Below are 47829 nucleotides of genomic sequence, written 5' to 3'. Positions count from 1 at the left end.
GCCCTGCTGCTCGTTCCCGCTCTCGCCGCAGCGGCCGTCGGCTGGCGACTCGAGTTCGACGAGACCGCCGGGAGCGCGGCCCGCAACGCGGCTGCCCCCGATGGCGACCGCGAGCAGCCGCGCAGTCTGGCGGCGTTCGTCGCCAGTTCGCGGCGGCTGTTTACCGTCGGCTTCGCGCTGGTTTTCGCGACGGGGATCCTCTACGGCGTCTACTACCGCGCGGCGTTTACGTTCCTGCCGGAGGTCCTCGCCGATCTGTCGCTGTTCGACCCGGTGGCGCTTGGCGGCCGCTCGTTCGAACCGAGCCAGTACGTCTACTCCGGGCTCTTGCTCGTGGGCGGCGTCGGTCAGTACGTCGGGGGCAAACTCGTCGACCGCGCGCGACTCGAGACGGTGTTGCTGGGCGGCTACGCGGCCCTCGCCGCCGTCGCGCTCGCGTTCGTCCCGTCGACGAATGCGGGGCTCGCGCCGCTGCTGGTCGTCGGGGGAACCCTCGGCTTTCTCACCTTCATGATCGCCCCGATCAATCAGGAGGCGATCTCGGCGTACACACCGGCCGACGCGCGGGGACTTTCCTTTGGCTACTCGTATACGGCGATCTTCGGCGTCGGTGCGGTCGGCTCGTCGCTGGCCGGACTCGTACTGACGCGATCGACGCCGACCGTGCTGTTCGTCGTCGTCGCTGCCTGTGCCGCGGTCGCCGCCCTCATCGGCGGGACGCTCCGCCGTCGCTCCGGTCGGCGGTCCCCCGACGGCGTGACGGCGGACGACTGAGACGGATTACTGTCACTGTTTCCCGGTGTACCCGCAGGACGATCGCGGGGACACCGGTACTGACTGACAGGAAACCGTATGAGTCCGCCGCGACGGCGGTGTGAAACCCGTTCCGGCCCGAGAGTTATCACGGGGGCCGTGGTACCGGCGGCCATGTCTCGAGACGACACCCTCGCCGGGGTCGACTCACGGTTCGTCGAAACGGAGCGATTGGGGACCCACTATCTCGAGTCGGGGGAGCCCGACCGGGCCGGGGACGCGGGCGAGGCGGTCGTGTTCCTCCACGGAAACGTGTCGTCCTCCCGTTTCTTCGAGGACGTGATGGCGGCCCTCCCCGGCCGCCACCGGGCGATCGCACCCGACCTCCGGGGGTACGGCGACTCGGAGCCGAAACCGGTCGACGCGACGAACGGGCTCGGCGACTTCGAGCGGGACCTGGACGCCCTGCTCGGCGATCTCGACCTCGCGGAGCCGGTCGTCCTCGTGGGCTGGTCCAACGGCGGCGGGGTCGCGATGCGGTACGCGATCGACCACCCCGAGGCGGTCGCGGCCCTCGTCCTCGTCAACCCGCTGTCGCCGTACGGCTTCGGCGGGACGAAAGACCTCGAGGGAACGCCGTGTTTCGACGACTACGCCGGCTCCGGCGGCGGGATCGGCAACGATGCCTTCGTCGCCGGGCTGGCGGATCGCGACCGTGGCGTCGAGGGCCAGACCTCGCCGCGGAAGGTCCTGCGAACCTACTACGTCGATCCGACCCACGAGTTCGACGCCGAGCGCGAGGAGTCGTATCTGACCGGGATGCTCGATACCGCGACCGGCGATGGGAACTACCCCGGCTCGTCGAACCCCAGCGACAACTGGCCCGGCATCGCCCCCGGCGAAACCGGGGTGAACAACGCCATCTCGCCCAAGTACTGCGACCTCGAGGGAATCACTGAGATCGAGGCCGATGCCAAGCCGCCCGTGCTGTGGATTCGCGGCGACTCCGATCAGATCGTCTCGAACGCCTCGCTGTTCGATCTAGGGACGCTCGGCCGGATGGGGGAGCTCCCCGACTGGCCCGGTGAGGACGTCTTCCCGCCCCAGCCGATGGTCGACCAGACCCGTGCCGTCTGCGAGCGCTACGCCGACCGCGGCGGCGAGTTCGAGGAGATCGTCTTCGGCAACACCGGCCACGCTCCCCATCTCGAGGTACCGGGGGACTTCGGCGATCGGCTCGAGTCAGTGCTTCGGGGCTGAGATCGTGGCTGCGGTGTGACGGGTCAGGACTCCGAGTTCCGCTTCGAAATCGCGTCGGCATCGGCCGCCGCTTCCTCCCGTTCGTCGGTCGCGCCCTCGCTGCGCATCGTCCGCAACGTCGAGAGGCCGCGCTTGCGGGTGACGCCCTTCGAGATCCTGACGCCGTCGAAGGTCCCCTCCCAGCGGTCGTCGCTCGCGCCGAGGTGGTCCATGTAGTACGCGAACGCCCCGAGCCACAGCAAGACGGCCGTCAGTACGAGGAAGGCAAGCGCCGAGACGAGCGCCGACGGGTCGACGACGCCGACCGGAATCCCGGCGACAGCGTAGACGAACGCGGCGATTACCATGAGGACGGTGATCGTCGCGAACATGTCGTTGACGGCGGTCACCCGGGCGTTGTACTCGATCCACCGGCCGTAGCTGCGCAGCAGTCGCACCTCGAACCGGTCGGCGTCGGCGGCCGGATCGGCCCGTGCCGTCGCGAGTGCGGCCTCGACCGCGTCGCCGTCGATCCCGCCCCGGAGGTTCGAGGCGGTGTAGGTCACGCCCGCGAGTCCTGTCGAAATCAACAGCAGGAGTGCACTGGCGATCGTGAAGGCGTTGACGAACGGCGCGATATCGATCGTCGTCTGGACGACGATCGAACCGCCGGTGACGACGAGCCCGACCAACAGGAGGTTCGCCTTGAGGATCTCGATCGCCTTCTCGTCGATCTCCTGGACGCGTGCGACCTGATAGTCGAACGTCGACCGGAGTTCCTCACGGGCCAACTCGAGGGTCTCCCGATCGAGGGCGTCCCGCTCGCCGGCCGCCGACTCCTCGGCGTCGCGCCCGTCGTCCGTGGCCGCCGGACCGCTCATGGGCCATCCTTACCCGCACCGACCGTAAATCCCCCGGCGTCCGTCCCCGGTCGTCGCAGTCAGGCGATATCGAGGGAATCCCTGTCGGCACCGGCCAGTTCCTCGAGCGCGTCTGCCTCGAGCAAGTGACACTCGCCGGGGACGACGAGCAGATGCAGCGGGTCGCCGAACTCACGGTCCGCGAGCTCGGTCATGGTCCCGGCCTCGACGAGCGGGTCGGGGCTACCTGCGCGGGCCACGACGACCCCGACCAGGTCGGGATACGCCGCGGCGAGCAACTCGGCGCCGACGTCGGCGGTCATGTACTCGTCCTCGTCGGTCCGCTCGTGGCCGATCTTGTCGTCAGAACGCGACGCGTTCTGACTGCTGGTTGGACCTCGTCCAACCTTGATATCAAGGTAAACGACCGTATGAAGCCCGGCAGCCCGATTCGCGTCGATCGTTTCGGTCACGCTCGCGGGGAGGCCGTCGGCACCGTGGGCGTAGGGAAACGGCAGCGTCGTCGCCTTCCCGAAGCGATAGTTCTGGAGGCCGGTCAGCGCGCTGGTGGCCGTCTGAGCCGTGACGCCGTGGATCACCCGCGTTTCGATCCCGCGGTCGTGGGCCCGCAGGCGCAGGTCGACGTGGGTCGTCGAGATCATCGTGTCGCCCGCGGTCAGGAAGGCCACGTCCTCGGCCGCCGCTGCCTCGAGCATGTCCTCGGGGTGTTGTTCGACGCCCGCTCGGTCACGGACTTCGATCTCGATGTCGTGGTGGGACTCGAGGTCCTCGATCGTCGTCCCGATCAGTTCGCTGGTGTAGAACTCGGCGTAAACGCGGTCGGCCGCCCGGAGCGCCTCCCGGCCCTCGACGGTGATCGATCGCTCGTCGTAGAGCCCGAGGCCGATGAAGGTGAGCATGCGGGGTCGTAGTCGTAGCTCGCGGAATACGTTTTCGAGACGACGACTGCCCGTCGCGGGCCGGTACGAACCGGTCAGAACCCGATGTGGGAGGTCGACGCCGGGCCGTCGTCCTCGTCTTCGTCTTCGATTTCGCCCTCGTGGGCGAAGCTGAAGTCGTCGTCGGTCAGATAGACGACACCGTCCTCGACGGTGACGTCGACGGCGGGCAAGGTCGTGTCGGCCGCCTCGCCGTTGTCGCAGTAGCCCGAGCAGCTGTCGAACATCGAACCGTGTTTCGGACAGATGAGTTGGCCGTCACGCATCGCCACACCGCGCCCCGTGTCGAGCCGCTGTGCCTCGTGCGTACAGCGATTGATCCATGCCTCGACCCCCTCTTCACAGGGGACCAGAATCGCTTCGTCGGGTTCGCCGTACTGATCGCGGATCGTAAACAGCCACGACCGGTTCTCGTGGACCGTCTCCACGGTCGTGAGTCGCGTCCCGTCCATTTCGAGGAACGTTCGTGCGGCGAGCGGAAAACGTTCCCGACGACCACACTGTTCTATATATCCGTAATTGATTTACAGTACTCTCCCGCCGATCGTCGGCGAAAACGTCAGCGTTACGGCGACCGGCCGGCCAGTTCGGGTATGGAAGTCCCGTGCGTTCGCGTCGCCCGCGAGGAGGGGGAAGCGGTGCGGTCGGCGCTGGCCGACGCGGACCTGATCGACGACGACTACGAGATCGCCGTCGAGGACGGTCGCCTCTACATTCCAGTCGCCGATCCCGACGCCGCGGACGAACTGCTCGCGGGCGGCGAGATCGTCTCTCGGACGGTCAGCGAGCGCGACCAGCAGACGACGCCCGCGGACCTGCTCGCGTTCGACCCCACCTACGAACGGCTCGGCAGGGCCGCGCTCATCGACGAGGACGATCCCGAGCGCGCGCGAGCGATCGCCGACGCCGTTCTCGAGTCGGATCTCCCCGTCGAGACGGTGCTGAACAAGGCCTCGAAGGTCAAGGGAGAGACGCGGGTCCGGGACTGGGAACTGCTCGCGGGCGAGAACACCGAGGTCGTCCACCGCGAGTACGGCTGTGAGTTCCTGCTTGATCTCGCCCAAGTCTACTTCTCGCCGCGGCTCGCGACCGAGCGCCACCGCGTGGCAAAACAGGTGAGCAGCGACGAACGAGCCTTCGACATGTTCGCCGGCGTCGGCCCCTTCGTGATCCCGTTTGCCAAACGCGGCGCGACGTGTGTCGGCGTCGATCTCAACCCCGACGCGATCGAGTATCTCCGCGAGAACGCCGCCCGCAACGGCGTCGAAGAGCGGGTGACCGCCATCAACGAGGACGTTCGTGAGGTCGCGACGGAGTACGCGGACTGGGCCGACCGACTCGTGATGAACCTTCCCCACAGCGCCGACGCGCTCCTCGAGGCAGCCGTCACCCTCGCGGGCGACGACTGTACCCTCCACTACTACGACATCCAGCACGAGGACGACCCGTTCGGGCCCGGCGAGCAGGCGGTCCGCGCGGCCGCCGAACCCGAGTACAACGTCACCGTCGAGACCCGCCACACCGTCCGCTCGTATGCCCCCCACGAGCTGAACGTCTGTCTGGACGTGCGCCTCGAGCGGTGACTCGAGTAACGGGCTCGAGGGCGTAACTCCCTCCCATGACCGGATCGATTCGCAACCCTTATGATCGGTATCGGTCCTATAATCGAGTGCGCGCCGGAGTAGCTCAGACTGGCAGAGCGAATCCTTCGTAAGGATTAGGTCGAGGGTTCAAATCCCTCCTCCGGCTCTTTCTGCGACGAACGTCACGCCCGGAGCGACCCGCTGACCGACGACGCGGCTATCTGTAGGGAGCGGGCGACTCCGCAGCGACCAGGCGCGACTCGAACTCCGCCACTGAACACACCTCGAGGTCTCCCTTGCGTTCTTTCTCGTGAACGTAGTCGACGATCGCCCCGAAGTCGTCGACGTGGTACTCGGCGTCGGCGAGGTCCCCCATCGAGTGAAAGAGCAGCGTGAGGACACCGTCGTGACGGATCGTCAGATCGAGCAGCCGCCTGGCTTCGGCCGGGTCGGGGTCGCCGCGCCGCGGGGCCAGCAGCCGGTTGGGGACCCGGCCGGTCGCCGGCCACCCCGCGGCGAACCCGAGCCGATGGTACTCGTCGACGAGTTCGAGCGTGGTGGCGTCGTAGTCGCTGTACGGATAGGCGAAGTACTCGGCACCACCCTCGAACCCGTGGTCGACGAGCCACTCCTTACCCCTGCGGATACGCGCTTCTTGGATCGCCGGCTCGAGACTCGAAAGTGAGTCGTGGCTATCGGCGTGGCTCCCGACCGTCCACCCGCTGGCTTGTAACTCGGCGAGTTGGTCGAGATCGAGCGCGTCGCGTCCCCCGATGGCGTCCGGATTGACGAACGTCGTCGCGGGGTAGCCATGTGACTCGAGGATCGGTGCCGCTTGGGTGTAGTCGGTGACGCTACCGTCGTCGAACTGGAAGAGGACGACGGGAGTGTCGGGGCGAGGCGTCCGCGCGAGATGGTCACACCAGAGCGACAGCGACTCGCCACCGCCCGTATAGGTGAGGATCCGGAGTTCGCTGACGGCCGAGCGATCGCAGCCCCCGTCGTGATCGATCCCGAAGGGATACGACTGGAACGGCACTCCCGCACGAACCGGTGCGCGGAGGTCGAGCCGGTTGCCGTCGGTATCGAACAGCTGAATCCGAGGGTAGATGGCTGCGGTGGCACGGAGCGCCAGCGAGAGCCCGTCGCCGGTCAGATCGACCGGCTCCGCGAACGACCTGCGGATCGCGCCGCGCCTGTCCCGCGGTCGGACATCGATCCGCGCGGCCTGTGTCCCGCTGTAGTAGGTCGCGTCGTCAGCGGTCAGCGTTCCGCCGTCGCTGGTCCACGGCGACAGGTCCTCGAAGTCCTCGAGCGGGGACGGATCGACGGCGTCGGACGCCGCGTCCTCGGCGGGGTCGTCGTCCGGGTCGACGTCGCTCGGTCCGTTTCCGTCCGGTTCGATTCCCGTCGAGTCGTTGCGCGGGGCACTCGTCGACTCACGCGAGAGACACCCCGCGACGCAACTGCCGAGTCCGGCGATCAGGAGATTACGGCGGCGCATTACCGTCTCAAGCGGGCCGGCGGGTATTCGTTAAGAGCAGTGAATATCATCGTAACGGGATCCTACCGACGGATTACGTGCTGGCTGTGGTCGGTGACCGGGAGGTCAGGTAGCGGCCCGCCGGTGGATCTGCGCCCCACTGCCGACCGCGGATAAACCAATTACAGCGATATCAAATCGATGATGGTGGGACCGAGACGGTCCGAACCCGCCACTGGAGAACGGGGCGGCTCGAGGACGGTGTTTACCGCGACCGACGGCTCGAGTGGGGAAATATCAGTTCTGAGCGGTCGCGAATGCGCGAGGATCAGTAGAACGCGGACAGCGCGAGACAGAGGGCGAACGCGAGGACGGGGTAGTCGAGGCGGGAAAAGGCGAGGGGCGGCAGCGTGGGGTTCCACGCGAAACACCGTGCGCGGAGCGCGAGCGAGAGGCGGTCGGCCCGGTCGAAGGCCCGCGTCAGTCCGAGCATCCCGACCGTGCTGATCCGGTCGATCGTGCCGCGTTCGGTCCCCAGCCGGGCGGCCATCGCTTCGCGGATCGTCCGGAGATCGCCCTGTAGGACGGGGAGAAACCGAAAGACGAGCGCGATCCCGATCCCGAGCAGCTGCCCGGGTTTGCCGGGAATCGTCCGCTGGATCGCCGCCCGGGAGTCCCGGACCGGCGTCGACCGGACGTACGCCGCACTGACCAGCAGGATGAGGAGGACCCGATAACTCGCCAGCCCCGACGTGAGGGCGTCCGCGCGGTCGAACCAGGGGGAGCCGATCGTGACGCCAGCCAGCACCGGCGCGATCGCGAGGACCACGAGCGCGTACCGGTAGGCGGCGACGGTCCGGCGGAGCGAGACACGCGCCGCGGCCAGTACGACGACGGTCACCGCCGACAGCGCCAGCAACGCTCGAGGCGTCGGATGGGCCAGTGCAGTCGCCGCGAACCCGATCTGGACCGCCAGCTTGCTCCGGGGGTCGAGCCGGTGGGCCAGCGTCTCGTCCGGTTCGTAGGTCAGCATCGGCAGCCCCCGAACGCGCGTGGTGGGAGTAACAGTTCGGTCATCGTGATCACCGGTCTGGAACGCGGACCTCGAGGCCAGCGAGGTCCTCGAGCGCGTCGTCGGGCGAGCCGTCGATGGCCACCTGTCCGTCCCGCATCGCGATCACCCGGTCGGCCAATGTCAGTATGTCCCGCAAGTCGTGAGTCGCGAGCAAGACCCCGGTGCCGTCGGCCGACAGCGCCGCGAGTCGCTCGAGGACCGAGCGGCGCGCGGGTTCGTCGAGGCCGGTGAAGGGTTCGTCGAGGACGAGGTGGGAAGGGTCCATCGCGAGCGCGCCCGCGATGGCGACCCGGGACTGCTCGCCACCCGAGAGGGCGTCGATCCGGTCGTCTTCCCGGCCGGCCATGTTGACCGCCTCGAGGGCGGCGTCGACGCGGCGATCGATCTCGGCTCGCTCGAGGCCGAGGTTTTCGGGGCCGAAAGCGACGTCCGCACCGACGGTCGCCGAGACGAACTGGTCGCGGGGGTGTTGGAAGACCATCCCGACGCTCGAGCGCGCGGCGATCAGGTCGTCGGAAACGGGCGTGCCGTCGACCAGTACCTCGCCGCTGTCGGGCGTCAAGAGGCCGTTGCAGTGACGCAACAGGGTCGTCTTCCCGCTGCCGTTTGCTCCCGCCAGCAGGCCGAACTCGCCGTCCTCGATCGTCAGCGAGACGTCCTCGAGGACCGAAACGTCCTCGAACGCGTACGAGACAGACCGAAACTCGATCATCGGCTCACCCTCCGGACGGTCACGTCGGATCGATGCGACCGGCCTTGACGATCGCGATCGCGGCGACGATCTTCAGCAGGTCGCCCGGGACGAACGGGACGACCGCGAGCTGGAGCGCTTCGATCGTACCCAGTTCCAGCACGTACCCGAGCCACGCGGTCCCGAGGCCGTAGATGACGATCAGCGCCGCGAGCAACACCGCGGCGATGACCGGCGTCGAGGTGTCGGCGGGGTCCGCGAGGTCGTCGGTGCCGTGAACCGCGAGCCCGATCAGTATCACGGCGAGGGGGTAGGCCCAGAGATAGCCACCGGTCTCACCGATCAGGACGCCGATCCCGGCGGTCCCGTTCGCGAACACCGGGATCCCGATCGCGCCGGCGGTCAGGTAGAGCCCGATCGAGACCGTCCCCCAGTACGGGCCGAGATACAGCCCCATCAGGTAGACCACGAGGACCCCCAGCGATATCGGGACCGGCGACAACGGGATCGGGATCGATCCCACCACGGCCGCGGCCCCCATCAGTGCCGCGAGGACGGCCGCCCGTGCGAACGAGCGGACGGCGTCGTCGTCGACTAACTCGACCGAATTCCGTTCCGTTGCCATACCCCCGCTCTCTCGTAAACCCGGATCAATACTTCGGTTTCCGAAACCTCCAGTAAGGCCGGTGACAGAACGGCTCGAGCGGCGGTTCGAGCCGGGACGGCCCGGCCGAAACAGGGCGCTTCGTTCCAGTTCGCGTGACGGTCCCGGACACCGCTCAAGGTGGGAGAAAGCGGTGAGAGAGGCTACCTACGGTGGGTTCTCGCGGACCGGAAAGCGGTAATCCCTAATTGTGCCGCCGTGCTAACCGAAACGACCGGCCGTGCTTATGGCTCGCTTCGACCCCGTGATGTGGGATGGGAGTCCGTACTGCGAGCGCCGAGCGGGGCCGTAACGGGTGGTGGGCAACCGAACGCATCGCTGACGGGACGGCGGCGGTGACTGTGGCGTCGGCGACCGGCGGGGGCAACCGATGAGCCGCCGCCGGATCGCCGCGGTCGTGGTGATCGCCGCCGCGATGATCGCCAGCGTCGTCGCCGTGCCGCTGCTCGGGGGGCTCGGGGGGATCGGCGGGGCCGACGCGGGAGCGGAGACGGACGCTGCGTCGCCACCCGGTCCCGAGGCACAGGCACAGTTTCAGAACGAGAGCGGGAATGACGCGGCGGGCGGAAACGGGTTCGATCCGATACGGCTGGAGTCGCCCGAGACCGAGGGGACGGAAACCGACGCGGACGCCGGCGGGACGAACGCGGCGGCGGCACAGAGCGACCGCGAGAATGCCGTCGAAGAGGGCGTCAGCGAGGGGATCGCGCTCGTCCAGTCCCAGGGAGTCGAGGTGACCCAGGCACAGCGAGCGGCGGCGCTCGAGGGTGCGCGCCAGTCGGTGTCGCAGTCTCAGACCGTCGAGGCCGAGCAGGTGCAGGCGGCGACGGCGGGGGCCGTTCACGGAACGTTGATACAGCAACAGTCGGTCAACGTCACGCAGGTCCAGTACGCGGTCGGCGGCGCGACCGGCGGGGCGCTCACGCAGTCCCAGTCGGCCAACGCGACCCAGCTTCAGAGCGCGAGCTGGGGGGCCGCACACGGCGCGATCGCCCAGAGTCAGTACGTCAGCGTCGAGCAATTGCAGGTTGCCACCAGGGGCGCGGCCGCCGGGGCCGCCAGCGAGGCGGGCGCGAAAGACGTCGGCGCGGTCCCGAGGATTCAGGAGGCCGCACAGGGGGCCGCCTACGGTGTCCTGACGCAGTATCAGTCGATCTCGGTCGAGCAGCGCCAGCGAGTGACCCTCGACCACGTCCAGCACGCCGCGGCCGGCGCTGCCGCCGGCGCGCTCGAGGGGAGTACGACCGCCGCCCTCGAGCAGCGCCAGCGAATCGATCTGCGACAGGAGCAGCGGACGGAGACGAGACAGGGCCAGCGCGTCGACGCCGAGCAGCGCCAGCGGGTGACGATCAAGCAGATACAGAAGGCCGCAGCGGGGGCGGCGAAAGGCGCACTCGTCCAGAAACAACGGGTGTCGGTCGAGGGAACGCAGGCCGCGGCCCGGGGCGCGGGTCGGGGATCGCTGACGCAGGTGCAGTCGATCCGGATCGAGCAGGTCCAGCGGATCTCGATCACGCAGGTACAGGAGGCCTCCTTCGGTGCCGCGAAAGGCGCGATCTCGGGGAGTCAGGACGCGACCGTCGAGCAGGTGCAGGCGGCCGCGGACGGGAGCGCCGGCGGGGTCTTAGTCCAGCGACAGTCGGTGTCGGTCACACAGATCCAGGCCGCGGCCGTCGGGGCCGCGGAGGGTGCGGTAACGGCAGCCGTGCAGCGACAGTCGGTGACGGTCGAGGGGGTCCAGGCCGCCGCGTTCGGTGCTGGTCAGGGTGCAGTGAGCCAGACGCAACTCGTCGACGTGACGCAGGTCCAGCGGCTCGCGTACGGCAGTGCCAGCGGGGCCCTCGTTCAGGCACAGGACGCGTCGGTCACGCAGGTCCAGGTGGCTGCCAGCAGTGCCGCGACGGAGACCGCTCGAGCCGTCCAGTCCCAGCGGATCAGTATTACGCAACTCCAGACGATAACGCAAGAGGCCGCGGCCGACGCGACCGCCTACGCCGTCTCGGAGGATACCGCCGACGTCACGGTGATCAGCCAGCACGTCGAGATAGAGGTCGAGCAGCGCATCGAGACGGTCGACCGGATCGAGGGCACCGCGTCGATCGACTTCCCCGATCAGGAGAGCGACGGGGACGCGGTCACCGTCGACGACGTCTCGCTCTCGGAGGGCGGATTCGTCGCCGTCTACGATGGCGTCGCCGTCGACACCGATCCCGACGCGATCGTCGGCGTCTCGAGCTACCTCGAGGCCGGTGATCACGAGAACGTGACCGTCGACCTCGAGGAGTCGCTGAACGAGAGCGGCCCGCTTGTCGCGGTCGTCCACCACGACACCGACGGCGACGAGGCGTTCGGCTACGTCGAGTCCGACGGCGAGGACGACGTGCCGTACGTCACCGCGGGCGGCGCGCCGGTCCTCGACGGTGCGTTCGTGACCGTTGCCGACGAGCCCGCCGAACCCGAGGCGACGCTGTCGGTCGACGATCAGGAGGGCAACGGGACGACGCTGACAATCGACGAGGCGAACGCCTCCGTTCCCTACGTCCTGACTGCGGCGTACGACAACGAAACCGTCGGGAGCGAGCCGTTCGCGGCCGGTGAGAACGTGACGAACCACACGCTCGAGCTGGAGCCGCCCCTCGAGGAGAACGCCAGCGTCGCGGTAGCGATCGTCGGCGAGGACGGCGCGACGCTCGCGAACGAGACGATCGAGTACACCGTCGCGAACGGCACCACCGAGCCCGAAGCGACGCTGTCGGTCGACGACCAGGAAGGCGAAGGCGAGTCCCTCGAGATCGACGCGGCGAGCGCGACGGTACCGTACGTCCTGACGGCCGAGTACGACGGGGAGCGGGTCGATAGCGAACCGTTCGAGGCCAACGAGACGATCGCGGAGACGGCGATCGATCTCGAGCCGCCCCTCGAGGACAACGCGAGCGTCGACGTCTCCGTTCGAGCGGCCGCGGACGACGCGATCCTGGCGAACGACACGATCGAGTACGCGGTCGTCGAGCCCGAGCCCGGCGAGCCGACGGCGAACCTCTCGGTGGCCGACCAGACCGGCGACGGGGAGACGCTGACGATCACCTCGGCCAACGCCTCCGTCGAGTACGCGCTGACCGTCGCCGACGAGAACGGAAGTCGGCTCGCGGAGACCGAGCGCTTCGCGGCCAACGAGACGATCGGCCCGCGGGAAATCGCCCTCGAGCCGCCCCTCGAGGAGAACGCGACGCTCGAGGTGTCTGTCGTCGCGGCCGAGGACGGCACGCCGATCGAGACTGACGAGGTGGCCTACACCGTCGACGGGGCGGTCCCCGACTTCGGCGTCGAGTTCACGAACTGTTCGCGGGCGGTCGTCGAGGCCGAACTCGAGGCGGGCGAGAGCGTCGCGGCGAGTACGGGCTTTTACACCTCCGGTGGCTTCGGCAACACCATCATTGAGGACTTCGTCACCGCCGGCGAGAACGTCGAGGCCCCCTTCGACGGGACGATCGTCTTCGAGATCGGCGACGAACGGAACGTCACGACCGACGGCGACGAGGTGACCGTCGAGGTTCCCGACTACGGTACCTTCGGGACCTACATCTCCGGGATCAGTTCGCCCGAGGCGGCCCCGTTCGCGTCGATCGATCACCCGAACCCCGACCTCGAGGCCTGTAACGACGAGGCCCGGCCCGAACTCCCGTCGTTGTCGGTCGAGGAGACCGAGCCCACGGCGGATGGGGACGCGATCGACGTGACGTTCGGCTACGAGAACCCCAACGACGCGGCGGTCGCGGCGAACAGCGAGTTCGTCGAGGGGACGACTACCGACGAGCCCCCGAGCGGGTTCGAACCCGGCGAACACGAGTTCACCGTCGAGTGGACGCCAGAGAGCGACGCCGAGCGCCTCGTCTGGCGGGCCGATTTCACGAACCACGGCTACGAGGAACCGGTGACCGTCGCGACGCCGCCCGCCGGCGAGATCGGGGCGTCCGAGCCCGCCGCGTTCGCCGTCTCGATCGCGTCGGTAACCAGTCCGGTCGAGCAGGGACAGGAGATCACAGTCGAAAGCGAGATCGAGAACGTCGGCGGCGAGGCGGGCACGCAAGAGGTCGCGCTCGCGATCGACGGGACCGTCGTCGACACCGAATCGGTCTCGCTCTCGCCGGGCGAGAGCCAGTCGGTCGCGTTCGACACCGAAACCGGGGCGCTCGAGCCCGGCGAGTACACGCTCGCGGTGGCAAGCGACGACGAGACCGACGAGACGACCGTGATCGTCGAGGCGAGCGACGAGCCGGCGACTCTCGCGGTGACCGACCTCTCAGCGCCCGAGAGCGCCGAGCCCGGCCAGCAGGTGACGGTGACTGCAACCGTCGAGAATCAGGGGGATCTCGAGGGGACGGACACGGTGACCTACAGCGTCGACGGGCAGCCGGTCGCCGAGGCGACCGTGACGCTCGCTGGCGGCCAGTCGGCCGAAATTCCGTTCACGTCGTCGGTACCCGAGGGCACGTCGACGCATACGGTCGCGACCGACGACGACGAGGCGTCGGTGGTGATCGAGGCGGCCGCGCCGGCGACGACGGACACGGACGGCGGGACGGAGGCCGGTGACGATGTGGGGACTACCGCTGCTGGTGGGACCGACGGCGGAGCGGCACCCGGTCAGGGGACCGAACCGTCGTCCGAAGAGTCCGGACCGCCGAGTGAGACGGGGGCGGCGGAAGTGCCGGAGGCGGCCGAGGAGCCGAGATCCGAGACGAACGGACCGTCAGCTAACGGACCGGCCCTCGGCGGCGAGGGGACTGGAGACGCCGGAAACGAGACTGCCGGATAGACCCCGATCGCGTCGTTCTCGAGGGCGTTTCGACCGCTACGCGGTGAGCTATCGAGAGAACAGTGCCGGTGCCGCGAGTGCCGTCAGTGCTGGTGGCCGGTCGCTTCGCCGAACGTGACGCCGAACCGCTCCTCGAAGAGGTCCATTACGCGTTCCTCCTGTGCCTCGAGTTCCGGATCGGCGTCCTCGCCGTGATGGACGATGTGGTGAGCGCGGCTGGCGAAGGACAGCAGCATGACGTCGCCGACCGTCTCGACGTCGGTCTGGTCTCCCTCGGCGACGAGGTCGACGAGTCCCGACGGAATCGTCACGTCGTCGGTCGCGCCGTCTTCGGAACTGATCGAGAAGGTCGTCGTCTCGACTTCGTCTGTCATACTTCTACGGTCGGGAACCGCACCTAAAGGTGCTGTGGCTTGCAGCGAATGCACCGCCACTGCGGCCTCCGGTGACAGCCGGTCCCCCGTGGTGTTTTTGCCGATCGGCGGCGAACGACCGGGTATGCCATCCGTCGAACTCGAGGCGGAGACGATCGAACGGCTGGATGAGCTACGCGTCGACGACGAGTCCTACGACGAACTGGTCACCGAGTTGATCAACATCTACGAAACCAGCGAGTACACGATGTTTCACGCCGGTGACTGATACGGTTTCCTGTCAGTCGGTACCGGTGTCCCCGCAGGACGGTCGCGGGGACACCGGTAACCAGCGACAGTAATCCGTATGAGCGTCCCACCGGTGTCCGCATTGTCGGCTCAGCGACCGTCGGCGACGCTCTCCCGAACCGACTCCCAACGACCCTTCGACTCGAGGTGTGACTGGAGTTCGTCCGCGTACTCCTGGGTAAGCCGCTCGGCCGCTTTCCGCTGCTCGGCCTCGGCGGAGCCGTCGTCCCCGCCCATACCGAGCGCGCCCATGATCGAGTCGACGATCCCACCGCCCGACGAGTCCGATCCGCCGGGTCCGCCAGGTCCGCCGGTCATCGCACCCATGCCGGCCTGCACGTTCTCGAGTTCGGGGATGACGCCGTCGAGTTTGTCGGTGTCGGCGACGATCCGCGCTCGGTCGGGCTCGTCTGGGTGTTCGATCTCGAACTCCGTGGCGGTCATGATCAGGCTCCACTGCTGGTTGGAGAACTGCGACTCCTCGATCCGCGCCGAAAACTCCTGATCGACGGTCATCCGCTCGCCGACGATCCGGTCCGTCCACGGGTTGTCGCTCATGCCTCTCGGTTGGCGCGGCCGCTGTATCAGCGTTTCCCTCCCTCTCGCCCGCGAACGGCAGGACCGGTCGGTCGCGAACCCGTCAGTTCGACGGATGGTCGTTCCTGTCAGAAAAACACTCATATAGTGGTCTGTTGTATGGCACCATATAGCATAATGTATGACTGCATCCTCGTCCCGACCGACGGCTCCCGGGAGGTCGAACGGGCCCTCGAGTACGCGTTCGACCTCGCACAACTGCACAACGCGACGATCCGTGCGCTCTACGTCGTGAACGCCGCCGGCTACGGCGGGCTGCCGATGGAAACCGCACTCGAGGGCGTCAGCGACGCGCTTCGGGGCGAGGGACGGGCGGCGGTCGATCGGGTCGCGGAACTCGCGCCGGACGACGTCACCGTCGAAACCGAGGTTCGGGAGGGGTCACCGAGCCAGGTCATCGTCGACGAGGCCGGACCCGAGGCCTGCGATCTGATCGTGATGGGGACACACGGCCGCGGGGGAATCGACCGGCTGCTGCTCGGTAGCGTCACCGAACGGGTCGTCAGGCGTGCCTCGGTGCCGGTCCTGACAGTACAGGTCGATCCCGACGATCTCGAGGATCGGCCCGAGGAGCCGCGACTTACCGCCGAGTAACGCCATTTGCTGACCTGTTCGACGAGGAAAGCAGTCGACGGATCACAGCGTCCGTTCAGCGCCGTGACAGCCCTGTGGCCTATTCGTCGCTCTGAAGCGCCTCGGGGAGGAACGGCTGCACGTCCCCGTGAACGAACTCGATATAATCGTCGCTCAGCCGCCGGCAGAACAATCGGAACTCGCTGTCCGAGCGGATGGTATCGAGTTTCGGCTGTCCGGAACCGGGATCATAGTAGGCGGGAACGAACACGACCGTCTCGCTCTCCGGATCTTTCTCGACGATAAGCAGGTAGAACATGCTACTGTCCGCCGCGCGAAACACGTCCACGTCGACGAACGAACAGTTCTCGGTTAGCGATTCAAGATTCTCGTACTCGGGCCCTGGAAGGAGGACGTCGAGTCCCGTCCGCTTCTCGGAGTCCACGAGTACGGCGTCTCCGGGATGGAGTTCGAGGGCCGTCCAACCGCGGTCACGGTACTCGTCAGCGATCGCTGCCATCTCCTCGATGACTGACTGCCAACCGGACTGAGCTTGCACGTTGTTCGAGGTGTCGCTTGCCGGGTTGTCGCTCATGTCTGCACCGCGTGTACCATCGGAGATAAACGTTGTCCAAGTCCCACAAGCTATTTCTTCACTGCCTCGAGAAGTGCTGTCAATGTCCGATCTTTTATCGCTCTCCGGGCTCCGGACGCAGTTCGATACCAAACGCGGTGCGGTCAAGGCCGTCGATGGCGTCGATCTCACCGTCGAGGAAGGTGAAACCGTCGGTCTCGTCGGTGAGTCCGGCTCTGGGAAGAGCGTAACCGCACTCTCAGCAATGGACCTCGTAGACGACCCCGGCGACGTCGTGGCCGGACGCGTGTCCCTGCGGAGCGCGGCACTTGCCACGGATCTCGCAGCCGAGTTCGACGATGCCGTCGTCCCGTACCCCTTCGAACTCGTGGACGCAGTCCGAGAACTCGTCGCGGACCTTCGATCCGGCCAGGGAGGCGACTTGGCCGGACCGGAACTTCGCGGCATCGCCACCGATCTCGCTGCTCACGACGATCCATCGGACCTCGCACCAGCCCTCCAAACCGCTGCCGACCGACTGGATGACGGGACGGCGCAGTCCGTCATCGCGGACGACCTCGAAGACACCCTTGAGGATGCCGACAACGGGTTCGTCTACGTCGACGGAGCAGCACGTGAGCAGTTGGAGAGTGGCGTCGACGCCGACGAAATCGCGGTTGAGGACGGCGTCATCGACCTAACGGATGCGCCTGAGGAGGCGATGCGAAAGGTCCGCGGTAGCGAGATGGGGATGATCTTCCAAGACCCGATGACGTCCCTAAATCCCGCGGTTACCGTCGGCGAACAGGTCGCGGAGTCGCTCCGACTCCATCAGTACGGCGAACGGAAGCGGGACACGTGGCTGAACGCCGTCCGAGAGATTCTCCCATCGATCAGAGAGAACGAACACGACGAGGAGGTTATGGAGGATGTTGTCGAAATCCTCACCGAGGTCGGCATTCCGGAGGCGACTACGCGCCTTGAGGAATACCCCCACGAGTTCTCCGGCGGAATGCGCCAGCGCGTCCTCATCGCAATCGCACTCGCATGTCGGCCGAGTCTCCTCATCGCTGACGAGCCGACGACCGCCCTCGACGTGACCATTCAGGCTCAAATTCTCGACCTCATCGACGACCTTCAAGAGGAGTTCGGGATGTCGGTACTGATGATTACCCACGACCTCGGCGTCGTCGCGGAGACCTGCGACCGGGTCGCAGTAATGTACGCCGGCGAAATCGTCGAGGAGGGTCCCGTCGAGGAGATCTTTTCCGATCCGAGCCACCCGTATACGTACACGCTGCTCGAGTCTATCCCGACGGAGGAGAAAGACCGCTTGACACCTATCGAAGGCAACGTCCCTGACCTCATCGACATGCCCGATGGATGTCACTTTGCCGATCGATGCCCGTGGGCCCAGCCCGAGTGTCGCGAGGGCGAAATTCCGTTCCGCCAGCACGGTCCCGATGACGTCGATCATCGGGCAAAATGTCTCTTCAATTCCTTCGACAAGGACGAGTACGGCAACGACGGCGTCGCGTCCGCAACCGACCACGAAATCGGTGAGCCACTCGTCGAACTCCGCAAGATGCGGAAATACTATCAGCAGGAAGACGGAATTCTCGACCGGTTCATCGACGAGCAACCGAGCGTGAAAGCCGTCGACGGCGTGAGTTTCGATATTCACGAGGGCGAGACCCTCGGACTGGTCGGCGAATCGGGCTGTGGCAAGTCGACGGCGGGTCGCGCCATTCTCCATCTCAACCGGCCGACGGACGGAACGGTAGTGTTTGCCGGCGATAATCTCGGAGACCTCTCGAAGTCGGAGTTGCGGGAGAGGCGCAAGGACATGCAGATGGTGTTTCAGGACCCGATGTCGAGTCTCGATCCGCGAATGACCGTCGGAAAGACCATTATGGAGCCGCTGAAGATCCACGGCCTCCCCGAGACCGATCCCGACGTGGTGACACGCGCGGACGTTTCGACGGCCGGTATCTCGCCGGACGCAGTCTCCGTTGACGTCGCGGACAACGTGGACGCGTTACTCGGGAGTACCGATGGAGAAACCGTCGTCCCCGTGACCGTCACCGTGGCTGACGGCGATGTCACCGTAGATGTCGAGGGCGCGCTCGGCGTGACGACGGACGTGACGCGCGACAACGGCCGAATCACGAGCGTACACGTCGACATTTCTGCAGGCGACTCGAAGCGCGTACTCCGCCGTCGCCGCGTCATGCAACTCCTCGAGGAAGTCGGTCTCGACGCGGGTCAATATGGTCGCTATCCTCACGAACTCTCCGGTGGGCAGCGCCAGCGCGTCGGTATCGCTCGTGCCCTCGCAGTTGATCCGGACTTCATCGTCGCTGACGAGCCGGTGTCGGCGCTTGACGTCTCCGTGCAGGCACAGATCATTAACCTGCTCGAGGACCTGCAAGACGAGTTCGGGCTGACGTACCTGTTCATCGCCCACGACCTCTCTGTTGTCCGGCATATATCGGACCGCGTGGCCGTGATGTACCTCGGCGAGATCGTCGAAGTTGCGGACACCGACGAGCTATTCGCGGAACCGAAACACCCCTACACGAACGCCTTGCTGTCGGCGATCCCCGAGCCGGATCCGCTAACAGCCACCGACGACCGGACCATCCTGAAAGGCGACGTGCCGTCCCCTATCGATCCGCCATCCGGCTGTCACTTCCGGACGCGGTGCCCGTCGATCATCCCGCCCGAGGATCTCGACATCCAACAGGAGCGCTACCGAGAAGTCATGTTCTACCGACAGCGAGTCGAAGCCCGTGACATCGACCTCGAGGCGGCCAAAGAGAGAACACCCGAGGAGACGCCATCGCCGCGTGCGGTTACGGACGGTGGCAACGACTTCGCCGCCGCGCTTGATGCACAGTTCTTCGACGGGCCCCTATCGGGTCGCGCTCGCGAGGCAGTCGACGAGTCCTACCGCCATCTCGCTGACGGCGACTGGGAGGCCGCCGAAGCCGCCCTCGCGGACACGTTCGAGAGCGTCTGCGAACGAACTGACCCCACACTCGCCGACGGTGCCCATCCGGCTGCCTGTCATCTCTTCAACCCCAGCGAGTAAGCGACTCGGCCTTCGTCGCCAGACTGATTGGAACGGTGGGCGGGCATACTGATCGAACAGATTCGCGGCCGTTCCCACCACAATACTATATTTTTATAGCGATAACTGCTCAGCTTATCTCGATACAAACCTACGGGGAGTTGTAAATCGTTTTCGCCCAATTTTGTCCGGTACCATTATATACATGGCACCAAGTTGTGGTGCTATGTCAGGCCATAACGATGCGGTATCCAGACGTGGTTTCCTGAAGTCGGCCGGAAGCGCGACTGTCGTCGCAACTGCAGCGAGTTCCATGTCAGGCTGTCTCGGTGGGAACAGCGGGAGCAGCGGGACGCTCCGGTACGGACGCAGTTCGCATTCGGACACCCTTGACCCCCAGAACACGACCAGCGGCGAAGTCTCGAAGGTCACGAACCAGATTTACGACGGCCTTATCGACTTCGAGCCCGGCGAGGCAGCCATCACGGAGAGTCTCGCAACCGACTGGACGATGGAGGGCGAAGACGTCACGATCGAACTGCGCGAGGACGCGCAGTTCGACGACGGCTCTGACTTCACCGCCGACGACTTCGTCGCAACCTACCGGCGATTCGTCGACGAAGAATACGAGCACTACTTCGAGGATGCGTCCGCATACGGACCGTTCACGCTTGGGAACTGGATCGACTCCGTTGAGACCGACGGAGACTATACGCTGAACATTACGCTCACGCAGCCGTACGCACCGTTCCTGCGTAACCTTGCGATGTTCGCCGCCGTCGTCCTCCCGCAGGACGGAATCGAGGGAGATTTCGACTTCAAAACGGACGCCAACGGTACTGGTCCGTTCCAACTCGAGGAACTCGACGACTCGAACGGTCGTATTCTACTGACCCCCAACGACAATTACTGGGGCGATGCCCCGAACGTGGAGGAACTCCTGTTCATCGAGCGCGGCCAGAACTCCACGCGGACGCAAGCCCTCGTCGAAGGCGAACTCGAGATCATCGACAACCTCGGACCCAACAACATCGGAACAGTCGAAAGTTCCGATGCCGCCGAAGTCCAGTCTGGGCAGGGGATCAACGTCGGCTACATGTCGCTCAACCAGTCCCGCATGGAGGAATTCCGCGACCCGGATGTCCGGCGGGCAATCAGTTACGCCATCGATACCGAATCCATCGTCAACGAAGTATACTCGGGCATCGCCGAACAGGCCGACCAGCCGTGTCCGCCGGCGCTGTTCGGACACAACGACGATCTCAGCCCGTACGCCTACGACCCTGACGAGGCACAGTCATTGTTGGACGAGACCGAGTACAGTGACGGGTTCTCGTTCAACTTGACGACTTTCCAGAACGCTCGTGGGTACAATCCGGCACCGCTTCCGACGGCGGAGACTATCCGAACGAACCTCAGCGAGATCGGCATCGACGTCACGATCGACGAGCGACAGTTCTCGGACTACCTTACCTACACCTCCGAAGGGAAACACGACGCGTCCCTCGCTGGCTGGTATACGGACAACGCCGACCCTGACAACTTCTACTACGTCCTGCTTCATCCCCAGGTTGAGTCCCCCGACGGACAGGACTGGGTCGACTGGGGTACCGAGGGCTACAACACGTCTAACCGGTCCGCGTGGGCGAACCAGGAGTTCATGGACCTCGTTGAGGAAGCCCAGCAGACGGCAGACCAAGACGGGCGTGCCGAACTCTACCACGAGGCGGCCCAGATCGCCCACGACGAGGCTCCGTGGGTCTTCATCGACTACGCCGACGAGATCCGCGGTGTCCGCAATAACGTCAGCAATTACGAGGTTTCGGCCATCGGTGGGCCGCACCTCCACCTGGTCGAACTCGAGTAACACGGCCAGTTGACGAGAGCTTTTTAAACTTATAAACATATCTCAGAATAATGGTCTCAAAGCGGTTCGTTGCCAAACGTCTGCTGTTGCTCGGTCCGGTGCTGTTCGGGGTAGCAACGGTAGTCTTCGCCATCCTCCAACTCTCGCCAGGTGATCCCGCGGTCGCAATCGCGGGCGAACGCGCGAGTCAGGAGTACATCAACCAGGTTCGAACTGATCTTGGACTCGATGATCCTCTGTGGCAGCAGTACGTCCGGTTCCTCCGAGACACTGCGACGCTCGAGTTCGGAGAGTCCTACAAGATCCGGCGCGGCGCCGACGTAAGCGAAATCCTCGCCGATCGGCTTCCGATTACCATCGAACTCGCCATACTCGGTCAGATCGCGGGCCTTCTGTTCGGGCTTCCCCTTGGCATCCTGAGCGCCGTCAAGAAAGATACGTTGACCGATCACTTCTCGCGGATCGGCGCACTTACGGGCATCAGTGTCCCGATCTACTGGAGCGGTCCGCTCCTCATCCTGCTGTTTGCACAGTTCCTGGGTATCCTCCCGACGAGCGGCCGTATCGGATCGACACACTTCATCGACTCGACAACCGGATTCATCCTCATCGATACACTACTGGCCGGAGATCTGGCAGCATTTCAGTCCGCAGTTCGCCATCTGCTCATGCCGGTTCTCGTCCTCGGCGTCTACTCGATGGCGTTTATCTCCCGGATGATGCGGTCATCGATGCTGGAAGTCGTTCGTCAGGACTACATGCGGACGGCCCGCGCGAAAGGACAGGGCGCGAAGACGACGATCATGAAACATGGTCTCCGGAACGCGTTTATCCCTGTCATCACTATCATCGGGATCCAGTTCGGATCGATGCTCGGCGGCTCCGTCCTGACCGAGACGGTGTTCGAAATCAACGGTATTGGGACGTTGCTCGTGGACGCGATCAACAAGAGCGACTATCCAGTGGTACAGGCGACCGTTCTCGTGTTCGCGTTCATGTACACGATAGTGAACCTTTTCGTCGACATCACGTATTCCATCCTCGACCCACGAATTGACCAATGAGTACTGAAACCCAATCACCAGACATCGAGCGCAGTACCATCGAGCGTATCCGCGCCAGCCCGTTCCTCACGGAACTCCTGTCGAACCGCCTTGCCGTTATCGGCCTCACAATCATTGGCGCGATGTTCGCCGTCGCCATCTACGCGCGGTTCGCGTACGACCTCGGTGCGATCGTCAACACACAGTTCGGGACGAATCCGACGAAGGCAGCGCCCAGCAGCGGGTTCTGGTTCGGGACGGACGGACAAGCTCGCGACATCTTCCCGCGCGTGCTGTACGGCGCGTGGTACGCACTGAAATTCGGGACTGCGACTGTCCTCGCGTCCACGTTCCTCGGCATCACTGCCGGCATCATCGCAGCGTATTACGGCGACCTCACGGACAACATAATCATGCGGACGATGGACGTGCTTCTATCGTTTCCGTCGCTGTTGCTTGCCCTGGCACTCGTCACCATCTTCCCCGAGTCGCTGGGGCTGTGGCGTGCTGTTGCCGCGCTCACGCTCGTGTACACGCCGCGATTCGCCCGCGTCGTCCGCGGCGCAGCGCTGAAAGTCCTCGAGGACGAGTACATCGAGGCGACGCGCGCACTCGGCGCGACCGATCCACGGCTGCTGATTCGTCACGTCCTGCCGAACTGTCTGGCTCCGATCACCGTTCAGTCGACGTTGAACTACGGTCTGGCAATTATCGATATCGCGGCGCTGTCGTTTCTCGGCTTCGGCGCCAAACCTGGCGACCCCTCGTGGGGAATGATGCTCTCGGAGGGCGTCACACGGGGCCTGTTCTCGGGCGCGTGGTGGTGGTCGTTCTTCCCTGGTCTGTTCCTCGCACTCACCGTACTCGGGTTCAACCTCCTCGGTGACGGAATGCGAGACGCCCTGGATCCACGCATGCGTGATGCCGTCGACTGATCCCGGCGTCCCCGTCTCGGGGGGCTACGTCGAGCGGACTCGCCGGCTCGTGACCGCAGCCGCTCGCTGGGTGACGATCGGGGCCGCACTCGGGACAACGATCTCTCTCGGGCTACTGGTTGTCCTGTCGCCACGAACAGCGACCGACACGGCGTTCGCGTTCGGTACGCTACTACTCGGATTCGGCGTCACCGCGTGGTCGACGGCAGTCGGTCTCGGGCGAACCATCGAAGGGATGAGAGACCGACTCGATGTGAGTTCCGGATGGACAGAGGCCGGCGCTCGCGAGGCGTTTTTTGTGATGTCGTGGACGGGAGCAGGGTGGGTGGTCGCCGCGGCTGGCTGTTCGATACTGCTCGGCGTGTGATCCGCCCACACTGGTCGCTTACGGCGTTGCTGTTGGTGCCAAGCAGACGTGAGTGTTCACGCCGAGCGGCTCTGGTCTCTGTCAGTGATCACGAGTTTCGGTCCGATCCATGACAGTCGAACCGATTACTGTTCAGACGGGACGGAGGTGTTCGCAGTCGCCCGCCGACACCGTCACCCGCCCGTCGTCGGTTTCGACTACGAGCGCGCCCGACTCGGTCACGTCGACCGCCTCCCCGACGATCTCGCCCGCGGGGCGGTCGACCCGCACCCGCTGGCCGAGCGTCAACGCCAGTTCGCGCCACGCGGGAACGACCCTCTCGAGGTCGTTGCGGTGGTCGTCGAAGGACTCGAGCAGGCGCTGGACGAACCGCCGGCGGTCGACGTCACCCGCCTCCTCACGGATGCTGGTCGCGCCCTCGGGCAGCGCGTCGGCGTCGATGTTCGCGTTGATGCCGGGCCCGACAATGACCCACTCGACGCGGTCGGTCTCGCCTTCCATCTCCGTGAGAATCCCCGAAAGCTTCCGGTAGTCGCCGTCGTCGCCGACCGGGACGACCACGTCGTTGGGCCACTTGATTCGAGCATCGACGCCCGCCTCGCGGGCCGCTCGCGCCGTCGCGACCGAGATCGCGAGCGTGTACAGCGGGGCCTGCGCGGCCGCGATATCGGGCCGGGTGACGACGCTCAGCCAGACGCCGCCCGGCGGCGCCGTCCACTCGCGCTCGAGGCGGCCGCGGCCGCCGGTCTGTTCGTCTGCGAGGACGACCACGTCGGTCGCGCCCTCGCCCGCGAGTTCACGCGCCCGGTCGTTGGTACTCCCGACGGAGTCGTGATATTCGACCGAAAACGGGGCCTCGAGCCCGAACTCGACTGCGGGTGCGTTGTACGCCTCGATCTCGCCGAGATCGTAGCCGTTCGGCCCGCTCTCGATCTCGAAGTCCGCCTCGCGCAGCGCCTCGATGTGCTTCCAGACGGCCGCCCGCGAGACGTCGAGGGCGTCGGCCAGTTCCGGTCCCGAAACCGGGCCGTCGGCAAGCGCCTCGAGGACCGCGCGTCGCGTGTCGTTCATACCCTCGAAAGGGGGGCGCGATCACTTCAATCGGCTGGATCGCCGGCCGTGTGACCGCGGCGACGCGGCGGTGACGAAAAACGAGAGACGACCCCGGTCAGTCCCGGAGTTCGCGTAGCTTCTCGCGACCAGGCGCGATCAGTTCGTCGAGGTAGGTCGCCAGCGTCCCCTTCGCGTCGGCGGGGTGGAGTTCGCCGGACTCGAGATCGGCTGCCAGCGACTCGTAGCCCTCGTAGGTCAGGTCGCCGCCGTACTCTTCGGGGCGTTCGACCACGACCTCGTCGAAGCGGGGGAAGACGTGGTACTCGAAGAGTTCGAGGACCGGGTTCTCGCGCTCGTTGCCCTCGTCGTCGGGCTCCGGATCCCGCGTTGGGGGACAGTACGCCGAATTGACCTTCTCTTCTACGTCCGCGGTCGAGTCCTCCATCGAGATCGTGGTCCCCTCGCTCGAGGACATCTTCCCCTCGCCGGTCGTGAGGTCGGCGAGGATGGGGGTGTGGATCGCCGGGCGGACCTCGTAGTCCAGTTCCGGCAGTTTCTCGCGGGCGAGCATGTGGACCTTCCGCTGGTCGAGCCCGCCAACCGCCAGGTCGAGGTCGAGGTACTCGATGTCGAGCGTCTGCATCAGCGGGTAGACCAGGTGGCTTACCTTGGCCGTCTCGTCGCCCTGAATCTCGGCCATCGCGCGCTGGGCTCGGTTCATCGTCGTCGCCTGCTCAAGGGTGTGGAGATCGCGGGTGTACGCCTCGTCGAACTGGAACGTCGAACCGTAGACGAACTCGGTCCGCTCCTCGTCGAGGCCGTACGCGAGGAACTGGGCCTTCATCCGCTCGGCAGTCGCCCGGATCTCCTCGAGCGACCCCTTCTCGTTGAGGTAGGCGTGGGCGTCCGCCAGCAGGATCACGACCTCCATGCCGGCTTCCTGGAGGTCGATGAGCTTGTTCGCGGTCAGGAGATGCCCCAGATGGAGGACGCCGGAGGGTTCGTAGCCGACGTAGGCCCGCTTGCCCTCGGGATCCTCCGTGAGGTCCCGGACCTCCTCGTCGGTGACGACCTCCTCGGCGTTTCGCGTGAGTAACTCGTAGGCGTCCATGTACGGAGGGAACCGGAGGAGGAATTTATACCTCCTGATACGGTCTACTGTCAGTCATTGCCGGTGGGACCGCGACTACCCTGCGGTCCCACCGAGAAATCGGGACACAACCCGTATGAAAGGCGCTCGAGTCGATGCGCCGAACCCGAACGGCGGTTCCGATCGGCGGGTTCAGGACCGACTCGAGCGATGGTGTCGGTCGACCACTGAGTCGCGACCGTGCGGTCAGAGATCGCCCGACCGGATCCGCTTCTCGGCGTCCTCGAGCGCGCGCTCGCGGTCGAAGTCCGCGATAATCGCACGGAGGGTAGCCTCATCGGCGTCGGCCAACTCACGCGCGTGATCGGTCATGTTCGGTACCGCGCGGATGATGTTGTCGACGATCGGGACGTCGGCCACCTGCGGTGATCGCGAGAGGGGGTTGAGATCGATGACGATCTCGGTCTTGTCCATCTCGTCTAAGGCTTCCGCGCGATCGCCGTCCTCGAGGGGAACCAGCACCACGTCAGCCGCGTAGATCCCGTCGGCGTCGACCTTCGCCCGCTGGTGATCGAGGTTCGGGATCCGCGCGTCGGCCTCGAGCCCTTTCACGTCGTCCGCGCCGTGGTCGCGGAGGTGGTCGGCGATGGCCTCGATGCGCTCGGGCGTCCGGTTGAAGAGGTTGACCTCGAGGTCGGCACCGGTTGCGTCGGCGAGTTCAGCCATCTCGCCAGGGACCAGCGCCGCGACGTTGCCGTTGATCGAGAGGACGGGACGGTCGGCCAGCAGGAGGTGTGCCGCGGCCGCCCGTTCGGCCGCGTCGGCGCTGGGAATCGTCTCCTCGCCGAGCAGATAGTCGAAGGCGCTGCCCCGCCCCTCCGCGTGCATCCCCTGGAGGTGGGTGATCCCCTTCTCGACGCCCCGCTCGATGCGGTGACGAGTGAGCAGATCCTGGTATCTGGGGTGGTCTGCCGGGATCTCCTCCTCGTCTTCGACGTCGGCGGAGACGCTGTCGTAATCGGTCACGATCGATCACTGGGTTCGATCGATAAAAAACGGCCCGATCGCCCGCCGAGTCGACTCGAGCGAGCGCCGCGTTCCCGCGGCGAAACGGACAGGTCAGTAGTCGGTGCGAGCCGCTGGCGCCGTCACTCGGTGAAGGTGATCCAGCCGTCGGGGGCCTGTGCCTTCACGTCGTTCATCGCCTCGCGGGCCTCGGTGCGGTTCTCGTAGGTCTGGGTACTCTCGGCCATCGTCGCGCCGTACTCGTCGATCAGCTGCCAGACCCAGCCGTCCTCTGCGGTGTGGAGTTCGAACGAGACGCTGTCGATCTCGAGGATGCTCGCCGACTCGATCAGGCCGCGGACGTCCGCGAGGGCGTCGCGGGCGTCGTCGGCCGTCTCGTGGGTCTCGGAGCCGGTCGCGACGGTGCGGCCGTCCTCGTCGATGAGCCGCCACTGCCAGCGGTCCTCCTCGTCGGCGACGAGTTCGAAGGAGGCGACGTCGAAGTCGACGCGGCCGGCCATCGGCGCGAGCTGGCGGACCTCCTCGATCGCCTCGAGCAGGGCCTCTCGATCGGGTTCGGAGTCGACGGCCTCGGCGATAACGGTCCGCTCGGCGTCGACGAGTTCCCACGACCAGCCGTCCGCGTCGTCGACGCGGATCGCCGCGTCCTCGATCGCAAAGATCGGCGCGTCGGGCGCGTGTCGCTTGAGGTCCTCGACGCCGTCCATCGCCGCCTCGCGGTCGCCGTAGGAGACGGTCGCGTCGGCGATCTCCTCGCGGTCGCGATCGAGCAGCCGGAAGCGCCACTCGTCGGTGCCATAGAGCTGGACCGAGACGTCGCCGATCGTGTGCCGACGGGCCGACACCGCCGCCGTCCGGACGTCCTCGAGACTGTCGACCAGTTCATCACGGGTCGGGTGTGCCTCGCCGTCGACGGCGACCGTTTCGCCCGACGGCAGGACGAACCGCCAGTGCCAGTCCTCGGTCGCGTACGGCTGGAAGATCGCCCGATCCATCGTCCGCACGTCCGAGTCGAGATGCTCGAGCAGGCGATTCATCGCCTGGCGGGCGGCTCCGCGGGTCGGGTGGGTCGCGGGGTCCTCGGCGACGAGTTTACCGGCCTCGTCGATGAGCCGCCAGCCCCACTCGTCGTCCTCGTTGACGAAGAGTTCGAACGCCGCGGTCTCGATCTCGAGCAGTTCGGCCTCGGGGGCCTGCTCTTTCAGCGTCATCATCGCCTCGGCTGCCTCGCCGCGGGAGGTGTGTTCAGCGCCGCTGTCGGCCAGGACGTTGCCGTCCTCGTCGATGAGCCGCCAGCGCCACTCGCCGGAGTCGGCCTCGTAGACCTGGAAGGCGGCGTTCTCGAACTCGATGAGTTCCGCCTCGCTGGCCTGCTGGCGGACCCGCTCGATGGCGTCGGTCGCCGACTCGGCGTCGGGATGTGGTTCGGTACTCGCGGCGACGACGTCGCGGTCGTCGGTGACGAGCCGCCAGTGCCACGGGCTCGCATCCTCGGCGTCGGGGGCGTCGACGGCCGTCCCGCCGTCGGCCGCCGGTTCGGGCTCCTCGATTGCCGCGGGGAGGTCGTCGTCGGGCGTCGAGACGGCGCTGCCGGTGTCGACGTCTGCGGCCGGATAGACCTCGTACTCCGCGTCGTCGATCTCGACGACGTCGGCGTCGGCAGCGTTGTCGCCGAACCGCTCGGTCCACGTATCGACCGCGAGACGGTCGTCGGTCCCCTCGGGGCTTCGCGCGACTACGTGTTCGGTCTCGTCGACGAGCCGGTAGCGCCACTCTTGCCCGGACTCGTAGCATTCGTAGGTCGGCTCGCCGGCCACGGTGACCGACGCCGACTCGAGTTCGGGCAAGAGTGCCTCGGCCGCCTCCTCGGCGTCGCGCCGGGAATCGAAGGCGTCGGTACTGGTCGCGAGGACGTCGTCGGCGGCGTCGACGATCCGCCAGCTCCAGCCGTCGGCCCGCTCGCGGAGTTCGACGCCGACGTTCTCGACGTCGAGGACCCGCGCCCGATCGAACCGTTCGGCGAAGGTGTGGGCGGCCTCTTCGGCCCGTTCCTGGGTCGAGTGGCCCGTCTCGCTCGAGGCCAGCGGCACGCGGTCGTCGTCGACCAGTTGCCAGTACCACTTGTCGCGGCGCTCCTCGTAGGTAAAGGCCGCCCCCTCGATCTCGATTACGTCGGCGTCCGGCCCCTCGTCTTTGAGGAAGCTCACCGACTCTTCGGCCCCGTCGCGCTCGTCGAACTCGCCGGCACAGGCACCGACGATCGAGCCGTCGTCGCGCGCGAGCGTCCACTGCCAGGTGCCGTCGCGGTCCTCGTAGAGCCGGAACGCGGAGGTCGTCAGCTCCATCAGCCCCGCGGAGCTGATCTGGGATTTCACCCGCTCGATCCCCTCCGTGGCCTCCGGCCGCGTCACCGCACTCTCCGTACTCTGGGCCAGGGCCTCGAGGTGGAGGACGTGCCACTGCCAGTCGCCGTTGTCGTCACGGAAGGCGGCGAATTGGGCGCTTTCCATCGCGTCGCCGGTGAGGATCGGCGGGTCCTCGGTCTGGCCTTCCTCTTCGACGAACATGCCGCGTTGGCCGGTCAGAATAGGGACGAGGGCCGTCACCCCCGCGATGATGCCGATCCCCAACGTGTAGACGGAGATCACCTCGACGCTGTAGTCGACGCCCAGTTCCCGCCAGTTGTTCGGATACGCCCACCCGAAGAAGCCGACGCCCGCAAACGAGACGAGCAGACCGACGAAACTCGCCTGGATTCCCCGTTTCCGCACCGGTAACATCAGTACGATCCCGAACAGACAGAGCGCGAGTCCGGTCGCAGCGGTGATCCCGGAGGCCCTGATCAGCGTGTACGGCTCCCCCTCGCCTGCGTACCCGACGACGAACGTCGCCACGCCCGCGGCCCCGATGACGTAGCCGACGATGAACAGCCAGTAGCCGTAGACGTCCTTGCTCGAGTCGGGTTCCCCGACGTAGTGTTCGTACAACTGAAACAGGTTTTGGTGAATGTCAGTGCGTGAAGCCATTTCGAAACTTGGCCCGATAACTCGAACGTACCATAATAAATTTTTGGCCAATGTTTTCGGTTCTGGTATTTCCAGCGCCCCGCTCTCTCACCGAAACCCGGCGGTCGATTTCCGCCGTCGAATATCCGTTCTCGAAACGACGGGATGGCAGTAACCGGTCCGAGACGAACCCTCTGTATTACCTTTGTGAAAAATAGCAGTGGAACGAACGGCGACTCGAGCGGGCCATCGGCGGCTCATCGCGGAAAGCGAGACGCATCCGGTTCGCCGTCCTGCGGTTTCTCGATATATCTATATGGCAGCTGATACGAGTGTGGCGTACTTAAACGCGACGGGCCCCGGATCTGTCGCGTGGCACCGGCGCTTGTCGACGGCGCGTGAACGCGCTCGTCTCTCGTGGACACGACAGTCACCGAAAAGTGGCAACAATCGACCGATATCGGGACCCGCTCACTTCAGAACCGCACCGGCGGGGTGGGTCGCACAGACCGAGGGCTCGTAACCGGCATCGGAGAGGCCGGTCCCGAGCGCGAAGACCGTTTCGCCGAGCATCGCCATCGAGGCCTGCCCGTCGGCGTCCGACACCTCGGCGATCGTTTCGCGGACCCGATCGGTCAGCAACTCGGCGTCGCGGGCAAACAGCCGTGAAGCGTACATGAACGACAGCAGCGTCGGTTCCTCGACGACGCGGGAGAGCGCCTCCTGCCCGGCCGCGGTCAACTGTTCGGTATCGCCCGAGAGAACGTCGGCCGTCGACAGCTCCCCGAATGTGACGTACTCGACGCGCGCCCGGGCGGGGACGGCGTCGAGTTTGTTGTCCTGTGGCCCGCCCGGCTCGAGGCGGATCGGGACGCCGCCGTGGGCCTGTGCGACGACGTCACCCAGCCCCGTCCCGGCCTGCACCTCGGCCCCGTGTGCGATCGTGACGAGTTCGTTCATCGAGAGCTTGCAGCCGAACACGCGGTTCGCGGCCAGGGCCGTTCCGAGCGCCATCGCCCCCGAGACGCCGAACCCGGACCCGATCGGCAGCTCCGAGGTCGCGTCGATCCGAGCGCTCACGTCGAGCGTCTCGAGGACGGTCTCGACCGGTTCGATCTCGATCTCGACATCGTCGAGGAAGACCGTCGTCTCTGCCGCTCGTTCGACCGTCACCTCGACACCGTCCGTAAGCGTCAGTCCCGCGCCCCGTGAGCCCGCCTTCGTCGGGTCGTCGTCCGGGTGGGCGCTGAAAAAGCCCGTAACGTGGCCGGGAACGAACGCCGTCGCCTCCTCACGCATTACGCCCCCGCTTTCTGCCCGAACGATATAACCTTGCAGGTTCGCGCCCGCACGCGCCGTATTCCAATCGGTCCATCGCTCTCCCTACGAGTTCCATTGAAAGTCATTGCATAGCCGCCGTTCGAACGGTGTGGAAACCGGTTCAGTAGTATGGCCTGGCCGACTCGAGGCGAGGGCTGTGCCCGCCCTCGAGCGAGTCAGGCTATCGGGCCCGGGCGGTGGTATCGATCGTCCGCGGAGATAGTCGTCTGTCTACCCGGTTTTGAATACGCTCTGTATGGAGAAGAAAACTACAATCATCGGTTCGTCGAAGGATCGGTCCGCATGCCAAATAATGACATGTCCAATGACGTTCCAGCTGCGACCGACCGACGGACCCTCCTGAAGGCCACCAGCACGACGTTGATCGGCGGTGCGGGACTGACCGCCGCCTCCGGCTCGGCGTCCGCGCAGTCCCTCGGCCCGGACACGATCGAGGTCGACGACGGCTGGTTCGGCTGGAGCGCCGACGACGACCTGCCGGTCACGGACGAACTGCTGGTGTTCATTCACGGCTGGTTCGGCGATACCACCGTCTCGAGTCAGGCCACCAACGTCAGGGACTCGCTCGTTGCCGGCGGCTATACGCCCGACGAGACCGTCGCAATCGAGTGGCCCGCCACCACGCTCAACTACTTCGGTGCCGAAAGCGATACCGAGGACGTCGGCGAGGTCGTCGCCGGCCTCATCGAAGACTTTTCCGACGCCGGGGGCGGGAACGTCCGGCTGGTCGGTCACTCGCTGGGCGGCCGCTGTGTCTACTGGACCGCGACGAAGCTCTCGAGCGGCTACGAGATCGAGACCGTCGCCGGCCTTGGCACTGCCGCCGACGGCTCCGAGATCTGTGGCGATCCGTGGAACCCCGGTCTCAACAACGCGTGTGAAGTCCGGAACTATCACTCCCAGAACGACTCGACCGTCGGCTCTGCCTACGGTGGGTTCGGTGACACCGCACTCGGGACCGAAGGAGTCGGCTGTGATCCCGGCTCGAACTACACCGATGTCGACGTGACCGATAGCGTCGGCAGTCACCTCGCGTATCTCGGCGACGACGCCGTCGGTTCGGAGCTGGCAGCTGCCATCAACGGCGGCTCCTGTGACGACTAGTGGAGCTGGTACTCACGAGTCGTCGGCTGTGACGAAGTCGTGGCTCCGAGGCTACGGACCCGAGACCGTTCTCTCGCTCGAAGCGTGTTCCCGACACATCCAGCGTCACGTATCGGTACTGATCGGCGGGCGGTACCGATAGCGATCGTCTACAGCGTCGGGGAGACACGGGTCGTTCGTCACCCTGTTCTTGTCGCTCGACGAACAGCGACCTCGACTACGGCGAGAGTCGCTGTCGGTCCGGCGAGACTCACTCCGTTCGTCTCGCTGGCTCCCAACGTCTTCGTCCTACGGACTCAGACGTTGGCGATCATGCGGAACCGTGCTTCGCTTCCGCTTCGGGTTCCGCTTGCTCTCAGGTTTGTCGCCTACGGCGACAAACGCTGACGATCTCGAGGAAACCGACTCGCGCTACGCGCTCGTGGTTTCCACGCGCTCCCAGAGACGTCGTCCTACGGACTCAGTCTCTGGCGATCACGCGGGAACAGCACCGCTTCCCGGATGTTGTCCAGCCCGAGGATCGTCATGAGCAGGCGCTCGCCGCCGAGGCCGAAGCCGGCGTGGGGCGGCATGCCGTACTTGAACATCTTGGTGTAGTACTCGAACTGGTCGGGGTCGAGCCCCTGCTGTTCGAAGCCCTCGATGAGCTTCTCGTGGCGGTGTTCGCGCTGACCGCCCGAGACCAGTTCCATCCGCGGGTGCATGAGGTCGAAGCCGGTCGACAGTTCGGAATCGTCGTCGTGGTCCTTGATGTAGAACGGCTTGATCTCGCTGGGCCAATCGGTGATGAAGTAGTGGCCGCCGACGTCCTGCCCGAGGGCCTCCTCGGCCGGCGTCGAGAGGTCGTCGCCCCAGACGAGCTGCTCGTCGAGTTCGCCCGTGGCGTTGATGCGCTCGAGGGCGTCCTCGTAGCTGATACGCGGGAAGTCGCCCTCGGGAACCGCGAAGTCCTCGGCGAGGTCGAGTTCCTCGAGCTGGTCGCCGAAGTTCTCCTGGACGGACTCGTAGGCGGCTTTGACGATGCCCTCGGCGACGTCCATGGCGTCGGTATGGTCACAGAACGCGCCCTCGAAGTCGATCGAGGTAGCCTCGTTCAGGTGCCGCGGCGTGTTGTGTTCCTCCGCGCGGAAGATCGGGCCGATCTCGAAGACCCGCTCGACGTTCGAGCCCGCGACCAGCTGCTTGAACAGCTGTGGCGACTGGTTCATGAAGGCCTCCTCGCCGAAGTAGGTGATCGGGAACAGTTCCGTCCCGCCCTCGGTCCCCGTCGCGACGATCTTCGGCGTGTTGATCTCCGTACAATCGTAGTCGCGGAACTGGTCACGGACCGCACGCAGCACGTCCGAACGGATCTCGAAGACCGTCTGGACCTCCTCCTTGCGAAGGTCGAGGGTGCGGTTGTCCAGTCGGGTCGAGAGGTCGGCGTCGACCTTCTCCGAGGGGTCGAGCGGCAGTTCGGGGTCGGCGGGGGCGACGACCTCGAGCGACTCGGGCGTGACCTCGACGCCCGTCGGCGCGCGGGGCTCTTCCTCGACGTCGCCGGAGACCTTGATGACGCTCTCGCGGGAGACGTCGAGTCCCGTCTCGACTAACTCCTCGTCCATCTCGTCTTTCTCGAACTTGATCTGGATCTTGCCCGAGCTGTCTCGGAGAATCAGGAACGCGATGCCCCCGAGGTCGCGGATCTCGTGGACCCAGCCGGCGACGGTGACGTGGTCGCCCGGCTCGGCGTCGGCCGTGTAGGTTCTGTCCTGCATACCACTCGATTCACGCAGGCGCAACTTAAGCCCAGCCGTTCGGATCGAGGGTAACGTTTTGCCGCATCGGAAACGATACGACCCGTATGGACGACCTCGAGCGACTCGCGACCGCGGTTCGGGACGCGGACACCGCCGTCGCCTTTACCGGTGCGGGCATCTCCGCGCCGTCGGGCGTGCCCACGTTCCGGGGTGACGACGGCGTCTGGGAACAGTTCGATCAGGGGCAGTTCGCGTACGGCCGGTTCCAGCGCGATCCCGAGGGGTTCTGGGCCGATCGAGTCGACCTCCAGCGAGCGATGTTCGACGGCGAGTTCGAGCCGAACGCCGCTCACGAGGCCGTGGCTGCGATGGGACGGGACGGCCACCTCGAGGCGGTCCTGACCCAGAACACGGACGGCCTCCACGGCGACGCCGCGGCGGCGGTCGACGAGGGGAACGACGCCGAAGCGGACGGCGGGTCCGGCGTGACGGCCGACGAGCCGACGGTCCTCGAGTTACACGGCAACTCCCAGCGGGTCCGCTGTACGGACTGTGGGAAACGCACGGACGGCGACCCGATCTTCGAGCGGGCGGCCGGCGGCGAGTTGCCGCCGACCTGCGACTGCGGCGGCGTGTTCAAACCCGACGTGGTCCTCTTCGGCGAGCAGTTGCCCGGTGCGGTCCTCCAGCGTTCCCGGTCGCTTGCGCGCGAAAGCGACGCCTTCCTCGCGATCGGCTCCTCGTTGGTCATCGAACCCGCCGCGTCGCTGCCCCGGCTTGCCGCCTCGACCGGCGGGACCGTCGGGATCGTCAACCTCGAGTCGACCCCGTGTGACGACGTCGCCGACGCGGTCGTCCGCGAGGACGTGACCGAGGCGCTCCCTCGCCTGCGGGAACTGATCGTCGAATAGTCCGGGATCGGGCGGACTCAGTCGACGACGTGGGACTCGACCAGCCGAGCCTGTCCGCGTCGCAGCCGTTCGCTGACCGCCTGATTCGAAATCTCGAGTTGGGAAGCGATCTCGGCTAAGTCCGTCTCGCGGGGGACCTCGAAGAAGCCGCGTTCGTGGGCCAGCGACAGTGCCTCCCGCTGGCGGTCCGTCAGCGTGGGGTCGCCGGCCCGTCGCGAGCGAGCGTCGGTCTCGGCGAGTCGGCGGAGTTCGACGGAGACGCCTTCGTCGACGAGAAAGTCGTGGTACCGGCCGAACGATGCCCGGTCGGGAAACCGCATCTCGACGTTCCAGCGACCGTCCGTGCCCCGGCACTCGAGCAACTCGCCGCCGGCCGCGACCCACTGGCGGTACGCCCCGACGACGTTCGTCTCGCTTCGCTGTAACCGGTAGAGGTCGCGGCCATCCCCGCCGGCGATCCTGTCGAACCGTGCGACCGTCGGGTCGGCGGCCAGCGCCCGCTCGAGCCAGTCGCGGTCCCGACAGCGGAGCCAGCAGAACGCGATCGGGCGGTCGGGGTCGAGGGCGTACTGGCGCTCGAGGTCGACCTCGAGCGAGGGGAGGGCGTCGAAGGTCGGCGCGAGGACCAGCGACGGCGACGACGCCTCGAAGGCGACGTGGAGACTCATGCGGGGTCGTCCACCGCGAAGCGATAAAACAGTTGAGGCTACTGTCGGGTTTACCAACCGGTCCGGTGTGTCGTTACGCGTCGTTGGCCGCGTCGACGGTCTCGCGGACCGCCTCGATCCCCTCGTCGTGTGCGAGGTCGCCGACGACGATAACGTCGGCGTACTGGGCCATCGAGTACGCGGAGTCGTAGTCGTGGATGCCGCCCCCGTAGAACAGCGTCGACTCGTCGGTCGCCTCGCCGGCGGCCTGGACGACGCCCTCGTCGCCGAGGGTGCCCGAGTACTCGACGTAGACGATCTCCTGGCCGAACATGTGTTCCGCGACGGTCGCGTAGGCAGCGACGTCGTCGGCACCCAGGTCGCAGTTGGCCTCGGTCAGCTCCGCGACGTCGGCCTCGGGGTTCATCACGATGTAGGCCTCCGTCGTCGTCCGCTCCCAATCGAGTTCGCCCTCGAGGCGGACCCACTCTTTGTGGGCTTCGGTGATCCAAAACGGCGAGCCGGCGTTGAACACAGTCGGAATGAGATAGCCGTCCAGCGCGTCGTCCTCGAGGACGACTTCGGGGTTGGACGGCTCCTGATAGAGAGCAACGTCGTGTTCGGCACAGGCCTCGATGACGGCGCTCATGTTCTCTTCAGTGATACCCATGGTCCCGCCGACCTCGATGGCGTCCGTTCCGGTCGCACAGAGGTCACCGTAGGTCACGCCCTCGGGCAGCTCCTTGTCCGGATCGAGCTTGAGAACGTGGTTCCAATCGTCCCAGGGGGCAGTCATACCGCGTCGTTTCCCGACAACCAGCAAAAACGCTACGGAACGACCCCGTCGCGAGGGACGCGGTCACACGGTGGGGGCAGTGGCCCGGCCGGCTCGAGTGCGTCGTTGGTCGACTCGAGCGCGCCGCGGCCCTCGGGCGCGATCGGGTCCACCTCCGGGTCGCGAACGGGCTGATTCCGTCGCGACGATCGAGCCGTGATCGGCAGCAAGCGGGTCGAGCGAGGCCGATCCGGCCTACAGCTGTTCAGCGCTGACGGCCCGCATCGAGCTGTCGTTCTCGACCTCCCAGATCCGCAGCACCAGGTGTGCCTTACAGTAGTATTCGGCGGTCTCGAGGCCAGTCTCACCGTTCTCGAGGACGAGCTGGCACGTGACCCCGTTCGAACACTCTGGTGAATGTTCACACATTTGAACTCGGTTCGTCTACTCGTCTCGGAGTCAAGGCTCTGTCGGTGAAAGCGTTCGGTTCGCCGTGCCCAACTGGGCGCCCGATAGCGGTTATACCGGCTGTATTCGGCGGTATTACTCGGTACTGGGTGCTGTCTAAATGCCCTGTCCCATCAGGTGACTGCGCAACACGTCGGCTTCCTTGTTGCCCGCGCCCGTCGAGACGATCACGACCGTCTCGTCGCCGTCGAACGCACCGCGGTCGGCGAGTTCCCACGCGCCGCTGGCAGCCGCCGCCGCGCTCGGGGTCGGCTCGAGGCCGGTCGTCTGGGCCACCCGCACGGCCGCCTCGAGGATGTCGGGGTCGTCGGTCGCGACCGCGTCGCCGTCGGTCTCACGCAGCGCCTCGAGGACCCACGAGCCGGCCGGCGGGTCCGGAATCTCGAGTTCGCCACAGATGGTGTCGGGGCGCTCGACGGGGTCGAGGTCGTCACGGCCGTCGGCGACGGCGTCCGCGATCGGGGCACAGCCCGACGCCTGCGCGGCGTAGAGTGTGGGCATCTCGTCGATCAGTCCCAGTTCCTCGAACTCGCGGGCGGCCTTGGCGAGGCCGACGATCCCCGTCCCGATCCCCGTCGGATAACAGATCGCGTCCGGAACCGTCCACTCGAGGTCTTCGACGAGTTCGTAGAACAGCGTCTTGATCCCCTCGTGGCGATAGGGCGTCTCGAAGGCTCGCAGCGAGTACCAGTCGTCGTGTTCGGCGAGCGCCTCCTCGTACGCGCCGACGGCGTCGCCGTAGCGACCGCCGACCACGTTCATGTCGCCGCCGTGAACGTTGACCATCGCCTTGTTCGTAAAGCCCGAGCGCGAGGGGAGGTAGGCGTGGGACTCGAGGCCGGCCCGGCCCGCGTAGGCCGCCGCGGCCTGACCGCCGTTGCCCGTCGACGGGAGCGCGACGTCGTCGGCGTCGCTCCGGGTCGCGGCCGTGACCGCAAGCGACGCGCCGCGGTCGCGGACCGAGCCCGTCGGGTTCCGTCCCTCGTCTTTGAGCAGGACTTGCTCGACGCCGAGTTCGTCGGCCAGGTCGGGACAGTCGACCAGCGGCGTCGCGCCCTCCCGGGTCGTGACCGCCGTCTCGCGGGCAAACGGCAGCAGTTCGGCGTAGCGCCACTGCGAGTCGGCCGGCCGACCCTCGAGCGTCTCGCGATCGAGGTCGATCGCGTCGTAGTCGTAGCGCGGGTCGAGCGGACCGTCACACTCGGGACATCGGTGGGCCTCGGCGGTGGCCTCGATGACGGTCCCGCAGTCGACGCACTCGAGCCCCGCGACGGCGTCAGTCGTCTCCATACGCGATCCTTCGGGGCGGCGAACTAAGGGTTGTCCATCGGCGTCGCGCGTCCCGGCATCGGCGACGACGCCGGGGCTGTCGGATCGGAAGACGAGAGGAAACGACGAAAGAGAGACCGGTCAGTTGTCGCCGGACTTCGACTGCCACTCGTAATCGCGGCGCTTCGATGACTTGCCGAAGCCACACGACGAGCAGACCTTCTTTTTGGTGTGGTAGGACTTCTCTCCGCAGCGACGACACTTGGTGTGGGTCGTCTTATTCTTCTTTCCTTGGCTCGGGGTTCCTGCACCAGTCATGGAGTAATCGAGACGACGTTGTCGCCGCGTATAATGGTTGTGTCTTCGGCCGGAGCCTCCTGATCGACGCCCTCGACGGGGATCGTCACGTCCTCGAGGACGAGGTTCATGTGCTGGTCGTACCCGGAGAGATCGCCGACGTACTCGTCGCCGCTCTTGAGTCGTACCGTGACGCGTTCGCCGAGCGACGCCTCGAGGACGTCCAGCGGTCGTCCACTCATACGCAACACGGCTGGTGATGGACACTTAATCGTACCGGTCCCGGCTCCGACGAGGGCCGTTCAGCGGCGAATAACACGATGTTTCCCACCCGGTCTTGCGGATCCCGCGGCTGTTACTGATAGCAAGCTGACTGGTGTCGGGACGGTCGGCAACGCGCTCTCACCGGTCCGCCGATTCCGCGGCGGCGTGTTTCAGGAACTGTGGCGTCGAGACCGCATCGAAGACGGCGAGCGCCAGAACGAGCAGTCGCGTCGTTCCGTCCAGAAACAGCACCGCGATGGCGGCGATGAGGGCACCGCTGGCGAGGCCCACTCCCCAGCGGGTGGTGGGATCGTGCAGGTTCATACGCGAACTAGTGTTTCGTTCCGGTATAAAGCGGTTGTAGTTTATCAATTAGGGAACCATGAACCGCGAACGGTCGGGTCCGGGACTCGAGGGGTAGCCGGCCCGTACGCTACTGCTACCCCATACCTAACCAAACGGCTAAGTGTGTACTCGTGGACCGTCCGCTCATGGGAGATAAAAAGTTCACCCTCGTAGAGTTGCACATCGACACCCCCCAGATCGGCCTCGGCTCGGTCGGCGAAGCACTGCCGATCGGATCCACGGAATCGGCGTCCGAAGCCGACCTCGAGACTGAATCCGACGAAAGCGACGAGGAGTCCGGTGGGAGCGGGAAAAGTGCCGTCGGCGCGCTGGTCGCACTGGTCGTTCTGGTCGGTATCGCCGCGGCCGCCAAGAAGTTCCGCGGCGACGACGAGGAGTCCGACCTCGAGGCCGACGAGGAACCCGACGTCATCGTCAACTGATCGCCACCTGACTGATCGCCGGCCGGCGTCGGACCGACCGGCGGTGAATCGGCTCCACTGAGCCGAACGCTTTTGCGGGTCCTTCCCCTATTTGGGGTCGTGAATCTCTATCGTAGCGCCCGGGCAGTCGCCGGGGCATCCGGTGACGACGCGATCGACTGGCGATCCGCCGCGGAGGCCGCCAAGGCCGCGACCGACCCCGGCTCGCTCGCGCTCGAGACCGGCGAACGCGAGGCCTACGCCCACGACGTGCGAGACGCCAGGGCGGCCGTCCGCGCCGTCTCCGGGGCCGAATTCGACGTCCCCGAGACGATCGAGATCCAGAACCGCCACCACTGGATCGACGCCAACGTCGCCACCTTCGAACGGGTCATGGGCGCCCTCGAGACCCACACCGGTACGTTCCCTGGGATCGCGCGGACGATCAACACGGGGACGATGACGGTCATGCTCTCCTTTCTCGGGCGGAACGTCCTCGGTCAGTACGATCCGCTGTTGCTCGCCGACGCCCCGACCGACGACCACGCGCTGTATTTCGTCCGACCGAACATCCTCAACGCGGCCGACCAACTCGACGTCGACGCCGATCGATTCCGCCGCTGGATCGCCTTCCACGAGGTGACCCACGCCGCCGAGTTCGGGGCCGCGCCGTGGCTCTCGGACCACCTCGAGACCCGCATGGAAGACGGGATCGCCAACCTCTCGGAGGGATCGTTCGACCGCGAGGCGTTCCGTGATCTCGACGCCGCCATGACCGTCGTCGAGGGGTACGCCGAACTCCTGATGGACCACGCCTTCGACGACGAGTACGAGGACCTGCGGCGAAAACTCGACGAGCGCCGGCAGGGCCGGGGCCCGATCCAGAAGGTCTTCCGGCGGCTGCTCGGCCTGGGGCTGAAAGAGCGCCAGTACGAACGCGGCAAGGACTTCTTCGAACACGTCGTCGCGGTCCGGGACCTCGAGACGGCCAGTCTCGTCTGGGAGGGGCCGGAGTACCTGCCGAGCCACGACGAACTCGACGCGCCGGGGACGTGGCTCCGGCGCGTCGACCGCTGACCCGAATCTCCCGTTTTCCCTCGCGTGGTGGTCGCCCGGACGCGTTCAGCCGGTCGTGATCCAGATCAGGTACCAGAGCAACGCGCTCCCGGCGACGATGCCACCGAGGATCGCCGCGACGATCACGACCGGCGACGCCTCGCCCTGAAACGCGACCAGCCCGCCGGATAGGCCGACCAGCAACACGAAAGCGACCTTGAGCTGGGTGGCTGCGTCCGAGACGCCGCTCGAGCCTGACGGCTCCCGACCCCGCCCGCTCATAGCTCGTGGGGGGCGCTGACGTGCATGAGCGCGAACTGCCAGTCGGGCGCGCTCGAGTCGCCTGCGGGAACCAGCGTCCCGCTCCAGCGGCTGTCGAATCGGCGTCGGTCGCCGCCCTCCGTGTCGGTCCAGGCCATCGTCACCTCGTCGGCGAAGGTCGCGACCGCCTCGCGCCGATCGACGACGAGGCGGCGGCTCTCGATCGTCCAGTCGGCGGTCGTTTCGGTCTGTTCCCCGAGGGCCGAACGGATAACCTCGCCGCCGAACAGCGACTCGCTGATGCCGAACTTCACCGTCGACTCGTCGGCGAGGAAGTACGGCTCGAGGGGGTCGCCGTTCCGGAGCGTGTCGTAGTAGTCGCGGACGACGGCCTCGGGGCTCGCGGTCGCTGACATGGCTGTATCCTCGACGGCCGTTTTCAAAGAGCCATCGGACGCGGATGCGGGAGCGGTCTCGAACGAGGGAAAGTGTTTTGCATACGCATACGTATTCCCATACATGGGAGACACGTCGATCCGCGTTTCGGACGAAGCGAAAGACCGACTGGATCTCCATAAGCGTGAGGACGAAAGCTACGAGGACGTGATTCTACGACTCACGGAAGGCGACAAGTGGGCCGGGTTCGGCGTCCTTTCGGAAACGGACACGGAAACGCGGGCGGGGCTGGAGACGATGCGAGAAGAGTTGCGGGCGGGAACGAGGGACCGAATCGAGGAATCAAAGTAGATGCTCGTACTTGATAACAATCTTCTCAGCGATTATCTCGACGGAACCGACGACGCTCGTCGCTTCCTGCAGCGGTACGAACAGGAGGCGTGGGGAGTGCCGGCGATAGTCCTCTACGAGGCGTACATGGGTGCCGTACACGGCTACATCGACGGCACCCCGGACGCGATTCGACGGGCCGTCACGTCGTCGATGGACGTACTCGACGTGACCGCACGGACGGCCGACGAGGCCGCATCGTTGCAGAGCGAATTGCTGGATCGAGGCGTCCCGGCGGACCACCCGGACGCGCTCATCGCGGCGATCGCTCGCGAACACGGAGCGACGTTCGCGACCGCCGAGAAACACTTCTGGGACGACGAGGTGCAGCCGGTCCTCTCCGTCGCGGAATACGATCCGTACTGAACGCGAACGCCTCGACCGCGGTCCCGACCGCTACATGAAGCCGCGATCGACCTCGTCGGTCTCGATCAGGTCCTCGAGTTCGGCGTCGAGCAGTTCGTCGGCCTCCTCGAAGCGGTCGGCGAGGGCCGCGAGGTCGTCGGGTCGGTCGTACTGATCGTACTCCATCGGGCCGAACGCGGGACTCTCGAGCGCCTCCATCACGTCGTCGAACAGGTCCTGGGGTCGGGTCGGCGCGTCCGCGTGGGTTTCCAGCACCGTCTCGAGGCGCTTGCCGACCGTCTCGGCCTGCTCCTCGTCCTCGGGGGGTGACTGGACCGCAAAGCGGCCGCCCGACTCTCTCTCGGGCATGAACGACCCGATCTCGTCGTCGATGTTCCGGGCGACGCGGGTGCCGACACCCCGTACCTCGAATGGGTTTTTCGCGTACGTTTTCAGGAAGAAGACGCCGGCCCGGGGATGCGCGAGGTACATGTCTTCGCCGACGCCGCCGGCGCGGTCGCCGGCGACTGCGCGCCAGTCCTCCGGATCGACGTCGCGCTCCGTGACGTCCTCGAGTACGTCCTGCCACTCGCGTATCCGCATAGGCGAGGGTTGGATCGCCGGCAGAATGAACGTATCGGTTCCACCGAAAGACGCCGAGAACGGACTGTTACGCCCCGCAACGGACCGTTCCGGAACCGAAAGGAATACACTGGCCCCGCCGACAGAGACGGTAACCGACGCTTTCCCTATGTCCACTCGTCGCTCACCGTCGCTCGTCGATCTGTTCCGCGCTGCACCCGCCAAGAGTTCGCTGCTGACGATCGCCCCGCTGGCGCTGGCGCTGGGCCAGCTCTGGAACGGGTACGTCAACGGCGTCTCACCGATCGTCTCGGTCGGCTTCGCCGTCGTCATGGTCGCCTTTTCGGTCGTCGCGATGGGCCATCACGCCGCCGAACACCGGCTTCGCCGGCTCGAGGCCGACCCTTAGATCCCCGTGCCGGAGTCGGTCGCGACCGTTCGGGCCTCGCGGGCCTCGTAGGCGTTGTACCCCGCGAGCCCGGCGATCAAGAGCCCGGTCACGAGCGTACTCCAGAACAGCCCGCCGGTCATCCCGAGCAGGGCGGCCGAGACGATCAGCCAGATCCCGAGGAGGGCGACCAGCGAGGCGATGGCGGGGCTGAGCGGGATGTCGTTCGTCACCCGATAGTAGTTGTAGCCGGCAGCCAGCGCGACCGCGAGTCCGACGAGGACGTCGTTGGACGCGGGAGCGCCACCGCTCTGGAAGACCAGCACCGAGAGGGCGACCCACGCGCCGAGGACGGCGACCAGCAGACTGACGACCGAGGTCTTGCGCCGGCGCTCCTCGCTGGCGACTTGCGTCGACTCGTCTCGCGGGTCGCGGCCGCCGGGCCGCTCTCCGTCACCGACCCCGGTCCCCGAGTCGATGTCGGCCGACGCCGATTCCGGTCGGTTGATCGGGCCGTTGTCGGTCGGCGGCTCGTCGCCGGCCCCGGGCCCGTCGCCCCGCCGACGATCGTCGCCGTTCGGGTCACTCATAGTACCGGACGTTCGGGGCCTGATCGCAAAAACGGCCCGTCCGTTCCACTCGCGGCCGGCCGGGAACGAAACCCGGGAACGCCGGTAAGTGAATGTTATCGTGGGCATCGCGTCCCGCGAGCGGGGAAACGAGCCGGTCGCCACCGGGACCGATAGCGTTTTTGATCGCTCGCTCGTGACGATAGCTGTGTACGTACGCGGAACCGTCGCCGGCGAGGTCGACGTGCGAACGGTGTCGACGAGCTACGGCGAAAGCGATCTCGCGGAGGTCCCGGTCCGGCTCGCGACCGACGACAAGCCCACCGGCGACGCCACGCCGACGCGCAGCGACGGCGGCACGGCGGCCGTCGCGGACGGCCGCGAAACGACGGTGACGCTCTGGAACAAGTGGACCGAGTCGGCCGAGCTGCTCGAGCCGGGGATGGAACTGGTCGTGACGAACGCGAAAGAGGAGGAGTATCAGGGCGAGACCAAGTACGCGACGACGGGCGAGTCCTACGTCGTCGTCGAACCCTCCTTTCTCGTCAGCGTGACCTCGATCCGCAACTGGGTGGAGTGTCCCCGGCTCTACTACCTGAACAAGCTCTCCGGGGTGCCGCTGAACTACCCCGTGGTGAAAGGGACGCTCGTCCACGAGGTCTTCGGCGACCTGCTTCGCGGGCGCAACCTCGAGGAGTCGATCGACGCCCGCGTCGAGGAGCGAGGCCTCCAGTTGGGGCTGTTAGGCGAGACGCCCGACGCGGTCAAAGAGGAGATCCGGGAGAACGCCAAAGCGATCGAGGGCTGGCTCGAGCAGGGCCGGCTCACCGAGGAAGACAGTTGGCGCTCCGAGCAGTTGCTCATCAGCGAGACCTTCGGCATTCGAGGCCGGGCCGACGCCGTCCGCCGGGGCGTGCCGGTCGAACTCAAGACCGGCAAGAACCTCAAGAAGGAACCGCGGTTCAAGGACAAGGTGCAGGCTGCCTGCTACGCACTCCTGCTCGAGGAACACGGCGGCGACGTCGACACCGGCACGCTGCTCTACACGAAGAACTCGGCGCTCGATCGCAACGAGGAGACCGGCGACCTGACCCCCGCCAAGGAGTTCTCGATGGGCGACGGGCTACTGAAGTACGTCGTCCGCCTGCGCAACGAGATCGCGGCCAAAGAGATGGCCGGCGAGATCCCGACCGGCTACGAGGCCGACGCGAAATGCGAGTACTGCTTCGAACAGGACACCTGCATGGTCGTCTCCGGGCGGCTGGATCAGGAGTCGAAGGCCGGCCAGATCGGGCAGGCGCTGCCGGCCAAGGAACGCGAGTACTTCGATCGCTTCTACCGAGCGATCGAGGAGGAACGGCGCGAGGTCCACCGCGAGTACGCCAAGCTCTGGGAACAGACCGCGCAGGAACGGGCCGACGACGACCGCGCGCTGATCGACCTCGAGTTCGTCGCAAAACGGCCGCTCGAGGGCGGTCGCTGGGAGCTGCGGGCGCGCCGGACCGGCGGCGCGAACTCGAAGCTCCGGGAGGGCGATCTGGTGCTGGCCAGCGACGGGGACCCCGTTCGGGGCGACTCGGAACTCGCGCGGATCGAGCGACTCGACGACGAGGTCGTGATCACGGCGGACGAGCCGGTCGCGGTCACCCGGCTCGATGTCTACCCCTCCGAGCTGACGACCGACCGGCTGCTCGTCGCGATGCACGACGCGCTCCTGAAAGGCGACGAACGGCGCAAGGACGTCCTGTTCGGCCGCGCAGAGCCCGAGTTCGAAGCGATCGAGGAGACCTTCATCGACAACAACGAGCGCCAGAACGAGGCTGTTCGGAAAGCCGTCGGTGCCGAGGACTGCGCGCTGATCCACGGCCCGCCGGGGACCGGGAAGACCTACACCATCGCCCGGGCCATCCGCGCGATGGTCGAACGCGGCGAGCGCGTCCTGCTGTCGGCCTTCACGAATCGCGCCGTCGACAACGCTCTGGAGGCCCTACTCGAGCAACTCGAGGACGTCATCGACGAGGACAGCGTTGCGTCGGAGACGCAACGGAGTGGAGACGGCGAAGCCGTCGACGTCGTCCGCGTGGGGTCGGAGAGCGGGGTCAGCGACGAGATGGAGCCCTACCGCCTCGAACGGGCGGGCGAGCCCGCCGATCGGGTCGCCGAACTCGAGGACGCGCAGGTGGTGGCGGCGACGACCGCGACCTGCGGCTCGCGGATCATGAAAGAGCAGGCTTTCGATGCCGCACTGGTCGACGAGGCCGCCCAGCTGACCGAGCCCGGGACCTGCGCGGCGATCAACCTCGCCGAGCGGTTCGTGCTGGTGGGCGACCACGAGCAGCTGCCGCCCGTCGTGCGCGCCGAGAACGACCTCACCGAGTCGCTGTTCGAGCGCCTGGTCGAGCGCTACCCCGACGCCGGCGTCATGCTCGATCGCCAGTACCGGATGAACCAGCGCATTCAGGTCTTCGCCTCCACCGAGTTCTACGACGGACAGCTACGGCCGGCGACGCCCGAGGTCGCCGGACGAACGCTGGACGACCTCGAGGGCGTCTCCCGGGACGCCCTGCCCGAGACCCTGTCCGATCCCGTCTCGTTCGTCGACGTCGAAGGCGACCGGAGCCAGTATACCGACAGCGAGGAGGCCGCACGAATCGCCGACCTGATCGAGCGCTACGAGGCGGCTGGCCTCGACCGGTCGGAGATCGGCGTCATCGCCCCGTTCCGAGCACAGGTCTCGGAGATCTCGAGTACGGTCCCCGACGACGTCACCGTCGACACCGTCGACCGCTTCCAGGGCTCGAGCCAGGAGGTCATCATCGTCTCGTTCACTGCGACCGGCTCGCTCGAGGGGCCGATCTTCGAGGACTACCGGCGGATCAACGTCGCGCTGACACGGCCCAAGCGGGCGCTGGTGTTGGTCGGCGACTCGTCGGCGCTCGCGAGCGATCCGGTCTACGAGCGGATGCTCGAGTGGGCGCGGCAGTAACGGGCCCACCGGTAGTAAGTAGACTGACATTCTGCCCATGAGCTATAGGTATCGCTACTAACCACCTCGCCCGCGTCGATATAAACGCGGCAGCCCGGTGATTCAGATGACTCAGCGAGACACCGCCGCGGCGGGCGACTGCCCGGCGTTCGAGCGCGACGACGAGACGTATACCGCACGGTACGACTGGGACGATGCGGACACGCCATCGTCCTCGATCGTTCGGGCGGTTGCAGCCGTCAGAGGCACTGATCCGACGACCATGCAGCCGCTGTACGAGGCGGTCGAGACGACCGCCGTCGACCGGCTCTTCGATCGACGGCCGCGAGCGCGGCCGGAGCGACTCTCGCTCTCCTACGAGGGCTGTGTGGTCGCGGTCTATGGAGACGGACGGATCGTCGTCGCTCCGTCCGACTGATCGAACGGCCGGCGATCGACCGCGTCCTGGCGGTCAGTTGGCCTCGTCGTCGGCCCTGTCCTCGAAGGCCATCGCGAGGAGTTTGCGCTCGGCGGCGTGGATGTGTTGGGAGAACGTCGGCGACGCGATGCCGAGTTCGGCCGCGACGTCCTCGCCCGAACACTCGCGGGGCCAGTCGTAGTAGCCGGCTTCGAACGCGGCCTCGAGGACTTCCCGCTGGCGGTCGGTGAGTCGGGCGCGCAGTTCCTGCCGGAACGCGGTCCGGCTGAACGGCGTCGTGAGCGCGTCGGTCTCCCGCTTCGCGACGAACGTCGCTTCCGGCACGCGCTCGAGGAACACGTCCGTGATTTCACCGGCGTCGTCCCGCGGCGGTACTTCGGCGACGATCCGGCCGTCCCCGTCGCTGCCTCGAACCGTCCGCGGCAGCGCCCCCAGCTCGGCGAGTTCCACCGCGGGGCAGTCCCCGGCGACGAGGAACTCGAGCAGCGCGCCGCTTTCGTGTTCGCGGAGGGACCGAACGTCGGCGCTCTCGTGGTCGTCGGCGAGGTCCGCGACCCGGGACGGCTTGGCCTCGGCCACGGTGAAGAACTCGGCGTAGCACCCGTTCCCGCGGGGGATCATCTCCGCCAGTTCGACGCGACACTCGAGCTCGGCCGACGCCCGGACGAACGGATACGCGGGCGCAGTGATGTCGAACTCGATCTCCCGCACCCTCGGCGATCGCTCGCGGTGTCGTGTGTCGCACATACTGGGCCTCTATCCGGCCAAATGGGACCTGCTATCAAAGTGGTTCCGGCGGGTCCGGGGGTACCGATCGGCGACACCGGTCCGACGCGATCGCCGGCGCGAGGTCCACGAGACGCGTCCG

48 protein-coding genes and 1 tRNA gene are annotated in these 47829 nt (G+C 66.3%); 21 read left to right on the top strand and 28 right to left on the bottom strand.

Features of this window, described 5'->3' with window-relative positions; genetic code table 11:
- Both ACSBP4_RS06065 and ACSBP4_RS06060 read left to right on the top strand, forming a co-directional pair.
- A partial coding sequence (locus ACSBP4_RS06065) for an MFS transporter (RefSeq protein ID WP_435551648.1) occupies nucleotides 1-774 on the top strand: 774 nt, incomplete at its 5' end.
- Nucleotides 775-927: 153 nt separating this feature from the next.
- A complete protein-coding gene (locus ACSBP4_RS06060) occupies nucleotides 928-2013 on the top strand; it encodes an alpha/beta hydrolase (RefSeq protein ID WP_435551647.1) in 1086 nt (361 codons plus the stop codon).
- A 23-nt stretch (nucleotides 2014-2036) separates the two neighbouring features.
- On the opposite strand, the gene ACSBP4_RS06055 is transcribed toward ACSBP4_RS06060, so the two are convergent.
- The 3 genes from ACSBP4_RS06055 to ACSBP4_RS06045 form a co-directional block, all read right to left on the bottom strand.
- Entirely contained in the window at nucleotides 2037-2873 is an 837-nt protein-coding gene (locus ACSBP4_RS06055; RefSeq protein ID WP_435551646.1) for a hypothetical protein, read from the bottom strand.
- A 59-nt stretch (nucleotides 2874-2932) separates the two neighbouring features.
- On the bottom strand, nucleotides 2933-3772 hold the full coding sequence (gene dph5 / locus ACSBP4_RS06050) for a diphthine synthase (protein ID WP_435551645.1): 840 nt from the start codon (nucleotides 3770-3772) through the stop codon (nucleotides 2933-2935).
- Nucleotides 3773-3846: 74 nt separating this feature from the next.
- On the bottom strand, nucleotides 3847-4263 hold the full coding sequence (locus ACSBP4_RS06045) for a Rieske (2Fe-2S) protein (protein WP_435551644.1): 417 nt from the start codon (nucleotides 4261-4263) through the stop codon (nucleotides 3847-3849).
- A 141-nt stretch (nucleotides 4264-4404) separates the two neighbouring features.
- On the opposite strand from ACSBP4_RS06045, the gene ACSBP4_RS06040 reads away from it, so the two are divergent.
- Together ACSBP4_RS06040 and ACSBP4_RS06035 are read left to right on the top strand one after the other, a co-directional pair.
- Nucleotides 4405-5394: a class I SAM-dependent methyltransferase gene (locus ACSBP4_RS06040; protein WP_435551643.1), complete on the top strand. Its 990-nt coding sequence runs from the start codon at nucleotides 4405-4407 to the stop codon at nucleotides 5392-5394.
- Nucleotides 5395-5486: 92 nt separating this feature from the next.
- Nucleotides 5487-5560 (top strand) — tRNA-Thr (locus ACSBP4_RS06035).
- Nucleotides 5561-5611: 51 nt separating this feature from the next.
- Here the strand turns inward: ACSBP4_RS06035 and ACSBP4_RS06030 are convergent.
- The 4 genes from ACSBP4_RS06030 to ACSBP4_RS06015 all read right to left on the bottom strand — a co-directional run bounded on the left by ACSBP4_RS06030 (nucleotide 5612) and on the right by ACSBP4_RS06015 (nucleotide 9268).
- The gene (locus ACSBP4_RS06030; protein WP_435551642.1) at nucleotides 5612-6898 is read right to left on the bottom strand and encodes a polysaccharide deacetylase family protein; all 1287 of its coding nucleotides are present in this window, start codon (nucleotides 6896-6898) and stop codon (nucleotides 5612-5614) included.
- A 307-nt stretch (nucleotides 6899-7205) separates the two neighbouring features.
- Nucleotides 7206-7910, bottom strand: a complete 705-nt coding sequence (locus ACSBP4_RS06025) for an energy-coupling factor transporter transmembrane component T family protein (protein WP_435551641.1) — start codon at nucleotides 7908-7910, stop codon at nucleotides 7206-7208.
- A gap of 49 nt (nucleotides 7911-7959) precedes the next feature.
- Complete coding sequence (locus tag ACSBP4_RS06020; protein WP_435551640.1) at nucleotides 7960-8664, bottom strand: energy-coupling factor ABC transporter ATP-binding protein; 705 nt, start codon at nucleotides 8662-8664, stop codon at nucleotides 7960-7962.
- Between the two features lie 19 nt (nucleotides 8665-8683).
- Nucleotides 8684-9268, bottom strand: a complete 585-nt coding sequence (locus ACSBP4_RS06015; protein ID WP_435551639.1) for a biotin transporter BioY — start codon at nucleotides 9266-9268, stop codon at nucleotides 8684-8686.
- A gap of 409 nt (nucleotides 9269-9677) precedes the next feature.
- Here ACSBP4_RS06015 and ACSBP4_RS06010 point away from each other — a divergent pair, with 409 nt between their 5' ends.
- Nucleotides 9678-14123, top strand: a complete 4446-nt coding sequence (locus tag ACSBP4_RS06010) for a DUF7282 domain-containing protein (RefSeq protein ID WP_435551638.1) — start codon at nucleotides 9678-9680, stop codon at nucleotides 14121-14123.
- 83 nt (nucleotides 14124-14206) lie between these two features.
- Here ACSBP4_RS06010 and ACSBP4_RS06005 read toward each other — a convergent pair whose 3' ends face one another.
- A complete protein-coding gene (locus ACSBP4_RS06005) occupies nucleotides 14207-14497 on the bottom strand; it encodes a DUF7545 family protein (RefSeq protein WP_006179924.1) in 291 nt (96 codons plus the stop codon).
- Nucleotides 14498-14621: 124 nt separating this feature from the next.
- On the opposite strand from ACSBP4_RS06005, the gene ACSBP4_RS06000 reads away from it, so the two are divergent.
- On the top strand, nucleotides 14622-14765 hold the full coding sequence (locus tag ACSBP4_RS06000; RefSeq protein WP_006179925.1) for a DUF7557 family protein: 144 nt from the start codon (nucleotides 14622-14624) through the stop codon (nucleotides 14763-14765).
- A 110-nt stretch (nucleotides 14766-14875) separates the two neighbouring features.
- On the opposite strand, the gene ACSBP4_RS05995 is transcribed toward ACSBP4_RS06000, so the two are convergent.
- Entirely contained in the window at nucleotides 14876-15343 is a 468-nt protein-coding gene (locus tag ACSBP4_RS05995) for a DUF5799 family protein (RefSeq protein ID WP_435551637.1), read from the bottom strand.
- Nucleotides 15344-15499: 156 nt separating this feature from the next.
- Between ACSBP4_RS05995 and ACSBP4_RS05990 the strand changes: the two genes are divergently transcribed.
- Nucleotides 15500-15976, top strand: a complete 477-nt coding sequence (locus tag ACSBP4_RS05990; RefSeq protein ID WP_006649685.1) for a universal stress protein — start codon at nucleotides 15500-15502, stop codon at nucleotides 15974-15976.
- 79 nt (nucleotides 15977-16055) lie between these two features.
- On the opposite strand, the gene ACSBP4_RS05985 is transcribed toward ACSBP4_RS05990, so the two are convergent.
- On the bottom strand, nucleotides 16056-16550 hold the full coding sequence (locus ACSBP4_RS05985) for a DUF7529 family protein (protein ID WP_049966123.1): 495 nt from the start codon (nucleotides 16548-16550) through the stop codon (nucleotides 16056-16058).
- 82 nt (nucleotides 16551-16632) lie between these two features.
- Between ACSBP4_RS05985 and ACSBP4_RS05980 the strand changes: the two genes are divergently transcribed.
- From ACSBP4_RS05980 to ACSBP4_RS05960, 5 genes are all read left to right on the top strand, one after another.
- Nucleotides 16633-19623: a dipeptide ABC transporter ATP-binding protein gene (locus ACSBP4_RS05980; protein WP_435551636.1), complete on the top strand. Its 2991-nt coding sequence runs from the start codon at nucleotides 16633-16635 to the stop codon at nucleotides 19621-19623.
- Between the two features lie 205 nt (nucleotides 19624-19828).
- On the top strand, nucleotides 19829-21469 hold the full coding sequence (locus tag ACSBP4_RS05975; RefSeq protein WP_435551635.1) for an ABC transporter substrate-binding protein: 1641 nt from the start codon (nucleotides 19829-19831) through the stop codon (nucleotides 21467-21469).
- A gap of 50 nt (nucleotides 21470-21519) precedes the next feature.
- On the top strand, nucleotides 21520-22533 hold the full coding sequence (locus ACSBP4_RS05970; protein WP_049966120.1) for an ABC transporter permease: 1014 nt from the start codon (nucleotides 21520-21522) through the stop codon (nucleotides 22531-22533).
- Complete coding sequence (locus tag ACSBP4_RS05965) at nucleotides 22530-23447, top strand: ABC transporter permease (RefSeq protein WP_049966119.1); 918 nt, start codon at nucleotides 22530-22532, stop codon at nucleotides 23445-23447. The genes ACSBP4_RS05970 and ACSBP4_RS05965 overlap by 4 nt, the downstream gene beginning before the upstream one ends.
- Nucleotides 23434-23814, top strand: coding sequence for a DUF7268 family protein (locus tag ACSBP4_RS05960; protein WP_049966118.1), 381 nt, complete (start codon nucleotides 23434-23436; stop codon nucleotides 23812-23814). Before ACSBP4_RS05965 ends, ACSBP4_RS05960 begins: the two co-directional genes overlap by 14 nt.
- 132 nt (nucleotides 23815-23946) lie before the next feature.
- Here ACSBP4_RS05960 and ACSBP4_RS05955 read toward each other — a convergent pair whose 3' ends face one another.
- The 5 genes from ACSBP4_RS05955 to ACSBP4_RS05935 form a co-directional block, all read right to left on the bottom strand.
- Nucleotides 23947-24885 (bottom strand): biotin--[acetyl-CoA-carboxylase] ligase, encoded by a 939-nt coding sequence (locus ACSBP4_RS05955; RefSeq protein ID WP_006649686.1) that lies wholly within the window; start codon nucleotides 24883-24885, stop codon nucleotides 23947-23949.
- A gap of 97 nt (nucleotides 24886-24982) precedes the next feature.
- Nucleotides 24983-25978, bottom strand: coding sequence for a tyrosine--tRNA ligase (locus tag ACSBP4_RS05950; protein WP_006649687.1), 996 nt, complete (start codon nucleotides 25976-25978; stop codon nucleotides 24983-24985).
- 225 nt (nucleotides 25979-26203) lie between these two features.
- Nucleotides 26204-26983: a 4-phosphopantoate--beta-alanine ligase gene (locus ACSBP4_RS05945; RefSeq protein WP_049966116.1), complete on the bottom strand. Its 780-nt coding sequence runs from the start codon at nucleotides 26981-26983 to the stop codon at nucleotides 26204-26206.
- Nucleotides 26984-27105: 122 nt separating this feature from the next.
- Nucleotides 27106-30009, bottom strand: a complete 2904-nt coding sequence (locus ACSBP4_RS05940; RefSeq protein WP_435551634.1) for a DUF1508 domain-containing protein — start codon at nucleotides 30007-30009, stop codon at nucleotides 27106-27108.
- 450 nt (nucleotides 30010-30459) lie between these two features.
- Nucleotides 30460-31287: a pantoate kinase gene (locus ACSBP4_RS05935; RefSeq protein WP_049966114.1), complete on the bottom strand. Its 828-nt coding sequence runs from the start codon at nucleotides 31285-31287 to the stop codon at nucleotides 30460-30462.
- Nucleotides 31288-31611: 324 nt separating this feature from the next.
- On the opposite strand from ACSBP4_RS05935, the gene ACSBP4_RS05930 reads away from it, so the two are divergent.
- The gene (locus tag ACSBP4_RS05930; protein ID WP_435551633.1) at nucleotides 31612-32433 is read left to right on the top strand and encodes an alpha/beta fold hydrolase; all 822 of its coding nucleotides are present in this window, start codon (nucleotides 31612-31614) and stop codon (nucleotides 32431-32433) included.
- A gap of 452 nt (nucleotides 32434-32885) precedes the next feature.
- Here the strand turns inward: ACSBP4_RS05930 and aspS are convergent, their stop codons facing one another.
- Complete coding sequence (gene aspS, locus ACSBP4_RS05925) at nucleotides 32886-34190, bottom strand: aspartate--tRNA(Asn) ligase (protein ID WP_006649693.1); 1305 nt, start codon at nucleotides 34188-34190, stop codon at nucleotides 32886-32888.
- A gap of 86 nt (nucleotides 34191-34276) precedes the next feature.
- Between aspS and ACSBP4_RS05920 the strand changes: the two genes are divergently transcribed.
- Complete coding sequence (locus ACSBP4_RS05920) at nucleotides 34277-35083, top strand: SIR2 family NAD-dependent protein deacylase (RefSeq protein WP_435551632.1); 807 nt, start codon at nucleotides 34277-34279, stop codon at nucleotides 35081-35083.
- A gap of 17 nt (nucleotides 35084-35100) precedes the next feature.
- Here ACSBP4_RS05920 and ACSBP4_RS05915 read toward each other — a convergent pair whose 3' ends face one another.
- The 7 genes from ACSBP4_RS05915 to ACSBP4_RS05885 all read right to left on the bottom strand — a co-directional run bounded on the left by ACSBP4_RS05915 (nucleotide 35101) and on the right by ACSBP4_RS05885 (nucleotide 39127).
- On the bottom strand, nucleotides 35101-35751 hold the full coding sequence (locus ACSBP4_RS05915; RefSeq protein ID WP_435551631.1) for a helix-turn-helix domain-containing protein: 651 nt from the start codon (nucleotides 35749-35751) through the stop codon (nucleotides 35101-35103).
- Between the two features lie 73 nt (nucleotides 35752-35824).
- Nucleotides 35825-36526, bottom strand: coding sequence for a phosphoglycerol geranylgeranyltransferase (locus tag ACSBP4_RS05910; RefSeq protein WP_006179938.1), 702 nt, complete (start codon nucleotides 36524-36526; stop codon nucleotides 35825-35827).
- Between the two features lie 234 nt (nucleotides 36527-36760).
- Nucleotides 36761-36934 carry a hypothetical protein gene (locus ACSBP4_RS05905; RefSeq protein ID WP_006179939.1) on the bottom strand — a complete coding sequence of 58 codons (174 nt, stop codon included), beginning with the start codon at nucleotides 36932-36934 and terminating at the stop codon, nucleotides 36761-36763.
- 135 nt (nucleotides 36935-37069) lie between these two features.
- A complete protein-coding gene (locus tag ACSBP4_RS05900) occupies nucleotides 37070-38263 on the bottom strand; it encodes a threonine synthase (protein ID WP_049966110.1) in 1194 nt (397 codons plus the stop codon).
- Nucleotides 38264-38383: 120 nt separating this feature from the next.
- Nucleotides 38384-38560 carry a 50S ribosomal protein L37e gene (locus tag ACSBP4_RS05895; RefSeq protein ID WP_006649697.1) on the bottom strand — a complete coding sequence of 59 codons (177 nt, stop codon included), beginning with the start codon at nucleotides 38558-38560 and terminating at the stop codon, nucleotides 38384-38386.
- Nucleotides 38557-38781, bottom strand: a complete 225-nt coding sequence (locus ACSBP4_RS05890; protein WP_006179942.1) for an LSM domain-containing protein — start codon at nucleotides 38779-38781, stop codon at nucleotides 38557-38559. The genes ACSBP4_RS05895 and ACSBP4_RS05890 overlap by 4 nt, the downstream gene beginning before the upstream one ends.
- A gap of 160 nt (nucleotides 38782-38941) precedes the next feature.
- The gene (locus ACSBP4_RS05885) at nucleotides 38942-39127 is read right to left on the bottom strand and encodes a hypothetical protein (RefSeq protein ID WP_006649698.1); all 186 of its coding nucleotides are present in this window, start codon (nucleotides 39125-39127) and stop codon (nucleotides 38942-38944) included.
- Nucleotides 39128-39294: 167 nt separating this feature from the next.
- Between ACSBP4_RS05885 and ACSBP4_RS05880 the strand changes: the two genes are divergently transcribed.
- Entirely contained in the window at nucleotides 39295-39591 is a 297-nt protein-coding gene (locus ACSBP4_RS05880; protein ID WP_006649699.1) for a hypothetical protein, read from the top strand.
- Nucleotides 39592-39690: 99 nt separating this feature from the next.
- On the top strand, nucleotides 39691-40647 hold the full coding sequence (locus ACSBP4_RS05875; protein WP_435551630.1) for a zinc-dependent metalloprotease: 957 nt from the start codon (nucleotides 39691-39693) through the stop codon (nucleotides 40645-40647).
- Nucleotides 40648-40692: 45 nt separating this feature from the next.
- On the opposite strand, the gene ACSBP4_RS05870 is transcribed toward ACSBP4_RS05875, so the two are convergent.
- Together ACSBP4_RS05870 and ACSBP4_RS05865 are read right to left on the bottom strand one after the other, a co-directional pair.
- The gene (locus ACSBP4_RS05870; RefSeq protein WP_435551629.1) at nucleotides 40693-40908 is read right to left on the bottom strand and encodes a hypothetical protein; all 216 of its coding nucleotides are present in this window, start codon (nucleotides 40906-40908) and stop codon (nucleotides 40693-40695) included.
- The gene (locus ACSBP4_RS05865) at nucleotides 40905-41303 is read right to left on the bottom strand and encodes a nuclear transport factor 2 family protein (protein WP_435551628.1); all 399 of its coding nucleotides are present in this window, start codon (nucleotides 41301-41303) and stop codon (nucleotides 40905-40907) included. The genes ACSBP4_RS05870 and ACSBP4_RS05865 overlap by 4 nt, the downstream gene beginning before the upstream one ends.
- 103 nt (nucleotides 41304-41406) lie before the next feature.
- On the opposite strand from ACSBP4_RS05865, the gene ACSBP4_RS05860 reads away from it, so the two are divergent.
- Nucleotides 41407-41634, top strand: coding sequence for a DUF7557 family protein (locus tag ACSBP4_RS05860; protein WP_006649703.1), 228 nt, complete (start codon nucleotides 41407-41409; stop codon nucleotides 41632-41634).
- A complete protein-coding gene (locus ACSBP4_RS05855) occupies nucleotides 41635-42039 on the top strand; it encodes a PIN domain-containing protein (protein ID WP_435551627.1) in 405 nt (134 codons plus the stop codon).
- A gap of 30 nt (nucleotides 42040-42069) precedes the next feature.
- Here ACSBP4_RS05855 and ACSBP4_RS05850 read toward each other — a convergent pair whose 3' ends face one another.
- Nucleotides 42070-42621, bottom strand: a complete 552-nt coding sequence (locus ACSBP4_RS05850; RefSeq protein WP_006649705.1) for a hypothetical protein — start codon at nucleotides 42619-42621, stop codon at nucleotides 42070-42072.
- A 148-nt stretch (nucleotides 42622-42769) separates the two neighbouring features.
- Between ACSBP4_RS05850 and ACSBP4_RS05845 the strand changes: the two genes are divergently transcribed.
- Nucleotides 42770-43009: a hypothetical protein gene (locus ACSBP4_RS05845; protein ID WP_006649706.1), complete on the top strand. Its 240-nt coding sequence runs from the start codon at nucleotides 42770-42772 to the stop codon at nucleotides 43007-43009.
- Here ACSBP4_RS05845 and ACSBP4_RS05840 read toward each other — a convergent pair.
- Nucleotides 43006-43578: an SPW repeat domain-containing protein gene (locus ACSBP4_RS05840; RefSeq protein WP_435551626.1), complete on the bottom strand. Its 573-nt coding sequence runs from the start codon at nucleotides 43576-43578 to the stop codon at nucleotides 43006-43008. The genes ACSBP4_RS05845 and ACSBP4_RS05840 overlap by 4 nt on opposite strands.
- A gap of 187 nt (nucleotides 43579-43765) precedes the next feature.
- On the opposite strand from ACSBP4_RS05840, the gene ACSBP4_RS05835 reads away from it, so the two are divergent.
- Nucleotides 43766-46543, top strand: coding sequence for an AAA domain-containing protein (locus tag ACSBP4_RS05835; RefSeq protein WP_435551625.1), 2778 nt, complete (start codon nucleotides 43766-43768; stop codon nucleotides 46541-46543).
- Nucleotides 46544-46649: 106 nt separating this feature from the next.
- Nucleotides 46650-46961 (top strand): HalOD1 output domain-containing protein, encoded by a 312-nt coding sequence (locus ACSBP4_RS05830; protein WP_006179958.1) that lies wholly within the window; start codon nucleotides 46650-46652, stop codon nucleotides 46959-46961.
- Between the two features lie 33 nt (nucleotides 46962-46994).
- Here the strand turns inward: ACSBP4_RS05830 and ACSBP4_RS05825 are convergent, their stop codons facing one another.
- Complete coding sequence (locus ACSBP4_RS05825; RefSeq protein WP_435551624.1) at nucleotides 46995-47708, bottom strand: bacterio-opsin activator domain-containing protein; 714 nt, start codon at nucleotides 47706-47708, stop codon at nucleotides 46995-46997.
- Between the last annotated feature and the right edge of the window lie 121 nt (nucleotides 47709-47829).

This window comes from Natrinema sp. CGMCC1.2065, assembly GCF_051225675.1.
Taxonomy (GTDB): domain Archaea; phylum Halobacteriota; class Halobacteria; order Halobacteriales; family Natrialbaceae; genus Natrinema; species Natrinema thermotolerans.
The sequence above is the reverse complement of the archived record's forward strand: the minus strand, read 5'-3'. Positions and strand labels throughout refer to the sequence as shown.

Bases quoted from the DNA above. Each gene is read 5' to 3' on its own strand.
- ACSBP4_RS05965 (WP_049966119.1), top strand. From the start codon at position 22,530: ATGAGTACTGAAACCCAATCACCAGACATCGAGCGCAGTACCATCGAG.
- ACSBP4_RS05850 (WP_006649705.1), bottom strand. From the start codon at position 42,621: ATGCGGATACGCGAGTGGCAGGACGTACTCGAGGACGTCACGGAGCGC.
- ACSBP4_RS05920 (WP_435551632.1), top strand. From the start codon at position 34,277: ATGGACGACCTCGAGCGACTCGCGACCGCGGTTCGGGACGCGGACACC.
- ACSBP4_RS06000 (WP_006179925.1), top strand. From the start codon at position 14,622: ATGCCATCCGTCGAACTCGAGGCGGAGACGATCGAACGGCTGGATGAG.
- ACSBP4_RS05860 (WP_006649703.1), top strand. From the start codon at position 41,407: ATGGGAGACACGTCGATCCGCGTTTCGGACGAAGCGAAAGACCGACTG.
- ACSBP4_RS05900 (WP_049966110.1), bottom strand. From the start codon at position 38,263: ATGGAGACGACTGACGCCGTCGCGGGGCTCGAGTGCGTCGACTGCGGG.
- ACSBP4_RS06020 (WP_435551640.1), bottom strand. From the start codon at position 8,664: ATGATCGAGTTTCGGTCTGTCTCGTACGCGTTCGAGGACGTTTCGGTC.
- ACSBP4_RS06015 (WP_435551639.1), bottom strand. From the start codon at position 9,268: ATGGCAACGGAACGGAATTCGGTCGAGTTAGTCGACGACGACGCCGTC.
- ACSBP4_RS05930 (WP_435551633.1), top strand. From the start codon at position 31,612: ATGCCAAATAATGACATGTCCAATGACGTTCCAGCTGCGACCGACCGA.
- ACSBP4_RS05950 (WP_006649687.1), bottom strand. From the start codon at position 25,978: ATGGACGCCTACGAGTTACTCACGCGAAACGCCGAGGAGGTCGTCACC.
- ACSBP4_RS06055 (WP_435551646.1), bottom strand. From the start codon at position 2,873: ATGAGCGGTCCGGCGGCCACGGACGACGGGCGCGACGCCGAGGAGTCG.
- ACSBP4_RS05885 (WP_006649698.1), bottom strand. From the start codon at position 39,127: ATGAACCTGCACGATCCCACCACCCGCTGGGGAGTGGGCCTCGCCAGC.
- ACSBP4_RS05990 (WP_006649685.1), top strand. From the start codon at position 15,500: ATGTATGACTGCATCCTCGTCCCGACCGACGGCTCCCGGGAGGTCGAA.
- ACSBP4_RS05830 (WP_006179958.1), top strand. From the start codon at position 46,650: ATGACTCAGCGAGACACCGCCGCGGCGGGCGACTGCCCGGCGTTCGAG.
- ACSBP4_RS05960 (WP_049966118.1), top strand. From the start codon at position 23,434: ATGCCGTCGACTGATCCCGGCGTCCCCGTCTCGGGGGGCTACGTCGAG.
- ACSBP4_RS05865 (WP_435551628.1), bottom strand. From the start codon at position 41,303: ATGTCAGCGACCGCGAGCCCCGAGGCCGTCGTCCGCGACTACTACGAC.
- dph5 (WP_435551645.1), bottom strand. From the start codon at position 3,772: ATGCTCACCTTCATCGGCCTCGGGCTCTACGACGAGCGATCGATCACC.
- ACSBP4_RS06030 (WP_435551642.1), bottom strand. From the start codon at position 6,898: ATGCGCCGCCGTAATCTCCTGATCGCCGGACTCGGCAGTTGCGTCGCG.
- ACSBP4_RS05890 (WP_006179942.1), bottom strand. From the start codon at position 38,781: ATGAGTGGACGACCGCTGGACGTCCTCGAGGCGTCGCTCGGCGAACGC.
- ACSBP4_RS06010 (WP_435551638.1), top strand. From the start codon at position 9,678: ATGAGCCGCCGCCGGATCGCCGCGGTCGTGGTGATCGCCGCCGCGATG.
- ACSBP4_RS05935 (WP_049966114.1), bottom strand. From the start codon at position 31,287: ATGCGTGAGGAGGCGACGGCGTTCGTTCCCGGCCACGTTACGGGCTTT.
- ACSBP4_RS05995 (WP_435551637.1), bottom strand. From the start codon at position 15,343: ATGAGCGACAACCCGTGGACGGACCGGATCGTCGGCGAGCGGATGACC.
- ACSBP4_RS05845 (WP_006649706.1), top strand. From the start codon at position 42,770: ATGTCCACTCGTCGCTCACCGTCGCTCGTCGATCTGTTCCGCGCTGCA.
- ACSBP4_RS06040 (WP_435551643.1), top strand. From the start codon at position 4,405: ATGGAAGTCCCGTGCGTTCGCGTCGCCCGCGAGGAGGGGGAAGCGGTG.
- ACSBP4_RS05955 (WP_006649686.1), bottom strand. From the start codon at position 24,885: ATGAACGACACGCGACGCGCGGTCCTCGAGGCGCTTGCCGACGGCCCG.
- ACSBP4_RS05910 (WP_006179938.1), bottom strand. From the start codon at position 36,526: ATGACTGCCCCCTGGGACGATTGGAACCACGTTCTCAAGCTCGATCCG.
- ACSBP4_RS05870 (WP_435551629.1), bottom strand. From the start codon at position 40,908: ATGAGCGGGCGGGGTCGGGAGCCGTCAGGCTCGAGCGGCGTCTCGGAC.
- ACSBP4_RS05880 (WP_006649699.1), top strand. From the start codon at position 39,295: ATGGGAGATAAAAAGTTCACCCTCGTAGAGTTGCACATCGACACCCCC.
- ACSBP4_RS06045 (WP_435551644.1), bottom strand. From the start codon at position 4,263: ATGGACGGGACGCGACTCACGACCGTGGAGACGGTCCACGAGAACCGG.
- ACSBP4_RS05985 (WP_049966123.1), bottom strand. From the start codon at position 16,550: ATGAGCGACAACCCGGCAAGCGACACCTCGAACAACGTGCAAGCTCAG.
- ACSBP4_RS05975 (WP_435551635.1), top strand. From the start codon at position 19,829: ATGTCAGGCCATAACGATGCGGTATCCAGACGTGGTTTCCTGAAGTCG.
- ACSBP4_RS05970 (WP_049966120.1), top strand. From the start codon at position 21,520: ATGGTCTCAAAGCGGTTCGTTGCCAAACGTCTGCTGTTGCTCGGTCCG.
- ACSBP4_RS05905 (WP_006179939.1), bottom strand. From the start codon at position 36,934: ATGTGTGAACATTCACCAGAGTGTTCGAACGGGGTCACGTGCCAGCTC.
- ACSBP4_RS05895 (WP_006649697.1), bottom strand. From the start codon at position 38,560: ATGACTGGTGCAGGAACCCCGAGCCAAGGAAAGAAGAATAAGACGACC.
- ACSBP4_RS05855 (WP_435551627.1), top strand. From the start codon at position 41,635: ATGCTCGTACTTGATAACAATCTTCTCAGCGATTATCTCGACGGAACC.
- ACSBP4_RS06025 (WP_435551641.1), bottom strand. From the start codon at position 7,910: ATGCTGACCTACGAACCGGACGAGACGCTGGCCCACCGGCTCGACCCC.
- ACSBP4_RS05825 (WP_435551624.1), bottom strand. From the start codon at position 47,708: ATGTGCGACACACGACACCGCGAGCGATCGCCGAGGGTGCGGGAGATC.
- ACSBP4_RS05980 (WP_435551636.1), top strand. From the start codon at position 16,633: ATGTCCGATCTTTTATCGCTCTCCGGGCTCCGGACGCAGTTCGATACC.
- ACSBP4_RS05840 (WP_435551626.1), bottom strand. From the start codon at position 43,578: ATGAGTGACCCGAACGGCGACGATCGTCGGCGGGGCGACGGGCCCGGG.
- ACSBP4_RS06060 (WP_435551647.1), top strand. From the start codon at position 928: ATGTCTCGAGACGACACCCTCGCCGGGGTCGACTCACGGTTCGTCGAA.
- aspS (WP_006649693.1), bottom strand. From the start codon at position 34,190: ATGCAGGACAGAACCTACACGGCCGACGCCGAGCCGGGCGACCACGTC.
- ACSBP4_RS05940 (WP_435551634.1), bottom strand. From the start codon at position 30,009: ATGGCTTCACGCACTGACATTCACCAAAACCTGTTTCAGTTGTACGAA.
- ACSBP4_RS05915 (WP_435551631.1), bottom strand. From the start codon at position 35,751: ATGAGTCTCCACGTCGCCTTCGAGGCGTCGTCGCCGTCGCTGGTCCTC.
- ACSBP4_RS06005 (WP_006179924.1), bottom strand. From the start codon at position 14,497: ATGACAGACGAAGTCGAGACGACGACCTTCTCGATCAGTTCCGAAGAC.